This is a genomic window from Ancylobacter sp. FA202, from assembly GCF_000380205.1.
Lineage (GTDB): Bacteria > Pseudomonadota > Alphaproteobacteria > Rhizobiales > Xanthobacteraceae > Ancylobacter.
The window spans coordinates 4,426,677-4,480,570 of sequence record NZ_KB904818.1 but is presented as its reverse complement, the minus strand read 5'-3'; the positions used below and the strand labels follow the sequence as shown (position 1 = coordinate 4,480,570).

The window sequence follows — 53,894 nt, the reverse complement described above, 5'->3', positions numbered from 1 at the left end:
TTGTCGTCGTCGGCGGCGGTGAAGCCGGCCAGAGCCTCGGTGCCGCTCAGCTGCGCATGGGGGACGGCGGCGGCGTCCGACAGGTTCGCCTGGTCGCCATGCTCGACCTGCACCGCAAAGGTGGCGTTGGTGTCGGTGTTCGCGCCGATGTTGATGGCGAAGACGAGACCCTGATAGCCAAGAACACTGATGATCTGGCTGACGATGGCGGTGTTGTCGGTGCGTGCGGCCTGCGGGCTGATCGCCCGCGCGACATGCATGCGGCTCAGATAGTCCTGCATCTGCGGACCCTTTCAGTCATGAGGGAGGGGAGACAGGGCGGCCCGGCACCCGGCCGGGTCGCGAGCCGGCATCACGCCGGGACGTCGAGGCCGACGAAGGGCGAGACCTGGTAGCCGTTCTCTTCCTTGATCGGCGCGGTGAGCCAGGGCGCACCGTCGACGTTCCAGAAGATCTTGATCACCGTCTTGTTCGAGGTGAACTTGACGTGCTCGGAGGTCGCCACGAACGGGCCGGAACCATCCTTGATCAGGTAATAGGACCAGTCGGCGAGGAAGATGTCGCCCTTGCCGCCGAGGCTCGGAGCCCGGTTATTCCAGCGCACAGGATAGCCGAGCAGCGTGCCGGCGAACCCGTCGCGGGCGCTGGCCTGCCAGATGAAGTTGTTGTTGTCGTCCTTCAGCAGCGCAATCTGCGTCAGGGCCGACTGTGGCATCGACCACACCGGAGAGGTGCCGCCGCGCATCAGGAGACGCGCCACCATGCCCACCAGATCGCGGTAGGAGACCTGGTTGGCTACCGCCCGGTTGACGAAGAAGGCAGCACCGGAATTCAGTGCGCCGAGCGGCTGGGTGACGCCGTTGCCGCGCAGAAACGCATAATCCTCGGCAGCGGTGACCGCGCCGCGCAGCAGACCTTCGATGAAGGTGCTGGAGGCGCGCCAATTGCGCAGCAGCTTGTCGGTGATCGTGGTGATGCCGGCCACCTCGTGCGGCGTGAGGGTGACCTCGCGCAGCTTCGCGTCGGTTTCGGGCTTTTCGTCACCCTCGGCGATCCACTTCACCTCGACGCCGCCATACATATTGCCGGGGTTGGCGCCGGTCTGGTCGAGAGCGGGGAAGGTCACGCCGGCGTCCGGCGGGTCGCCCGCCTCGATCACCTGCGCGCGGGGGCGCACCAGCGCATCCTGCGCGGGGACCGACAGGAGGGTCGCGCGCAGCTGGGGCGGCACCATGAAGCCGCCCTGCGCGTTGCTGTCCATGCGCATCTCGGCGGACAGATTGTCAGCATTGGCGCCGGCACTCTCGACGAAGTTCAGGCGCTGGTCGTTAGGGGTGAAACGAACGGCATGCATGAACTGGCCGAAGTTCTCGAACTCACGGGAAGCTTCCGGACCAGCCGGGCGGATGATGCCATTGCCACGGGCGGCGGCGGGGCGAACCTGCGTGAGGTTTGCCTCTTCCTGCTCCAGGCGCTCGGCGCGCTCGATCTGCGGCTTGAGCTTTTCAAGGTCCGCCTCGAGCGCATCGTAGGCCGTCGCCTCCTCCGCCGTCAGATCCCGGCCATTGTCGTTCTCGGCGCTGGTGAGGATCGCGCGCATATCCGCGACCAGCTTGGTGCGCTTTTCGCGCAGTGCCTTCAGCATGAATGTTCTCCATATGCTGACGCCGGGCGTGAAAAAGCCCACGCGACGCCCCGGCGCGCGTGTGGGTCGAAACCGCCGGTCGGCGGAACTCGAAAGGGGATCGGCTAGAAGGCGCTGAGCGCCAGGGCCCGCTTTTCGCGCTGCAACGGCCGCCGAGAGGGGGCCGGCGCCGCAGTAGCGCCGAAGCGGTTCAGGGTTTCTTCAAGCGTGGCGATGGAATCGGCCATCCTCTCGCCGATCGCCGCTTCGGCGGTGACCGTGCGGCCCATCCCGAAGCCCTCGCGAACGGCCGCGAGGGACACGTTCCGGTTCGAGGCGACCCGGCGCACGAAGACATCGTAATAGTGGTCGACGCGGCTCTGACGATGCGCGACCGCCTCTTCGCTCATCGCCGCGAACGGCGATCCCTCGGCCTTGTACTTGCCGGCCGAAATGATCGTCTTGCGCACCCCAGCCATTTCCAGCGCGGCGCTCACATCCTCATAGATGCCGAGAACGCCGATGGAGCCAACCTCGGCGGACGGGCTCAACACCATTTCGTCGGCGGCCGTGGCGATCCAGTAGCCGGCACTCGCCGCAGTCGCATTGACATGAGCAACTATCGGCTTGGTGCCGCGCGCAGCGAAGATTTTCGCCGAAAGCTCGTCTGCTCCCGACACCACCCCACCAGGCGTATCGACGTCGAGCACGATGGCCTTCACGCCGCCGTCGGCCACGGCCATATCGAACGCGCGGCCGAAACCTTCCGAACTCGTGCCGCCCGAAATGTCGTTCATCAGGCTCATGCGGTTCGCGATCACACCGCGCAGCGGCAGGACGGCGACGGTGCCATCGCGTCGCGCTACGTCCCGCTGCACCTGCTTGGTAAGGCGCGCCTCCAATTCGGAGGCGGACAGTTTGTCGCCGGCCGCCTGCAACGCGAGAAAGGCGACGATCTGCTCGATCTTCTCTGGCTGGATCGCCCAGCACTCACTGGCCACCGCCATCAGGATATTGGCGTATTTCATTCGATCACCTGCTCGGGTTCAGTCGTTGCCTCCGGCGCCGGATCCACATCAGGCGCTTCGGGCACAGGCGGCGCGTTCACGGGCGAAGGTTCAACAGGATTGAGCGCATCCGGCGCGTCAGGGGGTGCCTGCACAGGCGGCGGTGCAGGCGATGTGCGCACGGTCGGCGGTTCAGGCGGATTGAGCGCATTCTCCAGCGATTGCAGGTTCGCCGATACGAAACGCGCATCGCCGCCGGGGCCGGCGGGCTCCATATCTTCGAGCTCGCATATTTGGTCCGGTGAGATGGCCGCGACCTCGAAAAGAGCCTTGTAGAAAGCAGCGCGCGCGGCCATGTCGCCACGAAGCAGCGCGTTCATGTTGAACTTGACGTAGTAGCCGCGCTCGCGCTCCTCTTCGGTGAAGAGCTTCCAGTTGAGCTCCTGCTCCCAGGCAGCAACCCACGGCTCGATGGTCTGGCGCACGAATCCGATCATCAGCTGCTCGATGCCGGCGCCCCACGAGGGCACGCCATCATGGCTCTGCAGCAGGATGAGCGGCACATCATACATGCGCGCGATCTCGCCTATCTGCGCCACGCGCGTGCCGAGGAACTGCGCATCCTCCGGCGGGATCGTCGTCTGAACAAACTTCATGCCCTCTTCGAGCACCTTGACCCGGTGCGCGTTGTCGAGCCCGCCCTGCACATCGACCCGGGAAGCCGGGTTGGCGGGATCTACGCGCCTCTCGCCGTTAGGTCCCCTCAAATTCTGATGCGCATTCGGCGACAGCTTGCCCGGATGCAGCAGAAAGCCGCCGCTCTTGGCGTCATTGGCGAAGAACTTCCCGCCAAAAGTCTCCAGCGCTTTGGCGAGGCCCAACGCCTCGCGCGCCATGGCAATGGGCGAGAGGCCGACATAGCCGTCCTGACTGATGTCCATGATGTGCAGGACGTCACCCTGGTCGATCCGGAATTGCTGACCGCCAATGGTGGTTCGATAGAACAGGCGGTCGTCTTCGCGCTGCGGCGAAGTCGCCCATGGCAGGAGCGGCCAGAAGCCGACACCCTGCCCTTTATTGTTGCGCTCGATCTCGATGTAGCCGTTACCCCAGAGCAGAGCGTGGGCTTGGACTGTCTTGCGTACCGTGCGCGACGACATGAAGTCGTTCGGGCGCAGACCGATGCGCAGAGACATCGGATGATCCGTCGCCTCTTCCACGCCGCCGCCCTGCTTCGCCCGCATGATCTTCATGGGGAATCGGGCGATGGGATTCGTGATGCGGTTCACGCAGGCATAGACCACCGGCAATTGCAGCGCGGTGCTTTCTACCACAGTGACACCGGCCGCCGTCTTCCCGCCACCGACGGCCCGGATCAACCAGTTATCGGGAGCGCTGACCGGCTGAGACTGGCCAAACGCCGCCGCCACCAGGTTGCCGAAGTACCCCATAGTCAAACCTCGATCTCAAGGATGCCGTGCGCCTCATAGACCGAAGGTCCTTCGACCTCCTGCGTCATCGCCAGGCCAATCGCCATCACACCGGCAGCGATGCCGTCGATCTTCTCGCGGCTCTTCTTCTTGGCCACGCAGTAATTCAGGTTTTCATCGAAGCGAACGACCGCATTACCGGCCATCCACTTGAGCACCGGGTGTCCGCCGTGATTGAGTGCACCCGACATAACTAGTCGCTCAAAATGCTTGGTTGGCTCGGCAAGCGTCGGGATGCCTTGGCGCATCTCACGGAACAGATCCGCATCGGCGCCCTCTTCCTGCAGATCGGTCAGCAGCTTCGTCGAATTCCACGGGTCGTATCCGATGGCCTCGACGCCAAATTCCTCGATACCCTTAAGGATCGACCGCTTGAGGTAGTTCTGATCGACGACATTCCCGGGCGTCGGCGTCAGAGCGCCTGCGGCGGCCCACTGGTCATAAGGCACACTGTCGTTTCTCACCCGGGCGGCGAGCGTGTCCTCCGGCACCCAGAATTCGCAGAGCACCTGCCATTCCAAGTGATCGTCATCGGGCGGGAAAACCCAGATGAGTGCGGTCACATCCTTTGTCGACGAAACGTCGAAGGCGGCGAAGCACCTCCGCCCCCGGAATGCGGAACGGTCGGAGTTCCAAGTCTTCCAGGCATTGGCATTCTTGGCGCACCGCGCCCACACCTTCGGGTCGATCCATCGAACGACAGCGTCGATCCATTGGTTCAGGTGATAGCACTTGAAGTGAGCCTCGGCCCGCGGGTTGTTCTTCGCTGCCGCCGCCTCACGGCGAAGGAAGTCAATCGTTGGCGAAAGGCCCAGCGACGGGTTGGCCCGCCGCCATACCGCCTCGTCCGCCCAATCATCGTCCTTACCGGCGGCGAACAGCACCACCAGCGTGGACGGATCGTCGATCCGACCGTCGAGAATGGCGAGGCTCTTCTCCCAAAGCCCGTAACCGACTTCGTTGGACCTGACGCCGGCCGTGGACGCATAGAGCTCGATCGGCTGGAGCCGGGCGCCCGTCCCTTGGCGAAGCGTATCGGCAAGCTCGGTGCTGATCCATTCGTGCATTTCGTCGCCGGCAATGACCGTCGGCGAGCGCCCGTGCTTTCCCTCCGGCTTCCCGGACAGCAACTCGAAGGTCGAGCGGATCTGCGGAATCCAGATGCTCTTCTTGAACGGAGTGACGCGCCCAGCCAACGGCGGCGAGAGCGCAATCATCGCCTTCATCTTGTCGAAGACGACTTTCCCCTGCTTCTCATCGCGGGCGAAGGCATACCCCTGCCCGCCGATGGTGCCGTCAAGCACGAAGAACAGCAGCGCGAGCGCCGATAGGAATTCGCTCTTGCCGTTCTTCCGGGGTAGCTAAATTTTATGCAGATATTTCCATCGCTTATAGCTGCTTGTCGCGCTCATGTCGCACTTACGACACCAGATCAGCGCCGAGCTTGTCCATCACGCCAGCAACCAAGTCCGGATTTTCGAACAGATGGCCGTACCGGTCAAAGGTCATCTGGATGCTGGAATGCCCCATGATCGTCTGCACCCGCTTCGGCGGCAGGCCGCTTTCAATGAGCAGGCTCGCGCACACATGCCGGAGGGCATGGAAGCTATATTCACCCGTGAACTGTTGAGTGCGCCCTCTGCCGCCATTTGCCGCTCGATATTGCAGGCGGTGCCATGATTCCAGAATGGACGGGCCGTCGATCATTTGGCCGCCGCGCGTAGTAAAGAGCAAGTCTTCGCCGCGCCCGCCGCTCCTCAGGCGCCACTCCTTGAGAACACCCATCAAAACGCGAGCGATAGGCACGTCGCGGATGCCGGCGCGCGATTTCGGTTCATCCACGTTGCCGAGGTTGTCCGCCGAGCGCCGAACCTTGATTATCTGCCGCTCGAAATCAATATCGCACCAGCGCAAAGGTCGTATCTCGCCCTTCCGCAGGCCAGCGTAGAGTGCAATCATCACCATGGGCTTGAGGTAGGGCGCCACACCACCCCAATGCTTCCGCTCGAACTCAGCAAGGAATGCTGCAATCTGGATCTTCTGCGGGATTTCACGAGGAGCCGCCTTCCGGCCAGGAAGGCGGAACGTGTGATCCCTGAGCACGTTGCGCCCCACCTTCGCGCGAACGAACGCAAACTGTACTGCCAGCCGCAAGCACCCGACAACATGGCCAAGACTGGCTCGAGAGAGCGGGCGATCCTCTCGATAGGCGAGATCGTCAATCCACGCTTGTATCAAGGAGGGATTAAGGTCCGTGAGCTTTTTGTTCCCGATAGTTGGGCGGATATGGTTTTCCACCCATGAAGTCATGCTGCGCAACGTATGCATGCGCAGATGATCCTTGGCTCGCACCCGCTTATCGTTATTCTCCATCCACATATCGAGGGCCTGAGAAACAGTTATGGAATCTCGGCGCGCCACATGCGTTCCATTATTAACGTCGATATGCACTTTAGACCGAAAGTCGTCTGCATCCTTTTTCTTTTGAAACGTCTCGGTCTTTCTCTTCCCGAACGCGTCGGCATATGACACCTGCCAAGCCGTCTTAATCTCGCCGGTCTTCGGATTCGTCCAGCTGCGCTTGCGAACGCTCGCCATGGCCTTGCTCTCCTGTTCTGTGGGGGAAGGCCGGCCGCACCTCCCGGGCACGGCCGGCGAGCGCGTTAGCGCAGACGCGCTTGAATTATCTCAAGGTTTTCCTTGGCTTCATTGAGATCTTTCATAGTGTCTATGCAGAGTATAGAGAAGGAATTACCCGTCTCATTATCGTGCGTGTGACAGAGATAGCCCGCCATCATTGACAATGCACCGAGGCGCATCCTTGCATTCTCTAGATCATCCAAGGCGCGCGCCGCGATAACAGCGCCACACCTTTCCATCGCGTCATTCATGGGCTTCACCTCCGAACGGGATGAAGACGCCCTGCACCCGACCGATCAGTTTCGCGGCGATGTGGTCTCGCGTCATCGGGCCTTCGGCCCATACAGGCCCGTAGAGACCATGCCGCGCGAACCATCCCTCGATCTCCCCTTCTGGCGTCCGCACCTGCCGAGCGACGGTGCCGCACAGACGATAGGTGACGCCAGAGAAGTCGTCGGAGGCGCCGTAGGCGATCAGGAAGAGTTCGCCGCGCTGGGGCTCTCGGTCGCTGAGGTAGATCACCGCGAACTCGCCGCGATCTAGGTGAGGATAGAACCGATCGTCCGTGATCGGGAACGTCAGGTGTCCGCTGGGAATCTCGGTGAACGAAGGAAGGGCCCTCAGGCCGGGCTGGGGCGCGCTCGGCACCGATGGAGTGGGATGGATATACATGGGTGTTCTCGCGGTTTGAACCGGATTTCTAGGTCCGGGGTTTGCGCCACGATGGGGCAAACCTCACCAGCGTCAGGCTGGCACCGGGAAGCTAGAAACACCGCCGCGAGACGATGCGCCACGACCTTTCCCCCAAAGGGGTATTGTATAGCCGTGGCCTTCCCGGCATAGTGAGCCGGTCACGCCCACGGCTGGGCGCGTCAAACTTTCGGTGTCCTCGGCCGGCAAGCCGATTTCACCTATCGCGGCTGAAGCGCAAACCCCGGCAAGGGTCCGCTTCGGGTGTTTCTAGGCACCGCGCACAACTTCACCCTATTCGCCATTTTGTGCAAGCGAGCCCCGCAAGGGGAGCGCGCGCCTAGACGGGCGCCGCAGCGTCCACCAGGTCGCGCACGCTCTCGCCGGCACGGCCCTTGCCAACCTCGCCGGCCGCCCACAGGATCGCCGCCCGCAGCGCCACCAGGTCCGGCGCATTCACCAGCCGTGCGGCCATCTCCGGCGAATAGGCGATCACCTCGCCCTCGTCGCCGGTCAGGTTTTCCCAGCCGAGCAGGATGCCCCCGAGGATCGTCGCGCCCGTCACGGCCGACGCCTGCGCCTCCGTGAGCCCATCGGATGGCGTCGGTACTTCCGACCCCATCCCGGCCAGAGCCTCCTTCTGCGCGGCGCGTGCGTGGGTGCTGGTGATGCCCCGCACCTTGAGCCGAAGGTCGCCGAAGCCGGGAATATCATCCACCCAGCCGCCACCCTCGATGCGGGCGGCGTGGGTGCGTATGGTAGAAAGGTTCATTGGCGGCTCCTTTCGATATCGTTGTGCCGAGGTCGGAATTCCGACCCCGGACGCGAAAGCGCCCCCGCGACGATCTCGCGAGGGCGCGGGGTTTGCGTAGTGAGCACATCCTTGCCGGTCAGGTGAGAAACTTGGGTGCCGGCGCCGCCAGGGCGCGCGCTGCGACGGCCTCGGCCGTGTCGCCGATGGCGTCAGGCCAAACGAGGATATTCTGGCGCTTCACGCCATCGTCGGTGATCGTGACGAACTCGCCCGCCCCTCCCGAAATGCACCTTCCGTCATGGAGAGCGTGGGCGCGTCGCCGGGCGTTCAGCACCCGGCGGGCGAACTCCACCGGCTTCAGGATCGCGATGTTCTTGAGTATCTCCGCATCCGTGAACGGGCGGATGGCGCCACCGATGGCGCACGGCCCGATGCAAACCCCGGCATCGGCGATGTGGAGGGCCGGGCGGCCGGGCGCCTCCATCGTGTCGATGATCGCTCCAGCCCATTCCCGCCGGCTCTCCGACCAGCCGGCGAACAGCACCTGAATATGGGCATTTTCGCCGAGCCGCGCGGCCCCAAAGGGCAGCCAAAGCCGCAGGATGTCCGGGAGCGCAATTACAACGGAATCGAAGTCCGCATGAGGTGGCAGCCACTCGGAGATAAACCGCGCACCATCCCCGGACCCCATGGCCATCCATCCGAAGAGGTGGCCGTTGGGCGTGTGTATCTTCGACGCGAAGCGGGACAAACGCCCGGCTTCATCGGCGATGGCGGTATCGGCGAAGAGGATCACGCCGCCCCGATGCACAACCTGATTGATGATCGTCATGATCAAACCTCCACAGCGATCATCAGGGCGGCTTGCGGCGCCACTGGCAGGGGCGAACGCGCCGTCTGCGCCCGGTCAAAGGCGATGTCGTCCATCAGCTGCTTGCGGGCATATTCCGCCGTCAGGCCGGCGATGGCCTCGGCGTTGCCACGGATCTCATCGGCCTCGGAGGAAAGCAGGCTGATGCCCCGCGAGCGCATATCCTGCTCGGCCTGAAGCCGGGCGACGAGCTTGCCCCGCTCCGCCTCGTTGGTGCCGATCAGCCGGGCTTCCAGCTCCAGCGCCTCGATCTGCGCCCGCTGGTCCTGCAAGAGGTCCGCCGCGCCCTGTCCCCGCCGCAGCTTGTTGCCGTCCGCGCCGTACTGGCTGCCGATGGCGGCAAGGCTGCGCTGGTGCGCTTCGTTGGCAAGGTCGTAATCGGCCTGCGCCGCGTTCGCTTCCTTCAGCAAGGCGATCTGCCTGCCGTAGGCGTCATTCTCGCGAGCGATTGCCGCCTCGCGGGGCGACAAGCCGGCAACGATCGAGGACCGGGTGTAAGCCTCGAGCGAGGTCTTAGCCTTGTTCTGCGCGTCGGTCAGTCCGGTGACGGCATCGCGGGCGCGCTGCGCATTCGCCTCAAGCTGCGCGGCGCGGGCGGCTATGGCGCCCTCGGAACCGCCGAGGGCGGCGCTCTTTGCCAGAGCGTTGGCCAGGTTGCCGTCAATGGCGGCGAGCGAGGAAATCACCTTCTGCTGCGCCGCCAGGGCGGGCACCAGGTCGGTGATGGCCTTCACGCTGTCGGCATAGGTGCGCAGGGACGGCACGCCGTCGCTCGCCGCCCCGGAGAGGGCTTGGAGCGCCGCAGCGGCGCCGGGGAGCGCGCGGGCCGTCTTGCTGGCCTCGTCGGTCAACGTCAGGAGTTCGTCCGCCAACTGGCGCATCCGGCCATTGCCGGGGTTCGCTGCGGCAAGGGCGTTCACCGCCTCGCGAAACTCGGTGATCTTCGGCGTACCGGCCGCGATGGACGTCGTCAGGTCGTCGATCTGCTGTTTGAAGGGTGCGAAGCGTGCGTCCGCGCTGAAAAGCGGCTGATCGAAGCCGTTGGCGATCTGGCCATAGGCTTCGGGGCGCTGCGCCTGCACGCTGGTGCCGAGTTGACTGAGCAGCGCCTGAGACTGGTTTGCCAGCTGCTCCCGCAGCGCGGCGGCGCTCTGCTCGGCCGCGCGGCGAAGGATGGCTGTCGATTCCTCGGCGTAGTCACGGGCGGCCGCCGTGGCATCGCCGTAGCGGTCGCCGATCCGGCCAATGATATCCTCGTGCGCCTTGAACACGTCCTCGGTGGACTTGGCCCCATCGCCAACCGTCGAGAAGAACCACGTAGCCGCCGCCCCGGCGCTGGCGAGGCCCAGAACGGCGAGATTGAGCGGGTTGGTGACGAAGGCCATCAGGCCGGCGCCGAGGGCGCTCACGGCCCCCTTGAGGCCCCGCTCGCCAAGCTGGCCGGCAAGCTGCCCGCCCTGCTGGATGATCGGCAGGAACAACCCGCCGCCGCCGGCGATCTGCGTGCCCAGATCCATGAACTGCGCGCCCATGAGACCGACCTCATGAGTGGCAAGTTTGGTGTTGTCGTTCACCCCCTTGATCTGGTCGGAGACGCCGCCATAGCGGGTGTGCGCCATGGCGAGCAACTGGTTCTGCCGCTCCACTGTTATGAGGCCGTCCGCCCGCGCGGCGGCCAGGTCGCGCGTTGCCTTCTCCAGCTGCTTGCTGGCGGTATAGCCAGCGTCGAGCGTCCGGTTCCAGCGCTCCAACGAGCGGCCAATGCTCGCCGTGGAACGCTCCAGCCGCTCGCCCGCCGCAACGACGGCATCATCCGCTCTGGCCAGCCCGTCCAGCTTATCCTTGGCCTGATCGACGCCGTTGACGGTCGCCTTGATATCGATCTCTCGAACTTCCCGAAGCGCTACCATGAGCGATCTCCTGCGATGACGATGGCGGGAACGCGGGCGGCACGCTCACGAGCGCGGGCACGGGAGCGCCCCGAGGAAACGGGCGGATGCAGGCCGAATTCCTGCGGCGTCCGAAATGTGAACTTGACGGAAGCGACGTCGCGAAACCGGGCATTGGCAAGGGCCGCGACAGCCTCATAGATGCCAGCCGGCTCATAGTGCTTCTCCAGCCGGCGCGCGTAGGGTGCGACCGACAGGAACACGTACTCGTCGGCCGGGGGCACATTCCCGCCAGGCTCGATCTCCCGTCCGCCGGCATAGAACCTGTGCGAGCGCTGATACTCGCCGGTCACGAAGGGCGAGTGCTGCACCAGCATGTCGCCAATCCACTCGAACACCCGGCCGAGCCCGCCATCAAAGCGGAAGATGATCCGGCCCGGCAGGTTGACGGCTTCGAGCGGCGCGCCGGTACGGCCATCCACGATCTGCTCATAGGTCGGTTCGCGCCCGGTGGCCTGCCGGTTGGCTTGCACGCCATCAGCGAGCCGCTGCCGCGCGAAGTCCGCCACCATCCGCTTCTGCGTGGCTGGCGCCAGGTCTCGCGCCACGATGGCCTCAACGATGGATCGCATGGAGCGGGACACGCATACCCCCGATGTTGAAAGGTGCAGCTGCGGGAACCTTGAGCCCATAATGCTAGTGGGCGCCGAGCAGGTTCCCTTCCCGTTGTTCGCCGAGCTGCGGCGGCGTCATGGAGAAGGCGCCCGAAGGGGAAGGCGGCGACCTAAGCCGCCGCCCCCTAATCAGCCGGAAACCGACATCTTCAGGAACTTGATCGCCCGCGTATCCTGCGGCGAGCCGCCGACGCGCTTGGTGGCGTAGAACTTCACGAAACCCTTCTTGGTGAAGGGATCGCGCAGGATGCGGACGTCAACGCGGTCCACGATCACATAGCCACGGGCGAAGTCGCCGAAGGCGATGGGACAGGCGCCGCTCGCCACGTCGGGCATATTCTCGTCGGCGACGACGGGATAGCCGAGCAGCAGCGGAGGCACACCCTGAGCAATGCTCGGAATCCAGATCGGGCGATCCTCGCCGTCGCGCAGCTTCGCAACGTCCGCGATGGTGGTCGAATTCATCAGCCAGGACGCGCCGGAGCGGTAGCCCGCCTTCAGGGTGTACACGATGTTGATCAGGGCATCGCAGCTAAGCTGGTCCACGCTGCCGGCGGCAACGTGCTGATAGAATTCGATAGAGCGATCATCATCGGCGAGGGCGCTGGTCGGCTTGGAGAGGAATCCGAGGGGCTTTTCCACGCCATTGCCGGTAACGAACGCCACGCCCTCCATTTCCGCGAAGGTGGTTGTGATCTCGCTTTCCAGCCAGCCGGCGACATCAATCATGGCGTCATCGAGCAGCTTCTGCGTCGTGATCGGCATGGCGTAGAGCTCATTCGCCGGCACGGAAAGCATCCCCAAATCGGGGCCTTCGGTGTCGTTCCGGTCATCCTTCTCGCCAACCCAGCCCGCGGCGGTGCCGCCCTTGCTGATCGGCTGCTTGTAAGCCGACGAAGTGGAGGTGACGATGCGGGCCAGGCGACGGATCGGACTGACGTTGCGCTGCAGGGTGAGGATTTGGCGGCTGACCTCGTCGGGCACAAGGAAGCCGCCGGACGGGTCGTCATCCGTGGAAAGAACACCGGCCGCCTTGTTGTCGACACGCAGGGTCGCCTCATCACCAGTGCGCATGTATCCGACCAGGGCAGCGCGGTGCCGCTTAACACGCGCCGGATCGCCATGGTCGTCAGCCTGATTGGGGCTTGCCGGGCCGATGCCACGGCCGACAGCAGGCCGCACGGCGGTGCCCAGCCGCTCCACATCGTGACGAAGGGAGGCGTTCTCAGCGCGCAGCGTCGCCATGGAGGCATTCACCGCCTCATTGTGCTGCTCGAAGGCTTCGGTGAGCTCATCAACGGTCGGGGCGGCATCACCGGCCGCCGCCGTCCGAAGGATCGCCGAGGGTGCCGGGCCAGCCGCAGCGGTATTGAGGGCATTTTTCAGGGACATGGAAAGCCTCCTAGGGCTTGATCGCCGCTGTCGCGGCACGGACGCGGGCCAGCAGGTCGCTTGCACGAGCCGGATCGCCGTCCAGATTGAGGGGGTTGCCTTCACGGAGTGTCGACCAGCCGCCAGCTGCCAACTTCACCGAAACACTCTTGGAGAAGCCCGCCGTATGCAGAAGGCGGGCGAACTGACGCTCGCTGGAGACGGAGGCGACATCAAGGATGCGCGCCCGCTCGTTCGCGGGGATGGTGCAGACTGAGATTTCCCTCAGATCCACCCGCAAGTAGTCGATCCCGCCATCGGCATGGCGGCGAATGTCGGTCGGAAACCGCACACTCCAACCAATAGACAGGCCGTTGAAGTCGCCCGCCTTGAGGTGGGCCATGATATCCCGGCCACGGGTGGTGGCCATGTTCACCTCGCCGACGACATGGAGGCCCCGGTTATCCTCTTCCATGTGCACCCACTTGCCGATGGGCATCCGGCTGTCGTGAGCCCAGAGCATGGATGGCATCGTTCCGGCCTTCTTATGGGCCAGGAGTGTACCGGCGAAGGCGCCGGCCTCGATGATCCGCCCCATGCAATCTGGCGGGCCGCCAAACATGCTGCCGTAGCCCTCAATGCGCCCGGAAGCAGATCCAGCCTTGGCAAGATGCAGCGACAGGGGGAAGCCAGTAAGCGACGTAACGGGATTTGCCGACATAAGACACCTCGAGCGGAAGCAAAGCGAAAGTGCCGGGAGAACCGGCATTTGGCCTTGACCGGGCATCCCGCCCGCGCCGAGGTGCTTGGATCTAGCTCCCGGCATCCCGCCGGGCGCTGTATTGATCAGCAGCACGACGACGATAAGCAGAGCGCGCCGGCCTTGGCAAGGGGGTCACTGCGTCGGCGCTGTGGATTTCCCGAACATTTCCTCGATGCCGGCGGCCGGGTCGCTGCGCAGGCGCTGGGCAAGGTTATCGAGCATCACGGCCGCGCCCTCGGCGCCGTAGATCGTGAACCAGAGGCTCACTCCGGCGACCGTGAGATGGGTCGCCACCAGGTCCGGCGGCGCGCCCTGTTCGACCACCTCCGATGCGATCCGGATGAAGGGATTTTCCAGTGCCATATCTATCTCAACCATGACCTAACCCGTTGACCAAAAAAAATAATTCCGCCAATTTCGCGACGATGCACGCGCTCTTGAACAAGTGGTCCGCCCCTTAAAGCCCTAGACTTTTGACCCCCCCCCTACCTGTCGCGCGAGCGCATCCGGGGGTCGATGCTCGATGCATCAAGGCTGCGCATCGCCTCCTCAGTCCTGAGCCTCACGCGCTCCCGCTCTTCGGGCGTGCGCTGCTGGCGAGAGGATCGCCTCTCCTCCATCTCGCGCATCATCCGCTGCTCGCGCATCCGGCGGCTGTACTCGGTCACACGCTCGTCCTTGACTTGGTCGCACACCCGCCGCAGCTCCGGCGGAGACGGGTGGAAGCCATGCCCCAGGGCGCCGGAGATAATCCGCTGCGTCGCGATGCGCAGATCGTCCGCAGCCACCACCACGCGCCCGCCCCGCTCATCCTTGAGGGCGAGCGTGAAGACGGCTTCCTCGATGCGAACGTCGGTCAAAGCCCGCCGAGGCAGAGCCCCCAACATGGCCAGCGCCTCGAGCAGATCCTTGAGGGCCGCCATGCGGGGCGGGTCCGAAACGAGGTCATTCATCGGCATCACCATTCCGAAGGTCAGCCAGGCGCCGCAGCGCGTGCTCGCCAAGAGACACGCGGCGCTCTCGGTCATGCTGCGGCGATGCCGCAGGCCATGAGACATCGAAGCCCCGCCATCCGCGCAGCATCATCAGATCGGCGGCCGCGTTCGGGTCGGGTGCCTCAGCCAGCTTGCCGGCCAACAGGCGGGCCGCGTGAGGCGTCAGGGGGCAGCGGATGCGCTGGCGATGTTCGATCACCGCCTTGGCCCGCTCGGCGTCCAATACGGCCGCCAGCGCGGCCAAGGGGGTGTGCCCTGCGCACGTCCCTTTCTTCCTCGAAGGCCCCTTCTGCTCCGCTGGCGCCGTCAGCGAAGCGCCGGTTGCGCTACTGTCGTTAGACAGTGGTCGTTCTAAAAAGAGGTCGTTATCTTCCGAAGGAAGAAGGGGTGTCTGGCTGGTCACCCTATGAGGGGCCGGCTGGTCACCCTCCCCGGCACCCTCGAAGCCGTCTTCGTCATCGACGGCGTTGTCATCCTGCGGCGCTCGATCAGGGATATGCACACGGTAATGGTTCGCCATCTGCGTGCCCCGTTCAGAGAAACGCGGGCGGACCGAAACGTACCCTTCGGCCTCAAGCTGCCGCAGCGAGCGAGCGATAGAGCGCGGCGCGGCGCTCAAGCGCTTAGCCAATGTATCGCGGCGAATAATGCACCAGCCGTTATTATTGGTATGAGAGCCTATTACACAGAGAACTCTCAAGGCAAAATCGGTCAAAGCTGTGTCGTAGACAGCTTCACCGGGAATAATACTGTAGCGCGGGCTCATTTATTACCACCCGCCTCCGGCCCGCCCAAGGTGGGCGCCTTGGCCTTGGCCTCCTGCTCAGCAAGCCATGCGGAAAGAGAGGCGCGCCGAGAGCACACCTTCTTGCCGATCTTGAACGTCGGTATCTGCCCTCTGGCGTGCAGGTGATAGACCTGCGCCGTCGTCATGTTGAGGCACTTCGAAATCGCCTCAACGCCGTAGAGCAGATCGGTAGCATCGGAGCTATCGACCATGTTGCTGGCCCCTTCATTGTTGCGCCCATGTCGCGCCAAGATGCGGCTAGCACCGGCTAGGACGGGCTAAGCCCTTGAAAACGCTGTTGCCGTGAATGCAACAAAAAACCCGCCTCGGAAGGCTTCCGAAGCGGGTTAAGGTATTGTCATTGTTCAATTTTATTCTGTATGTCCGTTCTTCCGGGGTACCCAGAGCATCAGCCGCCTGAACAGACGGACATGCTCTTCGCGCGGCTCGCCGGTTTCCTCGTCGAGCACCTCGACCGGCACTTTCCAGCCCACTAGCAGGCGGACAATGATCTCCTGCCAGCGGTTGAGCCGAAACGGCTTCCCGGCGAACCGATCCTCAGTGAGGCGAAACACCTGCGGCCACATGCGGACGGCCGCGTCGGCCTTTCCCGTATCGAACCAGGCACCCTTGACCTGGCTGGCGCGCGCCCAGGCTATTTTGGCCCAGGCATAAACCTCCTCTTCCGAGACCGCCGTGAGCCAATCGGGCTCGGGAAACAGCAGATGCGGCGCGGCAGCGCGAACGGCCGCCTCCGCGACATCCATAATCGGTGCCTAGTTCGGACGCGACCCCGGCGGCACGGCATCCAATCGGGCCAGCGCCCCGATCGGATCAGCTTCGGCGGCCGGAGCGGGAGCGTCAGGGACCGACGATGGGGGAGCGTGCGGAACCTGATCGCCAAACAGCGGCAGGCCTCCATAGCCGCCGAGCGCCGCCGACTGATCGCGCAGTATCTTGAAGCGGGTATCGGCGCGCATGCCGTAAGACGCCTCGAGCTCGGTGAGCGCCTTCTCCAGCGTCTGCATGGCCTTGAACGCCGGGTGCTGCCGCTTGGTGCTGTTCCCGTTGGTGTCGGTCGCGTCGTACCAGGTACCTTCCTTCCGGATGGCCTCGTCGGCGACGATCCACTCGACGACGTACCGGCAATAGCGACCGAGCGGCTGGGCATCGAGCGCATTGACGAAATTGAGCCGAGCCAGCAGCGGCACATACTCGCGCCAGACGTCCATAGCCTTGCGGCTCTTCGTCAACCATCGCGGCGGCTTGATCTCGCCCGGGTTGATGACGGCGGCTGCCGCCTTCGAGGGCCGTCGTCCGGGATTCCCCTTCGCGGCCTGCAGGCCGGCGTCGTCCGGTTTCCTGCCCCGCATCTAAGTCACTCCCGAAAAAAAATAATTCGCCAATTTCGCGACGACACACGCGACCTTGCCCAAGTGGTCCGGGGCCCAAAGCCGTGGACTTTTAGGCCCCCCCTACCCCTACTCGACGGGCATCATCGCGAGCGTCGCGGCAATGGCGACGCGACTGTCGAGGCGGAGATCCTCGACCCGAAGCTCGCCCCGGTCGAAGCGCGCCTCGAGGTGCTTCTTGACGACGTCGTGGTGGCGGCGGCAGGAGGGCTGCCACATCTCGACCACCCAGAACTTCACCATGTCGAAGCGATGGGGCTCGACATGGTCGACGAGCGCGGCCGGCTTGAGACGACCAACGGCCGAACAACCGAGGCAGAGCGGGTGTTCATCCAGATAGGCTTTCGCCGCCCTGTCCCATTCGGCCGTGTAGCCACGATCGCGAGCCGAGCCGCGCCGCCTGTCGCGTTCCTGCGCATCCGACGGACGTGGCGCCCGTGCGTGCGACGGCCTGAACATCGGCGGTCGGACGGGCATTCAACACCTCGGAAACGACAACGCCCGACCTCATGTGAATGGGGCCGGGCGCAGGAAGGTCAGCTTCTATTTCGGAAGAGATATCACTTCCGAAACCCCGTCAAGTCGAAATGCGCTAGAAGGGCATCCAGACCGCGCACAAGGTGTGGACGATCCCACGCGTTTATCGGCTCGTCATAGACGGCCACGCTGCGCACCAGCCGCCACGCGCGCTCCCCAGCCTGTAGAAGGGCCTTCTGCGCAGCCTCATGGTTGACCACGATGCGCACCAGCACCCGCATCCGGGCATTGCTCTTCGCCAGCTCGCGCACGTTCCCACCGTTGCGCAGCAGGGCGGCGACGATGGCCTCGTCTTCGGCATCATTCCCGCCGGAGCGGCCGACCCCGGCCTGGTAGGAAGGGCTTGCCGCCGTGCGGCGCGGAATGCCCTTGATGCGGTCATGCTCGGCGCACATCTCGGCGTAGCGCATGCCGGCGCTCATCTGCTTGGTGGTGATGTGGTCGGCAAGCCGCAGCCTCCCCAGCACCGAGCCGATGGCAGGGTCCGCCGCGCCGCGCAGCGCCATGTCGAGGATACGCTGCACCACGGCGGGCGAGGCGATCTCCGGCTTGGCCTTGGGCTTGAGCTTGCCGCAGGCATAACGGTCCCGTGTATTGTCTCGGCTGCGTCCAATCTGGCTCATCTCGCTCTCCCTCACCCGCCAATGCCCTGCTCTGCACGCCCGTCCGCCGCCGCCCCGCCCGGAGGCCCGGCGCCCGGCTTGGGCGGGTAGCGCAAGGGGAAGCTCCGCCCGGCCAGCCGGCCCCATGTGCCGTCCGCCAGCTGCGCCATCTTCCGCGTGCCGCTGCTGAAACGGTGCCCATAGCCGGCGGCGACAAAGGCCGCGTGCCACTCGCGCCAGGCGTCGGTGCCTTCCTCGACGAAGGTCCATTGCTCGCCGCGCTCGCCGTTGATCGCCCACAGCACGGCCCGGGCGACGGGGTCGGTCTCGACAGGCCGCACGGCCTCCGCCTTGGCCGGGGCTGGCAGGGAGGCAAATCGCTCCCAACGCCGTTCGCTCAGATAGGTCGCCGGGTCGCAGATCCGCCGCTTCACGGTGCGGCAATGGTCGACATACCGCGCCGCCATGGTCAGCGCCCCTGCCCGGTCGGCCGGCGGGAGGCGAGACCATGCCCGCAGGAACTTCACCTTGCTGGCGGCCGGGTCGGGGGCGAGCGTCGTCCACAGCGCATCGGCCTGCGTGTCGAGCGTCTCGGCCGGGCTGGCCTCCTGCTCCCCTTCCCCATCGGAATTCAAATCACCCGCCCCGGCCCCCTGGGGGGCTTGGGGGGATTCTTCTTTCAAGTGATGGTTAGGATGATAGTTATGGGCCTCTTCAATTTGAGGAGGGGCACTCCCCGAAACTGAGGAGGGGGCCTCCTCAATCTGAGGAGGGGGGCCTCTCCAATTTGAGGAGGGGGGCGACCCTCCGGCAGCCGGTTTCATCATCAGCCGGATCATGTCGGTGGAGCGTGAGCCATTGTCGCGCAGCCGCTCCTCCCGGGCGATCAGCCGCCCGGCCTCCAGCGCCGCCAGATGGCGCGAGACAGAGCCCGGCGCCATCTCGGTATCGTCGGCAATCTGCCGGCGCGAAGGCCAGCAGCACCCATCCTCGTCGGCATAATCGGCGAGCGCCCGCAGCACGCTCTTCGCGCCCATGGAGCCCGTCTGCTGCCGCTTCGCCCATGCCATGGCCTCGACACTCATTCCGCCGCCTCCTGAAAGAGCGGCATCTCGCGGCGCTGCCAAGCATCCGGCACCTCCACGTCGCGGGGGCGGTAGTTCGCCCGCACCAGCGCGGCCGCCACCGGCGGGCACACGGCGTTGCCGCACATGTAGCCCTGCTGCTCGAGTGTGAAGTCGATCCGCTGGCCGTTCTCGTCGATGCCGTGGTCGATGATGTAGTCGCGCGGGAAACCGTTGGCGGTGAAGCGCTCGCGTGGCGTGAGCATCCGCATGCCGATATCGACGATGACATAGATCACGCCGCCGATATCCAGCGTCACGAACTCGCCGCCGTCCCAGCACCCATGCGCGCGTAGGAAGGTCGCCACCTCGCGCGCCCTCGCCTCGTGTTCGGCGGTGAAGGGCGGCACGTCCGCCAGCGCCTCCACCAGCCCGAAGCGCGGCTTGGCCGTCTCGGTGCGGCCCGGCTGGTCCACCGGGGCGCCGTCATCGTCGGAGCCGTAATAGACCGTCATCAGCGGCAGCGAGACGAGCGCCTCGTGCTGCCCCTTGGCCGAAGATGTTCGGCCCGGTTCCTCGGCGCTCGCGTCCCGCCGGTCGCTGCCACGCAGGGTCAGCATATGGGCGGCAACAAGCTGCTGCTGCGCGCCGCGCGTCGAGATCGTCGAGGCCGGGCTGTCGGCGGCATGGCCCGGCGCGCCGGGGCGCGGCCCGTCATTGTGCTGCGCGATGTAGGTGGCGACGACGGCGGACTTGCCGCTTCCGCCGGCCATCTCGGTGCCAGCAGGAGCTACGGCCTCGCCGCCGACGGAACGGCTAAACTGCCGTGCCATATGCACCGCCGCGAGGCTTCCCTCATTCCCGGTCGGCACAGGCGTCGGCCCGGGCTTGTCGCAGGCGATGGTGCGGGGAGCCTGCCCCGTGCGTTCGCCATAACGCGGCACGAGATAAGGCGCCAGCAGCACGTTCTGGTCCTTCGGCGAGGCCGTGAAGGTGTGCGCCGGCAATTCCGGCGAGCGCACGGCGCCGCCATGCTGCGCATAGGCGAGAACCGGCGCGACGATGCCGATGGGCGCCGCCCCGCCGCCATGGGTGTCGCTCGCATGCGCGGTAATGGTGTGCGAGGGTTCGGTGGCGGGGTGGCCGATAGAGCCGTTGCGGAACTTGGTGACGAAGGGCGTCACCAGCGCGTCATCCCGCTTTCCGGTCATCGCCGGCAGCGGCAGTCCCGCCTCGCGGTCGCGAGGCTCGTCACGCGCCGTGTGATTCACCTTCACCAGAAACGGGCGGGGCGCATCGAGCACGTAGCGACGCACGCCCTTGGCCACGCGCGCCAGCGTCTTCGGCGCCAGCGGGCGCTTGGCCCGCACCCCATGCCGGGCCTTGATCTCGGCCGCTGTCGCGAGGATCGACGGACACGGCAGCGTGAAGTCGAGGCAGTCCGCCACCGGCACCCATGGCTCCAGCTCGCCGGCGGCTATGCGTGCCGCGTCGGCCGGGTCGTTCGGGTTGCCGTGCGTCGGCTCCGGCCATGTGATGGGTTCGTCGTCGCGACGCACCACCATGTAAAGCCGGTTGCGGATCGTGCCGGCGCCGTCGCGCCAGGCGCGGCGCACCCGCCATTCGATCTTGCGAAAGCCGAGCCGGCGCCACGCGGCCACGAACTGCTTGAAGGTCTCGCCCTTCCGCAGCGGGCAGCGCTTGCCCTCCGCCGTCAGGGGGCTCCAATCCTCATATTCCTCGACATTCTCCAAGATCACGACGCGCGGGCGCTGCCAGGGCGGCAACCGTTCCACCCAATGCACGATCGCCCAGCCGATCCCGCGTGTGTTGACCCCGTCCCGGTTCGGCGCCGCGCCCTTGGCTTTGCTGTGGTCGGTGCAGTCCGGACTCATCCAGAGCATGCCGACAGGGCGGCCGGCGCAGATGCCCACGGCGTCCACCGTCGCCACGTCCTGCACCATGTGCCGCGTGCCGGGGTGGTTCACCCGGTGCATTGCCAGGGCAAAACGGTCATGGTTCACCGCGATATCCGGGTCGCGCCCCATCGCCATGCGGATGCCTTCCGAGGCGCCGCCGCCACCCGCGAAACTGTCGATCACGAGCTCGCGCATCAGGCCCCCTCCCCGCCATCCGCCCGCAGGGCGAGGTGGTCCACCACGGCGCCGATCGGCCCCAGGGGCACGCCGCTGCTGTCGCGCTGCACGGCGGTGCGGAAGGCGGCGGGCGGTACGCCGTACTGCATGGCAATGGAGAGGATGGCCGCCGCGTCGCGGGCATTGGTCTCGGCGTCGGAGCCGCTCTTCGGCCCGCCGACAAACACCTCGCCCACGCGCCCGTCATCGAAGTAACCGAGCGTGACGGTGTAGAAGATATTGGCGAGCATGAAGCTCATGCTCTCGGCATAGCGCCGCACGGGAAGCATTTCGCGCGTCATTCGGCGGCGTCCTTTGTGGTGAGATATGCGAAGAGGCCATCGGTGGGCGCGGCGGAAGGAACGAACGCCTGCGGCACGCGCCATTCGCGTTCGATCCGCCGGCGGGCGATGTCGGCATATTCAGGGTTGAGCTCGATCAGCACCGCCAGCCGGCCATGCCGCGCGGCCACCAGCCCCGTGGTGCCAGCCCCGCCGAACGGGTCGAGCACCAGCCCGCCCTTGGGGCAGCCGGCGAGAATGCAGCGCTCCGCCAGTTCCGGCGGAAAGGTCGCGAAATGCGCGTCGGAAAAGGGCCGCGTCGCCACCGGCCACACACCCAGCGGCGCCGGCTCATAGTTCCGCAGGTTGCGGCCCTCGCCGCGCGGCGTCGCCTCGATTCCGGTGTGATTGATGCCGCCGGCGTGGCGCGGCCCGGCTATGTCGGCCGCGCGCAGCTTCTCCGCGACGCTCTCGCCCTTCTGCCGCCCCTGCCGGTGCCGCGACCCGTGACCGCCAGACCCCGTGTCCCAACCGTCCGGCGTCTTCCAGACGCGCTTGTTGCCCGTGTCCGCCCGACGGCCTGGCTCACCCCCGACATAGGAGCCGCCACGGAACCCGTTCGCGTCTTCGGTGGACGAACGCCCCTGCCGTACCGCCTCGGCGTCATAGAAATAGCGCTCGCTCTTGGAGAGCAGGAACACCTTCTCATGCGCGGTCGCCGGCCGGTCACGGATGGACTCCGGCATCGGGTTCGGCTTCGCCCAGATGATTTCCGAGCGCACCCACCAGCCATCTTCCTGCAGCGCGATGGCAAGCCGGTTTGGAACCATGCAGAGGTCTTTGGGCTTCAGCAGGCCGCCAATGGTCGAGAACGGCTTGTCGCGAAACGTCCGGTCGTCGCCACCCGCCGCCTTGCAGTCGGCCGCGCTGCGCCCGTTCGGCGTGGTGGCATAGCAGTCGCCATAGTTGAGCCAGAGCGTGCCCGTGGGCTTCAGCACCCGCCGCACCAGGCGAAACACATCGAGCATCACCTCGATATGCTCGCCCAGCGTCCGCTCCAGGCCGATCTGCCCGTCGACGCCGTAGTCGCGCAGGCCCCAATAGGGCGGCGAGGTGACGACGCAATCGACGCTATCCGGCTCCATGGCCGCCAGCCGCGCCCGCACATCGCCAAGCAGGATCGAGACGCGCCCGTCGAGAATGACAATGTCGTTCATCGCACTGCCTCCGCCACGAAGTCCGCGCGACGGCGGGCATGCGCCAGCTTCATGTTGCGCGGCTGGAACATGGGGCGCAGATGCGCCGGGTTGCAGCAGCGGCGCGCCCGGCACTCATGGTCCAGCTGCTCGCCCTTGCGCAGCACCCGGCCGCCGGCGATCTGCCACACCACCCTGTGCACGGCCTGCGTCACGCCACGCCATTTCACCCGGCCATAGCCGCCGCCCCGGCCGCTGCCGCTGTCGGCGCCCTGCCACAGCCAGCAGCCCCCACCCGGATGGATGGCGATCAGCGCGGCCAGGCGTGGCGGAAGGTCGTCGAAGGGGAAAGGCTTCATCACCTCGCCCCCCGTATCGCGCTCACCAGCGCCTGCACCTCGGCGGCGAGCGCGGCGTCGGTGGCGATCAACTTGTCGATCTTGCGCACCGCATGCAGCACGGTGGTGTGGTCGCGCCCGGCGAAGCGCCGGCCCACTTCGGGCAGCGAGCGCGGCGTGAGCGTCTTCGCCAGATACATCGCGATCTGGCGCGGCTTCACCACATTGGCGGTGCGCCGCTGCGAGAGGATGTCGGCCACCTCAACCTTGTAATGCCGCGCCACGACGCGGATCACCGTATCCACCCGTACCGGCGCCTGTTCGCAGCGCTTCAGGTCGCGCAGCGCCGTCTCCGCCATGTCGAGCGTCACCGGCGCCACGCCCATGCCGCTATGCGCCAGCAAGCGGTTAAGCGCCCCCTCCAGCTGCCGCCCGCTGGCGCCGCAGCACTCCACCACATAGGCCAGCACCTCGGCCGGCAGGGCAAAGCCGGGTGCCTCGGCCGCCATCTCATTGGCGCGGGCCTCCAGCACCGCCCGGCGCGTAGGCGGGTCCATCGCGCCCAACTCGATCGCCAGCCCGCCGCCGAGGCGCGAGGCCAGCCGCTCATCGGCAAGCTCAGCGTCACCAGGCGCGGCATCCATCGCCAGCACCAGATGGTGCCCGGCCCCGGCCATGTCCTGCATCACCCGCAGCAGCGCCGCCTGCGCCGTGCGGCTGCGAACGCCCTGCACATCGTCGATCGCCAGCAGCGCGATGCCGCCGAGCCCGTCGAGAAAGCGCCGCAGCCCCGCACCTTCCATGGCCCGAACAAGAAAGGCCTCGGCGGAAAGATACAGCGCCGCCCGCCCCGCCTCTCGCGCCTCGCCGACGGTCGCCTGCAAAAGGTGCGTCTTCCCCAGCCCGGCGCCACCATGCAGCACCAGCGGGTTGAAGCGCGGGGCGCCATCCTGTGCCTGCGCCACATGCCAGGCGCAGGCCTGCGCGACCCTGTTGCAGTCCCCGGCCTGAAAGCGCGCGAAACTCAGGCGTGGATCGAGCGGCGATCCCGCATCCGCCAGCACCGGGAGAGGCAAGGCCGGCGCGCCAGCCTGCACGCCATCCATTAGCGAGGCGCCAGGTGCTGCCGCGCGCAGTGCCACCAGCCGGGGGCGAACCTTCTGCCCCAGCATCCGGGCACGCAATTCCTTGTAGTGCCGCATCAACCCGGCGGCGTCAGTCACGCCGGGGGGCAGCGCGTCGCCTGCATCAATCAGCATGGCCCGCCTCCTGTGAAATCAAGCTGTTACAGTGGGTGTTTCCCGTGGAACCGGGCCGCCCCAGCAGGGCGGGCGCGGTGTAGGCGTGCGGGTGCTGGCCGACATAGGCGGCGAGCCGCGCCAGCCCGTCGAAGGAAAGCGCGCGGCCGTTCTCGCAGCGGGAAACGGTGGCGACGGAAACACCGGCCACCTCGGCGGCGGCCCGGCCGGAATGCCCGCGCAGATCGCGCGTCACCCGCACCCCGGCGCCGAGCGTCGCCCAGCAGATAGGACCGGACAGTGGCGGCACGAAAAACATGGTGCCGGACGCATCAGGCCAGCTAAGCCCGTTGAACATGCATACCGGCTCCATGCCGAAGGCTGCACAAATTGCCATGTGCGCGGCGGCGCTCACCGGGTGGCCTCCGATGGCGCGGCGCAGGTCTTTCCCGGCAATGCCTAGATTGGGTGGAACGTCCCTCCACCACTCGGCCGAATGGCCTTCGCATTCCTTCACGATCGCCGAGAGGCGTTGGCGGCGCAGATCTGGTGATGGCCACGCGGAGCAAGGGGGCAGCATGGCGTCACGCCTCCCCACTCGTCTGCATCAGCAGTGCGCGGCAGGTGGCGCGGGCACTCTGCACCTGCGCATCGAGGTCGGCGAGATCGCACTCGATCTCCTGTATCTCGCGGCGCGTCAGCTTGCCGTCGGCCAGGGCAGCGGCGAGCCGGCTCATCACGTCGCCGCACTCGCGCGCCAGCCCGGCCATGTGCTGCGCCATGCTGTCGGTGACAACGATCGTGCCGGTCGGCACCAGGTCGTAACCAAGCCGCTGCGCCAGCGCCCGGGTGATCACCGGCTCGCCGGCCAGGCTGTCGAGATCAAGTGCCACATCCAGCGGGGCGGATTGCTCGCTGGTGAGGTCGCCGAAGCGTGACAGCTGCGCAGCAGAAAGCCGCGTCATGCCGGAAAGCTCGCGCAGCCCGCCGCCGGCCTGCTGGCAGGCGCGCCGCACGGCGTTTTTCAGCGCGGCATAGTCGGCGGAAGTGAAGATGCGCCCCATCATGCAACGGCTCCCTTGGAGGTTTCATGGTGTTCCTGGGCGGCGGAGGTACATTCTTGCTTGCAAGATCGGCCGTAGCTCGGCCGGCCCTGCGACATGGCGAGGCGCTGCTGGTGAAAATCTTCGAGGGAAACTGCGCCGCACGTTTCGGCGATCACCCGCTCCTTCATCTCGGCGGGCACTTCCACTGCGCCGATCGCGTAGCGTCGGGCGTGCGTGGCCGATGAAAGCCCAAATCGCAGGGCGAGCGCGTGGAAGGACAGGCCTTCTCGCCGACGCCATTCGTCCAATGTCATGGGAAACCTCCAAAGCGGAGGTGAATATGTCGGATTTCGACACGTTACGTCAAGCGACCCCGTCGAAATCCGACATGGCGTCGCGTGTCCAAATCAGACATGCTGTTGATATGGCTACAAAAGATGATCTTCCGAACCGCATCCGGGAGCTGCGCGAGCGCCTCGGCTTGTCCATGGCGCAACTCGGCGTTCGCATTGGCGTGGAAGGATCGACAATCAACAAGCTGGAGAAGGGCGAGACCCAGCTCACCACGCGATGGATGACCCGGCTCGCGCCTGCACTGGAGATCGACGACCCAGTCGAGATTATTCGCCCCATCTCAAACCTGAGAACCGTCTCGGTTGTCGGTTATGTGCAGGCGGGCCAGTGGCGCGAGGCCATCACATGGGACGACGAAGAGCGGTACGGCGTCATAGTCCCGAGAGATAAGCATCTCGACGGCGTGCGCCTGGAGGGCTATGAAGTGCGCGGCCCTTCGATGAACAAAATATATCCCGAAGGCACAGTCGTCATCATAGCAAGCATTATTGACACCGAAGAGGCATTCATCCCCGGCAAGCGCTACGTGATCAATCGGCAGCGCGGTGACGAGGTCGAAGGAACTGTAAAGACCTATCATGTCGACGAGAGCGGACGCCGTTGGCTGACGCCCGAATCGACGATGATGGAATTTCAGCCGATATCCCTCGACGATGGCCATAACGAAGACACGGAAATCCGTGCGCTAGGTCGAGTCATGTACTCTGTACGTAGGGAATAACTAATCAGACTTAAAAGGGTTTTCCATTTTAATTTTCTGACATTCATCATAATTCGTATAGGTTGCGGAGACGAATACAGCGCTCTTGTCGTACATCGGCAATAGGCGACTTACTCCGATTATTTTTATGTCTCCGTCCGTAGTCCATTTCCACATGCCGTACATCGATGCCGGGACAACAGGCTCCCCGTAGGCATCTGTAAGCTGAGAGATAATAGTTGAAGCCACCCGAGATGCTTTTTCTTGCGTCAGCAACCCCGTCGACCCAACGATAGAGCAGACACCATCTTCGGGCGTTGCTGTCACACTATACTCTTTGAGCAGGGGGTGAGGAGCCGGCACCGTCTTCAAGTCATAAACCGTATCTGACTTCTTGTTCTTTTTGGCTGCGATGTCCTTTAGTCGCGCGCCCATCGGCACACCGAACATCTGATTGATGTCGGACGCCATCGAACTCGGCGCTTCAATCGCGAGAGCGACAAGAACACATATGCCAATCATAGTTCGCATGCTTACGGCCCCCCGGAGCCTACTGTAACGAGTAGCAGCCATTGGGCCATGTCGGATTTCGACATATCGCGCTTGACACACTATGTCGAAATCCGACATGTTGCGCCCCATCACCCCGCTGATGGGAGCACCGCGATGCACAGTCCCTTTTCTTCCTCGACCTCCGCCCTCAACCTGCCGCCCCATGAGGCTGGCGCCATCTGCGACCGCGTCTCCGCCGCCGTGCGGGCCGAAGCCTATGGCGACACGGTCGAGCGCCTCGCCCGCGATGTCGAAGCCATCATCGCCCGCCAGGGCAGCATGCAGGAGGAAGACCTCCTGACGCTCGGCTGGTCCAAGCCCGCGCTGGTGGAAACCCTGCCGGACGCGCTGGACCTTGTCCGCGCCCGCGCCAGCCGCTCCCTTTCCTGAGATCCCTCCCAGGGACGCCCGGCGGTTTCCTCCTGCCGGGCACTCGCCGGGGCGCGTGCATCCAGCCCCCAGCCCGCACGCGCCCCGGCCTTTTCGTTTCGAGCAGCGAGAACACGTCCCGTTCTCAGCGTGAGCCCAGAAGCAACCAAGGCTGTTCGCGGCCTCGGCGGCGAAGAGGGCAAGCAACAGCGCAACACCTTGGGCGTGACAGCCGGAGAGACGGCAACCTTTCAGCCACAGTGGAGCGGAACCATGTCTGGGCCGTCGTCTACCGAGATCAAGGGCATCGCCAACGTCGCTTTTCAGGCGCTGTGCGGCGAGACGGAACGCCGCGAGGTGCCGCCCGAACACGCCATTTCCACCATGATCATCGCCATGGCGTTCATGGCCGGCACCTACGCCGCCACGGTGAGTGGCATCGCCGGGCGGTCTGTCGAGGAGATCATCGACGACATCACGGAAGGCGCCAGATGCGCCGCCGATGACGCGAAAGAACTGATGCGCGAAGCGGCCCGGGGGACGGTGCAGTGACCCTCTACGCCCCCGCCTCGCCCCGGCTTCCGTCCTCGGCCGACTTCCGCTGCTGCGGTTGCGGCGCCGCGTCGCTCGACGGCGTCAAGCCCTGCGGCTGCCCCTCGATGGTCGGCGCCCGGGGCAACCCGCCCAAGCGTGAGTACGTGGTCTTCAAGACCCAGACGCAGGCCCGGCGGCTCGCGCTTTCGGGTCTCATCAAGACGCGCCTGCTTGGGGTTCGCCCGGAAGATCAGGATCTCGTGCTGGACGATCACGACTGGATCGAGATCGTCGCCGCTCTCGAAGGGGTGGCACCATGATCCACCTCCCCGCCTGCCTCCGCCGGCGCCTGCTGCGCGCCGCGCTGCGCGTCATGGCCCGTCGCCCGCCGGATATGCTGATCGGCGGGGTGGAGCGCCCCTATATGCGCCGCTGGTGGCTGCTGCCGCGCAATCGCTGGTTCAACGTCTACCTGCACGATTTCCGCCGTCCGGACGATGACCGCGCTTTGCACGATCACCCATGGCCCTCGCTCTCGGTGCTGCTGCAGGGCGATCTGATCGAGACCTACGCGCCCATCCCGGCGCTGGCGGCAGAGCTCGCGCACCAGCGCACGCGGTTCCTCACCCCGGGCGCCATCGTCTGGCGCGGCCCCCGCTTCGCCCATCGCCTCAGCCTCACTTGGCACCCGCAAACGCTGGAGCCGGTGCCGGCCATCACCCTCTTCATCATCGGCCCGCGCGTCCGCCTTTGGGGTTTCTGGTGCCCGAAGGGGAGCCCGGCCGACGGCTGGATTCCGTGGACCCGTTTTGTCTCGAAAGACGATCCCGGTGCCGTCGGCCCGGGCTGCGAGTGAGGCCCGCCATGCACCAGCCCGCCCCCATCACCGCCCGCGATATCGGTCTTGCCCTTCGGCAGGCCGGGCACCTCGCCGCCATCCTCGGCTCCGTCGCCGTCGGCCTCGTCTGGGCCGGCATCCTGTCCTGAAAGGGGAGGTTTCCATGCGTGCCCGCCGCCTCTCGCCGTCCGCCCGCCTCGCCGTCGCGCTCTGGTTCATCGCCATCGGCTCGGCCGGCGCCCTGCTGATAGCCGCCGGCATGGGGAGGTGAGCATGGCGAAATCACCCGTTGATCGCTGGGGCAGCGAGCCGCCCCGCCCGCGCAAATCCACCAAGGCGGCCGAGACCACGGCCGCGCTTGAGGCGGCGGATATCCCGAACGACGAGCCCCTGTCCGACGCCGCCGCCGGCTTCGCCAAGGAACAGCTGAAATCCTTCATCGAGCGCGTCGAGCGGCTGGAGGAAGAAAAGAAGACCATCGCCGACGACATCAAGGATGTCTTCGCCGAGGCCAAGGGCACCGGCTTCGACACCAAGGCCCTGCGCGCCATCATCCGCCGCCGCAAGGCCGACCCGGGCCAACTGGCCGAGCACGAGGCCATCGTCGATCTCTACGCCCAAGCCCTCGGCATGATCCCATTCGAGCGCACCCCGCTCGGCCAGACGATGGAGGGGTAAGCCATGCGGCGTTATTTCCACATCCCGCACGGGCGCGAAGACGAGCACGCGGCGGCGTTGACCGCCGGGCTCTCCTGTCTTCCCGTCGGCTTCATTGCCACCGTCTGTGGCGTCTGCTCGGGGCGTGGCCAGTACAGGCAAACCTACACGGCCGGCTGTGGCGGCGGGCACTTCAGCATGCCCGGGCCTTGCGACTGCTGCGAAGAGACCGGCCTGCTGCAGGGCGGCCGCCCGGCGCCGATCAGCGTCGTCAACCAGGTGCTCGTCGCCGCCTCCGATGGAGAGGTGGCGAAATGAAAGCTCCCCGCGCAGTCGATCTTGAAGAACAACACGACGATCACCTCGCCCCATGGGTGGAGGCGAAGGTGCAGCAGGCTTTCGAGGAGGAACTGACTGTCATTCTCGGTCAGGCAGAGGCCGATCTGCGCGAGGGTTTGCCGATAGATTGGCGCGCCCTGCTTGCTGATATCGAGAGCGCGGCGGAAGGCGCCGATTTCGAGGATCGGCGCTGCTGGTTCGTCATTGATATCGACTGCCCCCCCATCGTCGAGACGATCATCGGCGAGGCGTGGGATCTCGCCCGCGCGGGCGAGACGGCCGATGCGCTGCATCGCCTGTCGCTGCTCACTCGCCCGAAATGGCCGAGCGAGGCGGCGTGCCGCGATCAATACACCATCGCCATGGCCGAGACCCGGCTCGCCCGGCTCGCGCCGCTGCGCGCGGCCCTTGGTCCCTTCGCCGACACGCCGCTTGGCGCCACCCTTCTGTGAGGCAATCATGAAGCTCATAGCCGAGCGTACCCATCTACTCGCCGCCCTCAAGGCGGTCGGCCATCTGGCGAAGGCCAAGGCCAAGATCCCGATGCTCGCCTTCCTGCGCCTGCGCACGGAAGGGGATCGGCTCTTTCTCGCCGCCACGGACCACGATGCCTTTGCCGAAGCGGAAATCCCGGCCGACGTCGCCCGGCAAGGCTCCATCTGCGTCGATGCCGCCACGCTGCTGAAGCTGGTGAACGACTTCGCCGAAGGCGCGCAGGTGAGCCTCGACGCCAATGACAAGCTGGCGACCCTCAAGGCCGGGCGCTCGCGCTATCAGCTCCATGTGCTCGCCGCGAACGACTTCCCATCCATGTTCGAGCCCAATGGCTCGATCGCCAAGTTCATGCTGATGCCGGAAGAGGCGCGGCGATTGCTGGACTTGCCGCGCTCCGCCGCCGCCAAGGGGCGTGCAGACCTGTATTATCTGGAAGGCATCTATCTCCATGCATCGGAGGACGGCGCCACACTCTGGAGTGCCGCCTGCGACACACATGTTCTTATTGTCGCTGACGTCGACGCGCCGGAGGGCGCGCAGGATCTGCCCCGGAAGGTGGAGGCCGACGACACACGGGCCGCCCGCCCGCGCGGCCTTATGCTGCCGCTGGACAGCGTCGCCCACATCCTGCGTCTTGGCGAGGTGCCGCTTGAAATCCATGCCGGCGAGAACGTCGTGGCCGTGCGCGCCGCCGCCAGCGGGGTGAAGCTGCATTACGTCACCCGGCTGATCGAGAACATCTTCCCGCCCTACGAGCGGATCGTTCCGGCGGCCGAGGGCACCTGCCTCACCGTCGCGGGAGATCTCTTCGCCGCCGCGCTTCGGCGCCTTTCCAGCGTCGCCGGCAGCGAAGAGCGCGCCGTCGGCGTGGAATGGGGCGAGGAGGGCGACCTTTCCCTCTGGCTCGACAATCATGCCGAAGGCATCTATGGCGCAGAGTCTATCCCCATTGTGGCGTGCACCGGCCCGGGGCGGATAGGCATTCGCCCCGCACTGGCCCTCAAGGCCATGGACGCTCTCGGCGGCGGCAATATCGAGATCTGGTCGACCACTGAACTCAAGCCCGTTCGGCTGCGCAGCATCGCCGATCCCGGCCTAATTGCCGTCGTCTGGGTGGCCCGCCTCACCCGCCGCCCCGAGCACGGCGCCCTCTTCGGCGAGGGAGAGGCGGCATGAGCATCTCCTACGTCGCCAAGGGCGCGACCGTCTCCGCATGCGGTCGCTTTCGTTACCGCCTCTGGCGGGAATGGCGCCTGCATCCCGCCCCTTCCCTCTGGAGTATGTGGACCGATGACGACGGTTCGCCGCTCCTTGATGGCGAGGGAGATCCGGTTGGCTGGCCCAAGGCCTGCATCTTCGTCATGCTCAACCCGTCGACCGCTGATGGCGAACAGGATGACCCGACTATCCGCCGGTGCGTCGGCTTCGCCCGCGCATGGGGCTATGACCGCATGGAGGTCATCAACCTTTTCGCCCATCGCGCGACAGACCCCCGCGCGCTGCTCGCCCTGAACGATGCCGACGACCCTGTCGGCCCTGACAACAGGGGCGCCTTTGCCAATGTCCTGTTCGGCAGCTGCCCCGTTGGTCTCGTCGTGTGCGCGTGGGGCGCCCACGGCGGGCATCTCGGCCAGGACGAGACCGCACTTGGCTGGATCGGCAGTCACAAGCGCTTTGCGCTCGGTCTCACCAAGGCCGGCCATCCCCGCCACCCCCTCTATGTCGGCTCGGCCGCTGATCTGGTCGAGTTTCGCCCTGCGCGAGGGTGTGCCGCATGACCGCCAACCCCTCCCGCCCCATCACCATCGTCCTGCTCGGCTTCCTCGCGCTCTGCCTGGCCGCGATCGACATCCAGCACTTCGGCCTGATGCGCGCCGCGCTCGGCGCCCTCGCGTCGTCCGCTTTCGGAGCAACGCCATGACAGACTGGAAGACTGTCCCGATCGAGCCAACGACCGTGCAGCTTCGTGCGGGGCAAGATGCTTGGCTTAAGGACCCGCTGCGCCTGTCCAGTACGCTCTACCGTGCAATGGTCGCCGCCTCTCCGGCGGCGCCGGGCGATGAGGTGGAGCCGGCGGCGCGCTTCTGGATCATCGCCCAGGAAGTAGGGATGTTGCCTGACCAGAAAGGCCCATTCCCTGTCAGCCGCTCCGCCGAGATTATCCGAGAATTCATGACCGCAAGGCGGTCGGCCCGCTTGACGTATCTGACTGTGGGGCGCGATGGAACCCCCATGGTTGATCACGCGCCGGAGGTACTTCAGATACTCGATGGCCGATCCATGTCGTCGGCGCGAAAGCACAATGACCGTGTTCGAGCGGCAGAAGCCTCCTCGCCCACCGGGTTGCCCAAGGATGAAGGGGATGCTTGACCTCGACGACGACCCCCGGGCCGGCAATGACAACCTGCCACCGCCGGTGCGCGGCCGCCTTCCCATCCGTTTCTGGCTGATCTTCGTCGGCCTTATCGCGGCGATTGCCTTCGCCTCGGCATGGTGGGCTTTGAGAGGGGTCGCGTCATGACGGATGAATCCGCCAACCTGCGCGCTGCGCCGCCGCTCTATCTCACCGATCACCAGCTGCGCGACATCGTCGCCCCGCATATCGGCGTCGATCGCTTCCGCTCCATCCTAAAGGCGCTGGAGGCCAAGGGCTTCCCGCGCCAGCACACACTGTTCCGGGGGCGCTACTACCCCGCCGTGCGCACATGGCTGGACGCCAGCAACGGTCTGGGCAAGACTGCAACCATCGGAATGGCCGAGGATGGCGAAGAAAACTGGGATGCCCCCAAGAAGCGACGCCCCGGGCCTAAAATGGCGGACGCGCACTGACGCGCGCCGCACCGCCTATTGGGTGGCCTCTCAGGTTTGCCGCGACTGCAAGGGTTATCCCGATCGCACCGTGCGCCTGGCCGATGGCCTGACCGAGGAACAGGTCGCCGCCGCTTGCCGCGACCACACCGAGCGTCTTCGGGAATGGATTGCCACTTTCTCCGGCGGTGACAGGCCGTTGACCGTCTATGACGGCACCATCACCAGTCTTTCCCGGCTCTTTCAGGAACACCCGGACAGTTCCTTTCGCGAGGTGAAGGCGAATACCCGCAAGAGCTATGGCGACAGCCTCAAGGTCATCGAGGCGACGGTCGGCTCGCGCGTGGTGCCCGGCATCACCGTCCTCGACATCAAGCGCTGGTTCCGCAATTGGGGCGCGCCGGCGGAAGAGGGCAAGCCCCCGCGCCCCAAGCGCGCGCATGACGCCGTCTCGATGCTCCGCCAGCTGCTGCGCTTCGGCCACGCCCTCGGCTATGACGAATGCGGCACCCTGGCCGAGCGGTTGAAGAACCTGCGCTTCCAGCGCCCGGGCGCGCGAGAGGAAGAGATGGGGCTCGGCCAGGCCGTCGCCTTCATCGCCAAGGCGCTGGAGCTTGGCGAGCGCGACATGGCGATCGGCGTCGCGGCGCAGTTCGAGCTCATGCTGCGCCAGAAAGACATCATCGGCGAATGGGGGCCGGCCAACCCGGAAGCCGCTGGCGCTGTCCATCATGGCGACGAGACATGGACCGGCGCCTTTCGCTGGGAAAACCTCCCCGGCTGGCGTCTGCGCCTGCGCACCTCCAAGACCAAGGCTCGCACGGTCTTCGACTTGCAGTCCTATCCCCTGCTCTTCCCTTTGCTGGAGTCGGTGCCGCATGACGAGCGCGTCGGCGCCATCGTCAAGGGTGAGCACGGCCTGCCGGTGCGCGAGCGCAGCTATCGCAAATGGTACCGGCAGATCGCTCGCGCGGCCGGCATCCCGGACTCGGTATGGTCGATGGACAGCCGCGCCGGCGGCGCCACCGAGGCTTTCGAGGCCGGCGCCGACATCCGCGCCATCGCCGCCCACCTCACCCATTCCAACCTGTCGACGACGCCGCGTTACATCCGCAAGACGGAGAAGCAGACAGCCGAAGTCGCCCGCCTCCGCGCCAGCAGCCGCCCGGTCGAGGGGCCGAAAGACTAGCAGAACAGCGCGGCATCACGGCCGGAAGGAAGGGAAGGCGAATGAGCGAACGTCAGAACGGCAGCGAGCCATATCAAGGGGTTGAGGGAGTTTCGAATCCTGCTGCCCCGACCAGCCTCGATCCGGCCATCCCTTAGCGGCGAATCAGTGCCAGCCCGCTCTGAGGGTCGATCTGCTTGTGCAGATGAGCCGGCGTTTCGGTGACGATGATTTCGAGCGTGGGGCGGACAAAGCCCTTGGAAAGATGGCCCGCCAGCGCGCTGCCGTCGCGCCGGCCCAGCACCACATGCACATGCACCGTCGGCGTGCCGTCAGGGTTCAGCGCCACGTCGCCCGAGAGCGAGGCCACTTCCACCTGCTCGTCGACCGCGATGTCGCGATACGTCTTCGACTCCCAGTCGAAATAGCTGATGACGCCATGGCTGAAGGCGCCGATGGCCGACAGATGCGCGCCGGTGAGGTCCTCAGCGCGGGCGAACTCCTGCAATGCCGCCATCGTTTCCTCGCCGGTCTCCAATATGACCGCGAAGGTGCGCAGCTCGCCTGCGTCCGCGAGTTTCTTGATGATGGCCATAAGCGCCTCCTGTTGGTGCGGTCTGCACCAACGGATGAGCGCCCTCCCCGTTCCGCCGAGAGCGCGCGCCGATCAACCTGCATCGCAAGCGGATCGGAGGGCGCTCTAGCCGCCGCCGAACAGGCGGTGCTCGATGCGGTCGCCGACGGCGATGCCCTTGGCGCGCACCGTGCCGGCGGGCAGCTCCAGCACCGCCTTGACCGGCACGCCGGACGAGATCGTCGCCGTGGACAACGGCACCGTGTCGGTGGCGATGCTGGCGATGCGCCCATCGGAGCGGATGAACAGCATGTCGAGCGGGATATAGGTGTTCTTCATCCACATAGAGATCGGCTGATCGACGCCGAAATCGAACAGCATGCCGGCATTGGGCGCCAGTTCGGTGCGATACATCAAGCCCTTGGAGCGCTGGGCCGGCGTGACCGCCATCTCGATCTCGACCCCGAGCGGACCCGCCTTGGTGAGGATGGTCAGCTGCTCGGCAGTGGCGCCGGCGGGCACAAGGCCCGCGACCAGAAGCTGACTCGCGAACAGCACGGCCGCAACGGCAAGCGCGAGACCCCGTCCGCAGCCCCGGAAACCGCGCAGTTGCCGGCTCGCCGCGACGAAGGCGGATGCCGTGCGATCGAATGTCATGCTGGCTGAACTCATGCTCTGGAAGTCTCACCGTCGGGATTCTTGCTATCGGGATTCTTGCTATCGGGGTTCTTGCTGCCGCGATTCACGCGACGACGATGGCAGGCACCATCCCTAGTGAGACGAGGGAGTTGCGGCACCATCGGGCCGCACTTCGGCAGCCATAAGGCCTTTCGGCCCCGGCCCGAAGCGCACCAGCACGATCTGTCCCGGGCGCAGCTCCGCCAGGCCGTGGCGACGCAGCGTCTCCATATGGACAAAAATGTCCTCGGTGCCCTCGCCGCGCGAGAGGAAGCCGAAGCCACGCAGCCGGTTGAACCACTTCACCCAGGCCCGCTCGAAGCCGCCGACCGGCTGGACGGTCACATGGGTGCGCGCCTGCGGCAGCTGCGAGTGATGCAGGGCGGTTGTCTCGTCCATGGAGAGCACGCGCAGCGCCTGGAAGCCACGCTCGCGCGCCACCACCTCGCACACCACCCGGGCGCCTTCCTGGGCGGTGGTGAAGCCGCCGCGCCGCAGGCAGGTGACATGCAGCATCACGTCGCCGCTGCCATCGTCGGGGACGACGAAGCCGTAGCCCTTGGACAGGTCGAACCATTTGATGCTGCCGGCGATCTGTAGGACCTTGCCATCCTGGCGCTCGCCGTCCTCGGCGCCCTGATCCAGCTCGTCGCGGGAGCCCGTTCCCGTGCGTGGCAGAGACCCGTCCGACACCATCGGCTGCCTACCTCCAGGAAAACCCTTTTCGCCCCAGCTGGCGAAAACCATGATTCCGAAGCCGAAGCATAGCACCCGCTGCGGTCACGAAAACACCCAAATTGATTCGGTGCGCGATTCCCGCCCGTCACCGGGCCATCGCCGCCTCCAACACATCGCCAATATCGGCATGGATGACGAGGTCGGCCAGATCGTCCAGCTCGGTCGGTTCGCGATTGACGATGACGAGGGTAGCCCCGGCGCGCTTCGCCTGCACGGGAAAGCCGGCCGCCGGCCATACCACCAGCGAGGAACCGAGAACGAGGAAGACATCGCAGGCGCCACTGAGGGCCGCGGCCCGCGCCATCGCCGCCGCCGGCATCGGCTGGCCGAAGGAGATGGTGGCGCTCTTCACCGGGCCTGCGCAGGTTGCGCAGTCCGGCGCCCGCCCCTGCCCGGCTTCGAAACGGGCGCGGACCCACTCCAGCTCATAGCGCGTGCCGCAGTCGAGGCAGGTGGCGAAGGTGCTGTTGCCGTGCAGTTCGACAAGCCTGTCGTCGGGCACACCCGAGGCCTGGTGCAGGCCGTCGATGTTCTGCGTGATGATGCCCTGCAGTCGCCCCTCGCCCGCGAGCGCGGCCAGCGCCCGGTGTCCACGCCCCGGCACCGCGCCGCCCAGCGCCGGCTCCAGGGCGAAGCGCCGCCGCCAGGCCTCGGCCCGCATCTCCCTGCTGGCGAGGAAGTCCTGGTAGTCGATCGGCCGGTTGCGGGACCACAGACCGCCGGGCGAGCGGAAATCGGGAATGCCGCATTCGGTGGAGATTCCCGCGCCGGTGAAGGCGACCCCGGCCCGCATATCGGCCAGCACGGCGGCAAGCGCGTCGGCCGCCGCCTTGATGTCATCGCCACTCATCATATGTTGCGCTCATCCGATCCGCGGACACCCCGGCGGCAGCCTTTGAGAGGACTCATGAAGTACCTTCACACCATGGTGCGCGTCACCGATATCGACGCCTCGCTGGATTTCTACTGCAACAAGCTGGGGCTCACCGAGGTGCGGCGCAAGGAATCGCCGCAAGGGCGCTTCACGCTGATCTTCCTCGCCGCCCCCGGCCAGCAAGGCGTCGCCGAGGTGGAGCTGACCTATAATTGGGACCCGGAACCCTATGGCGAGGGGCGCAATTTCGGCCATCTCGCCTTCGAGGTCGACGACATCTATGCCGCCTGCCAGAAGCTGCAGGATGGCGGCGTGACCATCAACCGCCCGCCGCGCGACGGCCGCATGGCCTTTGTCCGCTCGCCTGACAACATCTCGATCGAGCTGCTGCAGAAGGGCGACGCGCTGCCGCCGCTGGAGCCGTGGGCGTCGATGGCGAACACCGGCAAATGGTGATGCGGCCTTGAGTTCGTGGGCCGGCGCGCCTTGCCGGCCCATGGGCGGCGCAAGGCGGCCGGTTGCGGCAGGGCTGCGGCAGGGCCCGGCCGGGGCCGATGTCCCTTGGGTGAGGGACTTGCTTGCATTGCCTGCTGTCTCTGAGTCGCCAGCGGCCCCGCGCTTCAGACCGCCGCCTGCCCCGCTCGCGGCGACCCAGCACGGGGCATGGCTGCGGAAGGCGTTTCGTGCGCACGGGCGCCATGCCTGTGGATGACGCGCATGGTGCCATCTTGCGCGCCGCCGCGTGTCACCCTATAAGGCCCCGGCCTGCGCGCCCTTCGTCTATCGGTTAGGACGCCACCCTTTCACGGTGGAGAGAGGGGTTCGACTCCCCTAGGGCGCGCCACTTCCGTACAAAACCGCGAACACCCGGCTGGGTGGCGCGGTCGGCGAGTACGGCTCTCTCCAGCACCGTCCTTAATCCGTGGATGCGCACGACGTGCTGGTCGACTTCGACGGCGTCGATAAGCGACCGCAGATACGCTTTGCGGAACGGCACCTCGCCCTCGGTGATGTTTGAGCGCATGAGCTGCCCGAAGCGGGCAAGCTTGTCCGGGTCAAGCCGGCTGGCGGCAGCACCCTGATTCTCGATCCGCTCCAGCGCCGAATGTGCACGGTCCCGATCTGCCTTGAGCTTGGCAATCTGCTCCTTGAGCATCTCGTCGGGCTCAGTGATGCCGTCGGCGACAAGCTGGTAAAGACGCCGGAGCTTGTCTTCCGCTGTCGTCCTTTCGCGGGAGAGTTCATCGATCCGCGCCTGAACCTCGGCATCGGCTTTCACCCGCCGGTCGACGACAGACTGCAGCAGCGCCTCCAGCCGCTCGGGCATCAGAATGCGTTCGGCCACATGGCGTGTGACCAGATGGTCGAGCTTCTCCATCGGCACCGTTCGCCCTTTGCAGGCGGACTTGCCGACCCGGCCGGAGGTCGAGCAGCTGTAATAGCGATAGACCCTGCCGCTCTTCGAGGTGCCGGTGCGCAGCGTCATGGCGCTACCGCAACAGGCGCAGTAGGCCAGCCCGGTCAGAAGGATCGGACCTGAGATGACCCGGGGCGGACTGTTGTGCGGGTTCTTCGCCCTGAGCGCCTTCTGCACCTTGTCGAAGGTGCTTCGATTGAGGATGGCCGGCACGGAAATCGGGATGACTTCGTGCTGCGGCTTCACCTGGCCGGTCTTGGAGCTGCGCTTGTTGAAGCTCCATTCCCCGACATAAACGGGATTGGTCAGAATGCCGTGGATGGTACCGACGCCGTAACGGGCACCGAGGCGGGTGCGGTGGCCCTTCGCATTGAGGTGCTTGGTAATCTCCTTGATGCCCATGGGTCCAGATGTGCCGTCTCCCTGCAGGTAAAGATCGAACATCAGCCGCACGAGCTCGGCCTCTACGGGATCGACGATGATCCGCTTCTTCGTGCGATGGCCGCGCTTCTCCACCTCTTCGAGAGTGAAACCAAGCGGCAGGCGGGAGCCGTTATAGAAACCCTGCCGGGCATTCTCCTTCATGGCCCGCAGCACATGCTTGGCGTTCTCGCGGGACTGGTATTCGTCAAACAGGGCGATGACCTGCCGCATCATGACCTGGGCCGGATCGTCCCCGAGCTCCTGGGTGATGGAGACGAGCCGCACGCCGTGCTTCGCGAGGCGGCGGATGTACATCTCCAGCCCAAAGGCATCGCGGAAGAACCGGCTGAAGCTATGGACGACGATGACATCGAATGGGCGATCGTCATCGGATGCCCGTTCAATCATCCGCTGGAACTCGTGCCGGCTGTCGTCCATCGCCGACGCACCCGGCTCCACATACTCCGCCACAACGGACCAGCCCTGCCGCTCGCAATAGGCGGCGGTCTGGAGGCGCTGATCTGGGATGGACAGGTCAACGTCGGCCTGCCGCGTGGTGGAAACGCGGAGATAGAGGGCGGCCCGGCTGGTGATAGGCAAGGTTACGTTCATGGCCCAATCGCCTCCCTCAAGCCCCTTCGGCAGCACCGTCACCTCAAGAGCGCGTCGATCTCCCGCCTGAAGAAGGCCTCGATCACATCGACTTCTTCAGGTGCGATCGGAACGCTCGATGGCCAGTCGTCGGTGACATGCACGACCTTGGAATCATGCTCGACGGAGTCAGCGGGCGCAAGGTTTTGCTCAGCATCTCGAATGACGCGCGCATCGCGGCGCGGGATCTTTGAGAGTGGTGCGCCAGCCAAGCTCGAAGCTGGCGATGGAGCATCGCTGCCGACACGGAATATTTTCTTCGGACGAAACGGACGCGAGTGGCGCATGCGCGGAGGATCAAGGGCATCCCCCCACTCGCCAAGGGGCCGATTCTACGCCGCAGAACAACCGCGTGCAGCAGGGCGAAAATACTTGCCAGATGCGGCGCGGGAGTCTTTCCCGGGATACGCTTGGTGGAGCGGTCTGGCGGCAACGACCCATACTTGGCGTTCGCCTGCCCTTGCAGCGAAGTCTACTTTGCGCCCCCATTCGGCCATTGCGGAAAAAATCACCGATCCCGAAACCCGCCCTTCGTTCATGCTGCACTAAACACCAGGCTTGATGGAAAGCAGCCCGTTCAATTCCGGCAGAATTGGTGTAATCGGACGGCCGCTCGTACCGATCGCCTTAGACTAAGAGCTGATCGACTTAACCCGCTTCAAAAGAACTGCATTCTTCCTCCTCCCCGCTGGACACCGGATTTGATCTGCGCGACGATCTCCAGATGGCTGGTCAAGATCAGAAACTCACAAGCATTCCTCTCCCGATCATCGCCCAGTTGGACGGCCGAGACGCAGCGCTCTGGCTAGTTGACGACGGCTCCACGGATGCACGCGCCGCCGCCTCGCTCTGCCGCCTACCATGGAGCGTTGTGCTCTCTGAACGCTCGGACAAGCCCTTTACAACCGAAATCGAGACTCCCGAGGCGATTGACGACCCATTGGTTCTTCGCCGAGGCCTGATCCACCTCGTCGAGACGGATCCCGCGGATGTGGTTTTGCCACGGCGGCACCTGGCTGTGCTCCTTCTTAACGGACGGCAAAGTGAGCGACGAACCGGCCTCACCGCACTGACGCGCCGGCTAACGATGCTTCAAGCGCTCCGCCGTCGCCCAGCCCACCACCTGATCGTAGTCGTATCTGGGCGCTTCGCCATACCAGAAGACCTGGACGCACTATGGGAAGACGGTTTCAGGACCCTCATTACGTTCGTATCGGACGACGCAGACGCGGACGGAACGATTCGTCAGTGGCAGCGCGACCGGGGCGGAACGCCTGTTGGTCTGCTCAGGGCATCGATCTCCGAGTTCGCCGCCTCGCTGCGGGGAGAGTACCTGCGCGGCCGGGACGGCGCCCTCTTGGTCAGGATTCGCGACGAGCAAGGGAAATTGCGCGACGTTGTCGCTACCGGGCTGGACGACCCCCAACGTCCGGTGCTGGCTTCCTACGATCTACTCGGGGTCGACGCGCTCACGCCACTCCAACCCGCAGATCTCGCCGCCGACGAAGTGGATGGGTTCTTCGCCGATCCCGCCGCTTCTTGGCGGCCCTACGCCGCTGGGATGCCGTGGCAGCGGGATCCGAACGCCTGGGAGACCCTTCGCACGCGGCTAAGACGGCTCGACCGTCGCGGCGTGGAAGAGAACCGCATCCTCTACCTCTCGTGCGAGCCCGGCGCGGGTGCCACAACGTTGCTTCGCGATCTCGCTTGGCGCGCGGCGTCGAACGGCTACCCGACTCTCGTCGCGAAACGGGGCGCCTCGCCGGGAACTGGACTCGAGATGTCCGGGCTACTAACCAGGCTAGTCAATGAACGCCCTCAGGCTGAAATCTCCGAAATTTACGAGGCGCCGTGTGTGCTCGTATTTGATCAGGGACACTGGGAGGGACGGGAGGCAGAACTCCTCAGCTACGCTAGGGAGATCGCCACAAGCGGCCGCCGGGTCTGCATGCTGCTCGCGACCGGGCCGCTCGTCGGAGTAGGCATCCTGTCCGACCACAGGTTCGTCGCTCTCGCTAATCTCACACATCGCGTCGCAGCGAACGATGCCGTCCTGCTCGGCCGCCACCTCAACCGCTTTCTCGTTCCGCATGGGACGGACAGATCGGAGGCCGAATGGCGAGCCTTCTTCGACACCTCAGCGGTGGGCACGTCGCGCAGCATCGCGGCATTCTGGATTGTCCTATCTTTCTGGCTGCAGCGGCAAGTCGACCTCGGGGAGACCGTGCAGTCTCGTGTTTACCGTGCGTTCCGCGACACAGTTACGGACGCGGAAATCCGGACGGCCCTGCTCAGGATCGCCGCCTTCAGTACTGTTCGGGAGCCTCTACCAGACGAACTGCTCCCACCCTCAGCGGGATGGCCCATCTCGGACCGCATTGAGGATATGCGGAAAGAGCTAGGTGTCCTTGGCCTCGTCGAGTTCCGCGCTGAGACCGAACGCTATTGGGCGATGGCGCACAGTCTCCTAGGGCGTTATCTGATCAACGGCCTCTTTTACGACCAGCCGGCTAGGGAGGTCGAGGGTTACGGGGCGGCGACCAATCCCGAACACATGCGCTTCCTAATCCTGCGGGATATCTCCGCATCGCCGATCTTACAGAGTGTCTATCTGCGCGAAGTGGCGGAGTCTTTCGCCGTCTCGATCTTCAAAATCGACCCGAGCCGGGGCTACGGAGTTTTCGCCCCATACTGGCGGGAGGTCCTCGCGGCCCTCGATAACATGCCGCGCTCTTTGCGCGCCCCCAGCCGTACCTTTCTGCACCATTGCGCCATATCCAGGCGGCGCATCGCATCCGACCCGGACCTCTTCCATCTTAGCGGCGATGAGCGAGTCGACATCTTGCGAAGAGCGGCAGAGGACTTGCAGACCGCACTGCGACTCGACGCCGAGGAAGGAGGCGAGTCTGATATCAACATCTACAACTCGCTCGCGCACGCGCTTTACGACCTTGCTGACGCCGAATTGGCTGCGGGCCACGATCCGGCAAGCGTCGAAGCATCACGGAAGGCCGCCGAGGCGACAACCCGACGCGCATATGGCTTGAACCCGGACAACTCCTTCGTGGTTGAGACCTACGGACGTGCCCTGTTGGCCGAGGGAGCGGCGGATCTTGCCGTGGCTGCATCGCGGGCACTGGAGGTCCTCGCGCTCGTCTACGGCCTTATGGAGCGGCCGGGATCCGAGCCGAGGCGCAACGCGCTCGGCAGGCTAGCAGAGAGCGCATTCGCGCTCCTGATGGCGAGCGGGGGCGCTGGCGACAGGGATCTAAACACCGAGACCGGCGCCATCGCGGCAGCCTTAGCGCAGCTGGGCGAAGGTGTGCGACATCAGAAGAACCTGTCCCTAGCAGATTTACCTCCGGCGAACCGTGCCGCGGCCGCAGAGATGCTCTCCGGCCCGTTGCTGACCGGCAACGTGCAGGCAGTGAAGTTGCGCTACCTGCTCACCGTCATCGATGATCCGGCGAACTTCGATCTGCAACTGGAGCTTCTGCAGTCGCTGAACGGCAGTGGCCCGGCCTTCACGCCGCAGATGCAATTGGAGTTGGCCGTCCTGATGTTCCAGCGCGACCGCGCGCACGAGGGCGAGATTCAGTTCCGTCGCCTTCGCGGCCTATGGCGCAAGGGTGAACATTTCGTCGAGGTACCGCCGCGGCTTCAATGGCTCCTGGGTTTGTCCGGCGGCGATCGACGACAGGTGCGCGCTCGGGTGACGGCGAACACCGACGGACGAGCGTTTGCCAAGGTGTCGGAGCTCGACAACGTTGAGGTGCCCTTCCGCGCGGAGCAGTTCGGACAGCCAAGGTTCGCTCCTGGAGCCCCGCTGGCCGGGTTCATCATCTTCGGACACAACGGTCCGCTGCTCCGGCCCCTCACGGCGCCCTGGAGATGAGCGGCGTCGTCGAACAAATGGCCGCCCTTCTGGGCTGGCCCATCGCGCGTGTGAATGTGATTGTGGAAGGGACCTCCGACGTAGCGTACCTAACGCGAGCATCTGATCTGCATGCGGAGCGGCACGGACGACCGCTGATCGACGCTGATCTCGCGGTCTTGGCGGCCGGGAAAGGGAACGACGGCGGTGTGGATGGCGTAAGTAGGCGTCTCGGGATGTTCCTGCAGCTAGCGGACGTAGACCGGGACGCCACAGGCGCGACCCGGTTCCGTTTCGCGGGACTGCTGGACAACGACATCGCCGGCCGCCGAGTGTTCACCACGGCGGATCCGATCATCGGTAGGTATGAGGATCTTTTCGTGCTCCGGCCCGTCATGCCTGCGTTCCCCGCAGGCTACGATCGCAAGTTGGTAGTCACCCAAGCCAACCTGGCATTCGCAACTTTGGATTGGGAAATCGAAGACCTCTGCTCTCAACGCCTGATCGCAATGCTGTCGGCCAGCTTCCCCGGCGCGGTGTTATCGTCGACCATCAACGGCGCGTACACGCATCATGAATTACATGATGACGCGAAGCCAGAGCTCAAGCGCATATTCCTCGAACACGCTAACTTCGAGGACGCGCTGGGTATGATCGCACTTCTTCGCATCCTGCGGGAATACTTACTTCTGCCCTACAACTTTATTCAATCACGACCTTGAGGCGCAGAGGCTAACGGCCATTGAACGACCGTACCTACATCTTCTAGCGCTAGGGAAAGCCTGAAACCGGCGTCTGCTAAGAGGGAGCAGTCGCCTGAAGCCCGCCATTCCGCAATCGGCCCCGATTGCACCGTTCCCATCTTGAGTGGGCGGCTCGTAGTTTTGCCTCTACGGCGCTTCCGGCCCTGCTGCTGAAGCGGATTGCCAACGTGGCAACGCGCCATCGCGCGTCGCGTGAGCTGCGTAGAGATTCGCTTCTCGAACCCTCAGCACTTAGGCCGCCTCCCACACCTTGTTGAGAATCTGGGCCGCGAGAGCCGCCTTATCCTGAGGCAGAAAGCGCCCGTAGTGCTTGGCGACCATCTCCGGGGTGTCCTGGATGGCGTAGCTCGCCTGCTCGTAGGAGCCGGTCTTCTTGAGGATATGGGTCGCGAGCACGTCGCGGACATTGTGCGGGCCGTGCGGCAGGAGGCCCTTGATGGCGCCGCGGCCGGTATAGGGGTTGTGGATGCCATAGCGCTGGATCGCCAGGCGCCAGGCCTCATAGAAGGTGTTCTGGCAGTACGCGGCATCCTTGCTGGTGAGTTTCACCGTCTTGACGAACAGCGTGCCCGGGTCGGCAGCATGCTTCAGCAGCACCCGGCGGTGCCGATCGATATAGGCCTCGAGATAGTGATAGAGGCCGCCGAGGTCGGGCAGGATCAGCCGGAACGGCTTGCTGCCGAAGAAGGACGAGTTCGCGTTCTTGAAGGCGATGGAAGGGATAAGAACCTCCCATCCCTGATCGCGCTCGCTCCAGCGCAACTCGCCACGCTTCATCTCCGCGAGGCGCCGCTCCGAGGTTGGCAGGTCGCCGCGCGGACAGACGAGGAGCTGACGCAGGTTCTTCTGCCGCAGCCCGAGATGCAGGCCGAGCCGCAGCATGAGGAACGCCCGCACCGCCTCGGCCGCCGCGCGCGGGTAGCGCTTCTCGTCCGGCATCAGCCGCAGGATCTCCTCAGTGATCTTGCGATACTCGGCGACCGGGCTGTCCGCCTCCAGAACCGCGATAATCGGCTCGAAGGGATCACGGTGGATACGGGCTACGCGCTGCACCTCCCGTGCGCGGGCGAGGCCATGGCGATGCATCTGCTCGCAGGCCGCGTCCCAGTCAGCACGGGCAGCGGCAACGTCGCGCTCGGTGATCAAATTGGGAATAGGACGGATGCGTTCCGCCAGTTGCGGGTTCTGCCGCAGCCAGCCTGTCTCGGCGCGGGTGAGCGCGGCAGCAATCCGCAGCATGTCGACCTCCCACGCGGTGTAGAAGCCGCGCCGACGCTCGCGCCATTGGATGTACCAGTCCCACACAATCGGGAAGACCAGTAGGCCGAAGCTCAGATTCTCCAACGGAACGCCAAAGCCGTGGACCGCGCCGCTGGGTGAGGCCGCCAGCGCACCGAACATCAGACCGAGATGCTCGACCTTCTGGGATGCCGTCTCCTCGCCCCAGACACCGTTGCGCTGATAGCCGAAGGCCGTCAGCGTCGCCGTCTTGAACCGGATGAGATCGGCCATCTCCTCGGCCAGCTGGGGCGGCGCATCGAGCGCCGCACTTGCGAGATCCGGATCCGGCAGCGATCCATCCGCCTCCCGGCAAAACCGGTTCAGCCCGCGCGGCCGGGCGGATTGGTCGAGCAGGCCGGGAAACCGGATCGAATAGCGCTGCTTCATGGCGGCTGCCTGGAAGCGCCGATAGTCGGTCGTTCCCGTGATCACCACCCGCTGCACCCACTCAAGGATCTCCTCCCGCTCCTTCAACGGGCGCCGATCAAAATCATGCGGTAGGTGCCAGGCGAGGCGTCGCCGCTCGGCTCGACTGATGCCGGCGATGGTCCCCGCCGATGTGCACCGATCTCCGTTCGGCAGCTTCGAACGGAAGTAACCCGGCGGCAGACGGTAGCGCCGCTCGATGAGCTCCAGCGCCGCGAGACTTCGGGAGGCGCGCGGCACCTTCACGCCGCGGCGCCACATTTTAAGCGCGGAGGCGTCGACCTGGCCCGCGCTCGCCTCAAGGACACGGGCGAGATGCATCGCGGAGTCGCCATGGCGGCGCATGTGAAGATCGAGCGCATCGGCGAATGAGGGCGGGTCCGTCCAAGGCCGGCCGTCGCTCTCGGGGAACTCGACGATCGGCTTTGCCCGAGGGCCGCGTCGACGCGGCACAGCGTCGAGCCGCTGAGCATCACGCTGAAGCTTGCTCCTCTCCAAGCGGGACGGTGCCCGGCGCGCTGCGGCACGCTTCACCGTGACGTGGCCGCGGCGCGCCAGTTCACGGCGCAGCGCATCAAGGCCTGGCGCAAGCGCGGGGCCGGCACGCTGCAGATCGGCGTGATCCACGTCACAGGCGTGAGCAATCGCGTGCCAGTCATAGTCGCGCTCCGTCAGGGGCGGTGGCACGCGCGCAGCGAGGAGATCGAGCAGCCAGTTCTGAAACAGGTCGGCGTCGCGAGACGACAGGACGGTCGTGGCACGCTGCTGGCAGAACTTCACCAACATGCGCGCGAAGCTCGTACGGGGCATCGGCGGTCAGTGCAGGCACGTTGTGGAGAGGCGACTCGCCTCGGTCAGGGGCGGCGTTTCTGCCGAGAAGCCGCTCGCTCTGCTACGCCCCAGAAGTGGCAGGCCTCGCGATCCAAAACCGAGGGGTGATGGCCCTCAGCGGGCATCAGACGATGACAATGTGCGACTAAGCGTTCGAATAGAAAGATTCCTGCTGGTCCTGCACATTGTTATCAAGTGGCGTAATGTGTCTAGATCAAGCAAATACCCTGCAAAAACAACCATCCGACCGCCGCGCAATGTTCGCGCTTTTATCCTGCCCTCAAGCTAGCCCGCTTCGCCGGCCCGAAACGAGACCACGTCTCATCGCTGCGATACTATGACGGAGCGGCAGAAAACGCGCCGTGGGCGCCGAGCGCTACCGGCTGTTCGTCAGGCCCTCCGGAAATGCGATGCCAGACTGGTGCAGGCACCGCCACGTGGGCAGCGACGTCGCCATTCAACGCCTTGCCTGAAGCGAAGCGGCTGTCGGTGCCCCGCTCAAGACTGGCGATCGCGGTGCGAAAAAGCTGCAAAGGAACTGCCGCCGAACCGCGCTGAAGCCTCAGCGATCTTGCGCAGGAGCTGCGGTCGCTGAGGCCTATGCCGGCGCTGGCGGCTTGCGGAAGCGCACACCGGCGCCGCCGCCATTCTCTGGAATGAACTCTATGCCGGCGGCTTCGAACGCCGCTCGAATGGCCAAAAGCGTGCTCGCGTGAGCGGCGTAGTCGTTCTCGATCCGTGTCACCGTCGCAGCAGTTATGCCGGCATGGTTGGCGAGATCGCGTACGCCCCATCGCAGCGCCGCGCGCGCCATTCGAACCTGTTCAGACGTTAGCAAATTTATACCTTGACATAATTTCTCGGCGATTCAGACTCGTCTTCTTCGCTGCCCAGCAGTGAAGCGGCCAAGCGGAGCGGTTGCAACGCTCTACTTGGCCTGACCACAACCAAGCTGCGTGGAGCTCGGATCATGGCTGATTCTGAGATTAGCATGAGTCTGTCCCGACCATCCCGGAGGGACCTTCTCTCTGCCGCCCTGGCGACGGTCGGCGGCTCTTCCTTCAACAGTTCGGCTGCAGCCGCACCGCAGGATGGCGGCACGACAGATGCCGCCTTCATCGCGTGGAAGGCGTGGCGCGCCGCGCATCGGCGCACGCTCGCTCTGTGTCGGAAGCAGCAGCGACTGGAGTCTGAGCTGGTGCGGACGATCGGCTTTCCGCAGGTGGTTCTTGCTGCAGCCGAGTTGCCCTCGCCGGTACGCATCACCTCCTTGCGCCAGTTTGATGAGCTTTCAGTCGATCTGCCGCCGCTTTGCTCACGGCGCGCCGAAATCGCCGCAGTTCTGCGCGCGCATCAGCAGCGTTGGGACGACGCGGATCGCGCAATCGGCTACTCCGCCACCCGGCAGGAAGAAGCGTCGGCATCCGCCGATGAAGAGCGCCTCATCGCGGAGCTGTTTGCAGCGGAAGCAACCTCTCTCAGCACTCTCTCAGCGAAACTCGACGTGCTGATCTCGGTAGGTGCCGAAGGCGCAGAGGGGCGGCATTTCCCGTGGCCGGAGCTGCGGCGCCTCCGCAGGGATGTTGCGCGATTGGTGCAGTTGCACCCGCAGTATAAGGCCACCTTCACTTCTTGAAGCGGAGCCTGCGATGCCGGCGCATAAGCAGGACGGGTGCCGATGCACGGTTTGTTTGGTCACGAAGGGTGAAAAGCCTTGGCGAGGCCGCCAGAACATAATAGGAACGTATTGCATAGATTCTCGTCGGGAGGGCAGGGTTTGAGTCGATCGGTTGGGAAGGCCGGGGCGGCAAAGCGCGGTCCGGATTTGCCTCAAAACTTCTCGGTTGTTGACCTGTTCTGCGGTGCCGGTGGGCTGTCCGAAGGTTTCAGGCAGGCTGGCTTTACCATTCTTGCTGGCAGCGACAACGATCCCGACGCCTTGGCGACTTTTGCTCTGAATTTTCCGAGGGCCCAGTCTATTTTGGGCGACCTTCGGCGAGATGCGGTCAAAGCGCAAATTCTTGATCAAGCTCGCAGGGCTACCGTCCTCGTCGGCGGCCCTCCTTGTCAGGCGTTCTCGCAGGTTCGCAACCACAGCCGATTGATTGATGATCCTCGTAATTCGCTCTATCGCGAGTTCGTCGACACGTTGCGCACCGCTTTGCCCCCAGCTTTCGTCATGGAGAATGTGACGGGCATGGACCAGATGGGGGTGCGAGAGCAGATTTTAGCTGACTTGGCACTCGACAGGGAATACGACGTGCAAGCTCAGGTTGTCGATGCGTCTGACTTTGGCGTGCCTCAGACTCGGAAACGTCTGTTGTTTCGCGGTGTTCGGCGCGGCACTCGTATGTCGCTCCCAGCTCTCAAAGGCTCTGGTGCTACGGACTCCGTGGCGTTGGCACGCTTCACGGGTGATCGCAAACCGCGTTACCAGCTCGTCGTACAGCAAAACCTCCTGAGCATGACGCTCGCAGACGCCCTAGCGGACACGGAAAATCTAACGGCGGTCACTGCCGCGCAAGCAATCTCCGATCTCGCCGGTTTGCCGATGGGACACCGGGCGGACGATCTGAATTGGAGCGACCTCCCGGAACCACAGAGCGCGTATCAGCGCTTGATGCGCACGGATGCGCCTGAGCGGCTTGCGAATGTTCAGGTTCCTAGGATTAACAAGGATACTGAACTGCGGTTATGCGGCATTCCTCAGGGCGGAAATCACAGAGATCTGCAAGAGGAACTGCTCGATCGCTATCTTACAGGGCAGCGTTGGGGACAGGAAAACGGTAGCGGGAGGCTCTCGCGAAAGCACTTTTATGCGTACCGCCGCCTCCATCCAGAGCTCTGGGCATGGACGCTGAATACGAAGGCTGATTGCGTGTACCACTACGACGCGCCGCGTGCGCTTTCAGTACGCGAGCTCGCACGGCTTCAGTCATTTCCCGATCATTTTGTGTTCACGTCGGATAGGCGTCGAGGCCCGCTAGAAGGTCGGCACGATGGTGGCCCGGCTCACTCCCGTTATCGACAAGTTGGAAACGCCGTACCGCCGCTGCTGGCCAAAAGTGTAGCGGAGGGCCTGCTGAAAGAGCTTAATACCTCACGCGATCAAGAGAGGATTCGCGCGCAGGTAGGATGATGTCATGGCTGAGGGGGATATCCTCCAACCGGAACCAGACGGTACGGCAGGGAAGGAAGCGGTAGACCGCGCATTTGGTGCAGAAAACCGTAACCGACTGATAGATAGGTATTTTCAGGCATCGACAGACAAGGTCACGGCGGCGAATGCTTGGCAGCACGTCTATCGATTGTTGCTATGGTCTGACCCTACAACGGGATTGGCACATTGCTACGAGAGTGACAAATCACAACCAGGCAAGCCGTGGTATGCGCGTTCACTTGCATTCCATGATTGGCTCTGCAGGTCACTCGTGGCGGAACCAGGCACCCTAGCCTACGACATCGACTGGCTATTCATAAAGGCGTGCGCGGACTTGGCCGACGTCGTACTGCGCCGCGAAGCGCGGCAAGCACAAGTCGCCGCCCAGCAGCGGTTGCCTTATGGAGATCGGGGTTTTCCAGAGCCAGGAGCAGATCCCGAGCTTGCGGCAATCATCAAGGAGGCGCTTGGTCCCTTCTTCGCGACCGAGCCGCCGGCGGATCGTTGGCATACCGTCACGCAGAAGGTACGGCAGTTCTTAGCGGTACAGAACAAGCGCAAGAACCTCGTTGGCGAAGGCTTTGAGGATGTGCTCGCACAAATTGTTCGGCGTGCCAGTGGGGGAACTGACGAATCGGTTCGCGTCCGGAGCCTCCTTTATGAAATCCCAGGATTTAATCGTGCCCGGCAAGGAGGCAAGGAGAACAAGGTCGATCTCGCGATACTTCGGCCCACCATGCGGACTCTTGTAACGGCGAAATGGAGTGTTCGGGCGGACCGCGAGAAGCAGTTCCCAACGGAGTATGATGAATATATCAATGCTGAATCAGAGAATCAGAAGTTTCAATATGTATTTGTCACAAACGAGTTTGATCCTGCGCGATTAATGCGTGCATGTGAGAGTCTTTACAGAAACAATCCAATGTTCGATCACGTAGTGCACATAAGCACCGACGCTGTACAAGCGACCTATGGAGAACTGGCCGGATCGCGTAATGCTGCAAATTCGCGCCGTCGGGTTGTTGAACACATTGAGCGTGGACGTTTGATTAGTTTGGAGCAATGGCTATCGACATTGGTTACCCAGTAAACGCGCGGGATAGCAACAGCCTTGACGAGAGATGGATAAGCTCGACCTAAGTCGCCGTAGCGCCAATATGCGCGCCATTCGTTCCAAAGACACAAAGCCAGAATTGATGGTTAGAAGGGCGCTGCGCGCATTAGGGTTCACAGGTTACCGTCTACATCGCAAGGATCTACCGGGTAAGCCGGACATCGCATTCATAGGAAAAACGAAAGCGATTTTCGTTCATGGGTGCTTCTGGCATGGACACGATTGCCGTGAAGGCGCACGGACGACACGTTCCAATCAACACTATTGGATACCAAAGATATCAGGAAATCGAGAGCGCGATGCGCGCCACGCTAGAGATTTAGTCGAAAGGGGCTGGAAGGTTTTGATAATTTGGGAATGTGAAGTCGGCAAAGACGACCTAACACGGCGCCTCAAAGCTTTTATTTGTGATTAAGACAGCGCCGCAGGCGGCGCGATCTTTGTTGTCGATATGCTCGCTCACCTACGGCCGTCAACACAGGGCGGGAACGGCGCTCAACCTGTTTCCAGGCGGCTGCTAAACCAATTCAATTTCAACAACATACGTGTTCATATTTTCACTCTGATCGGCGCGCCAGGCTTTTTGAATGTCCGCATGTCGTTGGTTGCGTCAGATAATCACTGACGCAAATCCAAGCATGACTCCCAAATGAGTCCCAGAAATGTGTACCCGCGGGCGCGTCTCGGCTGTGTCGGAGCGACTCAGCGTCGTCAGTGATCGTGTTCGCGAAGGCGTCTGAGATTCGACGCGCGGTTCCGTTCGCGCGTCTCGTTTCGCTCACACGGCCTCACCTGCGGCATTCCTCGGCCGCACCCGGACGAACATGTCGACGACACTTCTCACGGGCCCCTCAGCCAGCGGGCCATGCGGCGGTCAGAATCGGACCTGCAATTGACCGGAGACGACACTCTGCTGGGCGCTTGAGGCGAGTTGGCCATCGTATTTCACCCCGAGCCGCGTGTTTGGGTCGACCTCATAGGACAGCCCGCCGCCGAAGACGAAGGTGTCTGTTGCAATTGGCGCGCCGTCGATGGTGAAGGGCGCGGAGCCGCTGGCGAAACTCATGACGGCTGCCGGAACGGTGTCGCCAAAGGCATGCTGCCAGCCGAGGGTGAAGCTGGTGGTGAACGCAACGCCGTTCACCTCAATGTCGCGGCCGCCGCGCAGCCCCAGCGTGGAGTAGAGCGTATCCATGGCGCCGGCGTTCACCGCCAGCGCCGAGGTCGAACCGATCTCGGCCGTGTTCCAGCCATCAAGGTGCAGATAGGCAAGGCCGATAAAGGGTTCCAGATCGACGGGGCCGACAGACAATCCATAGCCGAGCTCGCCAAAGACCTGCGCCGAGCTCGCGGTCACGTCGCTGCTGTTCGTGCCGTCATAGCCGGCAAAGGCGACCGTGCGCGACATCGACATGTCGTGCCACGCATAGCCCGCCCCCAGCCGCAGGGCGAGCGCCCCTAGCTGCGTGGCGCTGTAAAGACCGAGTTCGTAATTATCCATCGAGCCGGACGACACGCGGTCGGAAACGTCAAACCAGGAGCGGCTGTAGCCGCCATAGGCGCCGAGCCGCCAGTCCTCGGTGAACGCCGCATCGAAGCCGCCAACGAAGCCGCCGATCGTGTCCGAGACCGCCGCCGCGTTGCCGTTGGACGCGATGTCGCCCTGGGCGCCAAAGCCCTGCATCCACATGACGGCCGCGACATCGGCGCCGAAACCAGCCGTCTGCGGCCCGTTCGCCGCATAGGCGAGAGGCGCCCCGTTCGTCCCGACCGAGGCCTGCCGCAGCCGGTCGATGACCGCCTCGCGCGTGAACACGGACTGCTGCTGGATCACCGATGCCGTTGTGGCGTAGATCTCGCCGGACAGGGCGTCGAAGGCTAAAAAGGCCTCCGATTTCAACTGCGAAGCGACGGCATCATAGACCTCGTTGCCGGCCCCGAGCGACTCGATGCCGTTCGCCGTCGAGAACTGGTTGAAGGTGTGCGCCTCCCGCCAGAAGGGAATGTCCTTGCGCACGATGTTCAGGATGACCGCGTCGTCTTCATAGTCCGGCAGGATGTCCAGAAAGGCGAAATTGGTCGTCACCGTGCCGAACACCCCGTGAACACCCTCGGTGGCGGTGAGGACGGTGTAGCTGGTGTAGTTTGCGTAGGAGCCACGCTCGGCATGCACGTCGAGCGTCGTGCCGGCGTCGATGCCGACCTCGCCATTGACGGCGATCAGGTCGTTGCCGTTGCCCGCGGTGATGTCCGCCCGGTAGGTCGAGCCGCTGGAAAGGGTCATCTTGCCATTGATCTCAAGCGTTCCCGGCGAATAGCCCGGCGAGACGGTGCCCCCATCGAGGACATCAAGCAGACCGATGCTGCCGGTGCCGCTGAGGACGCCCCTCGCGCCGATGCTGAAATTGGCGTCTGTCTCGGTGTCGCGCTTGAGAATGACATGCGCGTCTTTGGTCTGGATGAGGCCCGCATAGGTCGAGCCCACGAAGTCGACCGTGCCGCCTCCCTCCAGGATCACCTGGCCGGTGCCACTGAGGTCGACCGGGAAGGTATAGCGCCCCGCAAGGTCGTAGATGAGCGTGCCGCTGTTGACGATCGGGCCGCTGACCCAACCGGCCGTGCCACCATCGCCGATCTGCAGCGTGCCGCTATCAATGGTCGTGCCGCCGGTGTGGAAGGCAGTCCCGGTGACGACCAGCTTCCCCACCCCCTTGACGGTCAGACTGCCGGTGCCGCCGATATCATCGGCGAAGGTGCCGGCGGCGGACTGGTCGAAGACCAGCGCACCGTTGTCGAGCACGTCGCCGCGAATGGAGGCGGTGGTGCCGACGACCGTACCGGCATGAATGATGAGGCCGCCATAGGCATTGG

General features: G+C 64.8%; 62 protein-coding genes, 1 tRNA gene and 2 pseudogenes (2 of these 65 cut by a window edge). 24 read left to right on the top strand and 41 right to left on the bottom strand.

Annotation, left to right across the window (positions count from 1 at the left end):
• From A3M1_RS0120760 to A3M1_RS0120610, 32 genes and pseudogenes are all read right to left on the bottom strand, one after another.
• Positions 1-281, bottom strand: the 5' portion of a protein-coding gene (locus A3M1_RS0120760; protein ID WP_018390915.1) for a hypothetical protein. The gene continues 151 nt to the left of window position 1, outside the view; only the first 281 of its 432 coding nucleotides appear in the window; its start codon is at positions 279-281; the stop codon falls past the left edge of the window.
• Positions 282-352: 71 nt separating this feature from the next.
• On the bottom strand, positions 353-1,645 hold the full coding sequence (locus tag A3M1_RS0120755; RefSeq protein WP_018390914.1) for a phage major capsid protein: 1,293 nt from the start codon (positions 1,643-1,645) through the stop codon (positions 353-355).
• Positions 1,646-1,749: 104 nt separating this feature from the next.
• Positions 1,750-2,652, bottom strand: coding sequence for a S49 family peptidase (locus tag A3M1_RS0120750; protein ID WP_018390913.1), 903 nt, complete (start codon positions 2,650-2,652; stop codon positions 1,750-1,752).
• Complete coding sequence (locus A3M1_RS0120745) at positions 2,649-4,082, bottom strand: phage portal protein (protein ID WP_018390912.1); 1,434 nt, start codon at positions 4,080-4,082, stop codon at positions 2,649-2,651. Before A3M1_RS0120745 ends, A3M1_RS0120750 begins: the two co-directional genes overlap by 4 nt.
• Before the next feature lie 2 nt (positions 4,083-4,084).
• The gene (locus tag A3M1_RS0120740) at positions 4,085-5,029 is read right to left on the bottom strand and encodes a terminase TerL endonuclease subunit (protein WP_371258789.1); all 945 of its coding nucleotides are present in this window, start codon (positions 5,027-5,029) and stop codon (positions 4,085-4,087) included.
• 60 nt (positions 5,030-5,089) lie between these two features.
• Positions 5,090-5,464 (bottom strand): annotated as a pseudogene (locus A3M1_RS27230) (terminase large subunit domain-containing protein); the annotation flags it as partial.
• A gap of 76 nt (positions 5,465-5,540) precedes the next feature.
• Complete coding sequence (locus A3M1_RS0120735) at positions 5,541-6,719, bottom strand: site-specific integrase (RefSeq protein WP_018390910.1); 1,179 nt, start codon at positions 6,717-6,719, stop codon at positions 5,541-5,543.
• A 65-nt stretch (positions 6,720-6,784) separates the two neighbouring features.
• Entirely contained in the window at positions 6,785-7,012 is a 228-nt protein-coding gene (locus A3M1_RS0120730) for a hypothetical protein (RefSeq protein WP_018390909.1), read from the bottom strand.
• Entirely contained in the window at positions 7,005-7,433 is a 429-nt protein-coding gene (locus tag A3M1_RS0120725) for a hypothetical protein (protein WP_018390908.1), read from the bottom strand. Before A3M1_RS0120725 ends, A3M1_RS0120730 begins: the two co-directional genes overlap by 8 nt.
• A 358-nt stretch (positions 7,434-7,791) precedes the next feature.
• Positions 7,792-8,223, bottom strand: coding sequence for a hypothetical protein (locus A3M1_RS0120720; RefSeq protein WP_018390907.1), 432 nt, complete (start codon positions 8,221-8,223; stop codon positions 7,792-7,794).
• 118 nt (positions 8,224-8,341) lie between these two features.
• Positions 8,342-9,037, bottom strand: a complete 696-nt coding sequence (locus A3M1_RS0120715; protein WP_018390906.1) for a hypothetical protein — start codon at positions 9,035-9,037, stop codon at positions 8,342-8,344.
• Positions 9,038-9,039: 2 nt separating this feature from the next.
• Positions 9,040-10,986, bottom strand: coding sequence for a phage tail length tape measure family protein (locus A3M1_RS0120710; protein WP_020561372.1), 1,947 nt, complete (start codon positions 10,984-10,986; stop codon positions 9,040-9,042).
• Entirely contained in the window at positions 10,980-11,597 is a 618-nt protein-coding gene (locus tag A3M1_RS0120705) for a hypothetical protein (protein ID WP_026221430.1), read from the bottom strand. Before A3M1_RS0120705 ends, A3M1_RS0120710 begins: the two co-directional genes overlap by 7 nt.
• A gap of 171 nt (positions 11,598-11,768) precedes the next feature.
• Positions 11,769-13,031, bottom strand: coding sequence for a phage major capsid protein (locus tag A3M1_RS0120700; RefSeq protein WP_018390904.1), 1,263 nt, complete (start codon positions 13,029-13,031; stop codon positions 11,769-11,771).
• 10 nt (positions 13,032-13,041) lie between these two features.
• The gene (locus A3M1_RS0120695; RefSeq protein ID WP_038196831.1) at positions 13,042-13,731 is read right to left on the bottom strand and encodes an HK97 family phage prohead protease; all 690 of its coding nucleotides are present in this window, start codon (positions 13,729-13,731) and stop codon (positions 13,042-13,044) included.
• Positions 13,732-13,905: 174 nt separating this feature from the next.
• The gene (locus tag A3M1_RS0120690; protein ID WP_018390902.1) at positions 13,906-14,136 is read right to left on the bottom strand and encodes a hypothetical protein; all 231 of its coding nucleotides are present in this window, start codon (positions 14,134-14,136) and stop codon (positions 13,906-13,908) included.
• A 122-nt stretch (positions 14,137-14,258) separates the two neighbouring features.
• Entirely contained in the window at positions 14,259-14,726 is a 468-nt protein-coding gene (locus A3M1_RS0120685) for a hypothetical protein (RefSeq protein WP_245261790.1), read from the bottom strand.
• Positions 14,719-15,534, bottom strand: a complete 816-nt coding sequence (locus A3M1_RS26070; RefSeq protein WP_081620326.1) for a helix-turn-helix domain-containing protein — start codon at positions 15,532-15,534, stop codon at positions 14,719-14,721. The genes A3M1_RS0120685 and A3M1_RS26070 overlap by 8 nt, the downstream gene beginning before the upstream one ends.
• Positions 15,531-15,767 carry a helix-turn-helix domain-containing protein gene (locus tag A3M1_RS0120675; protein ID WP_018390899.1) on the bottom strand — a complete coding sequence of 79 codons (237 nt, stop codon included), beginning with the start codon at positions 15,765-15,767 and terminating at the stop codon, positions 15,531-15,533. The genes A3M1_RS26070 and A3M1_RS0120675 overlap by 4 nt, the downstream gene beginning before the upstream one ends.
• Before the next feature lie 159 nt (positions 15,768-15,926).
• Positions 15,927-16,322, bottom strand: a complete 396-nt coding sequence (locus A3M1_RS0120670) for a hypothetical protein (protein ID WP_018390898.1) — start codon at positions 16,320-16,322, stop codon at positions 15,927-15,929.
• Between the two features lie 9 nt (positions 16,323-16,331).
• Entirely contained in the window at positions 16,332-16,928 is a 597-nt protein-coding gene (locus A3M1_RS0120665; protein WP_018390897.1) for a phage terminase small subunit P27 family, read from the bottom strand.
• 108 nt (positions 16,929-17,036) lie between these two features.
• A complete protein-coding gene (locus A3M1_RS0120660; RefSeq protein WP_245261789.1) occupies positions 17,037-17,444 on the bottom strand; it encodes an HNH endonuclease in 408 nt (135 codons plus the stop codon).
• A gap of 83 nt (positions 17,445-17,527) precedes the next feature.
• Positions 17,528-18,127 (bottom strand): hypothetical protein, encoded by a 600-nt coding sequence (locus A3M1_RS0120655; RefSeq protein ID WP_018390895.1) that lies wholly within the window; start codon positions 18,125-18,127, stop codon positions 17,528-17,530.
• Between the two features lie 11 nt (positions 18,128-18,138).
• Positions 18,139-19,191 carry a helix-turn-helix domain-containing protein gene (locus tag A3M1_RS0120650; RefSeq protein ID WP_018390894.1) on the bottom strand — a complete coding sequence of 351 codons (1,053 nt, stop codon included), beginning with the start codon at positions 19,189-19,191 and terminating at the stop codon, positions 18,139-18,141.
• The gene (locus tag A3M1_RS0120645; protein WP_018390893.1) at positions 19,188-21,284 is read right to left on the bottom strand and encodes a DNA cytosine methyltransferase; all 2,097 of its coding nucleotides are present in this window, start codon (positions 21,282-21,284) and stop codon (positions 19,188-19,190) included. Before A3M1_RS0120645 ends, A3M1_RS0120650 begins: the two co-directional genes overlap by 4 nt.
• Complete coding sequence (locus A3M1_RS0120640; protein WP_018390892.1) at positions 21,284-21,607, bottom strand: hypothetical protein; 324 nt, start codon at positions 21,605-21,607, stop codon at positions 21,284-21,286. Before A3M1_RS0120640 ends, A3M1_RS0120645 begins: the two co-directional genes overlap by 1 nt.
• Positions 21,604-22,803, bottom strand: coding sequence for a site-specific DNA-methyltransferase (locus tag A3M1_RS0120635; protein WP_018390891.1), 1,200 nt, complete (start codon positions 22,801-22,803; stop codon positions 21,604-21,606). The genes A3M1_RS0120640 and A3M1_RS0120635 overlap by 4 nt, the downstream gene beginning before the upstream one ends.
• A complete protein-coding gene (locus A3M1_RS0120630) occupies positions 22,800-23,141 on the bottom strand; it encodes an HNH endonuclease (RefSeq protein ID WP_018390890.1) in 342 nt (113 codons plus the stop codon). Before A3M1_RS0120630 ends, A3M1_RS0120635 begins: the two co-directional genes overlap by 4 nt.
• On the bottom strand, positions 23,141-24,379 hold the full coding sequence (locus tag A3M1_RS0120625; protein WP_018390889.1) for a chromosomal replication initiator protein DnaA: 1,239 nt from the start codon (positions 24,377-24,379) through the stop codon (positions 23,141-23,143). Before A3M1_RS0120625 ends, A3M1_RS0120630 begins: the two co-directional genes overlap by 1 nt.
• A complete protein-coding gene (locus A3M1_RS0120620; RefSeq protein WP_018390888.1) occupies positions 24,369-24,716 on the bottom strand; it encodes a helix-turn-helix domain-containing protein in 348 nt (115 codons plus the stop codon). Before A3M1_RS0120620 ends, A3M1_RS0120625 begins: the two co-directional genes overlap by 11 nt.
• 226 nt (positions 24,717-24,942) lie before the next feature.
• Positions 24,943-25,425, bottom strand: a complete 483-nt coding sequence (locus A3M1_RS0120615; RefSeq protein ID WP_245261788.1) for a phage regulatory CII family protein — start codon at positions 25,423-25,425, stop codon at positions 24,943-24,945.
• Positions 25,422-25,718 (bottom strand): hypothetical protein, encoded by a 297-nt coding sequence (locus tag A3M1_RS0120610; protein WP_018390886.1) that lies wholly within the window; start codon positions 25,716-25,718, stop codon positions 25,422-25,424. The genes A3M1_RS0120615 and A3M1_RS0120610 overlap by 4 nt, the downstream gene beginning before the upstream one ends.
• 26 nt (positions 25,719-25,744) lie before the next feature.
• Between A3M1_RS0120610 and A3M1_RS0120605 the strand changes: the two genes are divergently transcribed.
• Positions 25,745-26,479 (top strand): LexA family transcriptional regulator, encoded by a 735-nt coding sequence (locus A3M1_RS0120605; protein WP_018390885.1) that lies wholly within the window; start codon positions 25,745-25,747, stop codon positions 26,477-26,479.
• Here the strand turns inward: A3M1_RS0120605 and A3M1_RS26530 are convergent, their stop codons facing one another.
• Positions 26,480-26,929, bottom strand: a complete 450-nt coding sequence (locus A3M1_RS26530) for a hypothetical protein (RefSeq protein ID WP_156029593.1) — start codon at positions 26,927-26,929, stop codon at positions 26,480-26,482.
• 195 nt (positions 26,930-27,124) lie between these two features.
• On the opposite strand from A3M1_RS26530, the gene A3M1_RS0120600 reads away from it, so the two are divergent.
• The 15 genes from A3M1_RS0120600 to A3M1_RS0120525 all read left to right on the top strand — a co-directional run bounded on the left by A3M1_RS0120600 (position 27,125) and on the right by A3M1_RS0120525 (position 34,239).
• On the top strand, positions 27,125-27,400 hold the full coding sequence (locus A3M1_RS0120600) for a hypothetical protein (RefSeq protein WP_018390884.1): 276 nt from the start codon (positions 27,125-27,127) through the stop codon (positions 27,398-27,400).
• A 129-nt stretch (positions 27,401-27,529) separates the two neighbouring features.
• A complete protein-coding gene (locus A3M1_RS0120595; protein WP_245261786.1) occupies positions 27,530-27,931 on the top strand; it encodes a hypothetical protein in 402 nt (133 codons plus the stop codon).
• Positions 27,928-28,233, top strand: a complete 306-nt coding sequence (locus tag A3M1_RS0120590) for a hypothetical protein (RefSeq protein ID WP_018390882.1) — start codon at positions 27,928-27,930, stop codon at positions 28,231-28,233. Before A3M1_RS0120595 ends, A3M1_RS0120590 begins: the two co-directional genes overlap by 4 nt.
• Positions 28,230-28,769: a hypothetical protein gene (locus A3M1_RS0120585; RefSeq protein ID WP_018390881.1), complete on the top strand. Its 540-nt coding sequence runs from the start codon at positions 28,230-28,232 to the stop codon at positions 28,767-28,769. Before A3M1_RS0120590 ends, A3M1_RS0120585 begins: the two co-directional genes overlap by 4 nt.
• 8 nt (positions 28,770-28,777) lie before the next feature.
• Positions 28,778-28,900 (top strand): hypothetical protein, encoded by a 123-nt coding sequence (locus A3M1_RS27105; RefSeq protein WP_018390880.1) that lies wholly within the window; start codon positions 28,778-28,780, stop codon positions 28,898-28,900.
• 241 nt (positions 28,901-29,141) lie between these two features.
• Complete coding sequence (locus A3M1_RS25210; protein WP_245261905.1) at positions 29,142-29,429, top strand: DUF2312 domain-containing protein; 288 nt, start codon at positions 29,142-29,144, stop codon at positions 29,427-29,429.
• 3 nt (positions 29,430-29,432) lie between these two features.
• A complete protein-coding gene (locus A3M1_RS0120565; protein ID WP_018390877.1) occupies positions 29,433-29,726 on the top strand; it encodes a hypothetical protein in 294 nt (97 codons plus the stop codon).
• Positions 29,723-30,199 (top strand): hypothetical protein, encoded by a 477-nt coding sequence (locus tag A3M1_RS0120560; protein WP_245261784.1) that lies wholly within the window; start codon positions 29,723-29,725, stop codon positions 30,197-30,199. Before A3M1_RS0120565 ends, A3M1_RS0120560 begins: the two co-directional genes overlap by 4 nt.
• 7 nt (positions 30,200-30,206) lie before the next feature.
• On the top strand, positions 30,207-31,418 hold the full coding sequence (locus A3M1_RS0120555) for a hypothetical protein (protein ID WP_018390875.1): 1,212 nt from the start codon (positions 30,207-30,209) through the stop codon (positions 31,416-31,418).
• The gene (locus A3M1_RS0120550; RefSeq protein ID WP_018390874.1) at positions 31,415-32,020 is read left to right on the top strand and encodes a DUF1643 domain-containing protein; all 606 of its coding nucleotides are present in this window, start codon (positions 31,415-31,417) and stop codon (positions 32,018-32,020) included. Before A3M1_RS0120555 ends, A3M1_RS0120550 begins: the two co-directional genes overlap by 4 nt.
• Positions 32,017-32,163, top strand: a complete 147-nt coding sequence (locus A3M1_RS26780; protein ID WP_018390873.1) for a hypothetical protein — start codon at positions 32,017-32,019, stop codon at positions 32,161-32,163. The genes A3M1_RS0120550 and A3M1_RS26780 overlap by 4 nt, the downstream gene beginning before the upstream one ends.
• Positions 32,160-32,612, top strand: coding sequence for a hypothetical protein (locus A3M1_RS0120540; RefSeq protein ID WP_018390872.1), 453 nt, complete (start codon positions 32,160-32,162; stop codon positions 32,610-32,612). The genes A3M1_RS26780 and A3M1_RS0120540 overlap by 4 nt, the downstream gene beginning before the upstream one ends.
• Positions 32,605-32,763, top strand: a complete 159-nt coding sequence (locus A3M1_RS26775; RefSeq protein ID WP_018390871.1) for a hypothetical protein — start codon at positions 32,605-32,607, stop codon at positions 32,761-32,763. The genes A3M1_RS0120540 and A3M1_RS26775 overlap by 8 nt, the downstream gene beginning before the upstream one ends.
• Positions 32,760-33,071: a hypothetical protein gene (locus A3M1_RS0120530; RefSeq protein ID WP_018390870.1), complete on the top strand. Its 312-nt coding sequence runs from the start codon at positions 32,760-32,762 to the stop codon at positions 33,069-33,071. The genes A3M1_RS26775 and A3M1_RS0120530 overlap by 4 nt, the downstream gene beginning before the upstream one ends.
• 70 nt (positions 33,072-33,141) lie before the next feature.
• Positions 33,142-34,239, top strand: a complete 1,098-nt coding sequence (locus tag A3M1_RS0120525; RefSeq protein ID WP_018390869.1) for a tyrosine-type recombinase/integrase — start codon at positions 33,142-33,144, stop codon at positions 34,237-34,239.
• A gap of 133 nt (positions 34,240-34,372) precedes the next feature.
• Here A3M1_RS0120525 and A3M1_RS0120520 read toward each other — a convergent pair whose 3' ends face one another.
• From A3M1_RS0120520 to A3M1_RS0120505, 4 genes are all read right to left on the bottom strand, one after another.
• Positions 34,373-34,813 (bottom strand): PPC domain-containing DNA-binding protein, encoded by a 441-nt coding sequence (locus A3M1_RS0120520; RefSeq protein ID WP_018390868.1) that lies wholly within the window; start codon positions 34,811-34,813, stop codon positions 34,373-34,375.
• A 105-nt stretch (positions 34,814-34,918) separates the two neighbouring features.
• Positions 34,919-35,449: a DUF192 domain-containing protein gene (locus A3M1_RS0120515; protein ID WP_018390867.1), complete on the bottom strand. Its 531-nt coding sequence runs from the start codon at positions 35,447-35,449 to the stop codon at positions 34,919-34,921.
• Between the two features lie 114 nt (positions 35,450-35,563).
• On the bottom strand, positions 35,564-36,166 hold the full coding sequence (locus tag A3M1_RS0120510; RefSeq protein ID WP_018390866.1) for a cold-shock protein: 603 nt from the start codon (positions 36,164-36,166) through the stop codon (positions 35,564-35,566).
• 127 nt (positions 36,167-36,293) lie between these two features.
• Positions 36,294-37,061: a Sir2 family NAD-dependent protein deacetylase gene (locus tag A3M1_RS0120505; RefSeq protein ID WP_018390865.1), complete on the bottom strand. Its 768-nt coding sequence runs from the start codon at positions 37,059-37,061 to the stop codon at positions 36,294-36,296.
• Between the two features lie 54 nt (positions 37,062-37,115).
• Between A3M1_RS0120505 and A3M1_RS0120500 the strand changes: the two genes are divergently transcribed.
• On the top strand, positions 37,116-37,538 hold the full coding sequence (locus A3M1_RS0120500) for a VOC family protein (protein WP_018390864.1): 423 nt from the start codon (positions 37,116-37,118) through the stop codon (positions 37,536-37,538).
• Positions 37,539-37,851: 313 nt separating this feature from the next.
• Positions 37,852-37,926 (top strand) — tRNA-Glu (locus tag A3M1_RS0120495).
• A 558-nt stretch (positions 37,927-38,484) separates the two neighbouring features.
• Here the strand turns inward: A3M1_RS0120495 and A3M1_RS27225 are convergent.
• Positions 38,485-39,534 (bottom strand): annotated as a pseudogene (locus A3M1_RS27225) (recombinase family protein); the annotation flags it as partial.
• A 763-nt stretch (positions 39,535-40,297) separates the two neighbouring features.
• On the opposite strand from A3M1_RS27225, the gene A3M1_RS0120470 reads away from it, so the two are divergent.
• Both A3M1_RS0120470 and A3M1_RS0120465 read left to right on the top strand, forming a co-directional pair.
• Positions 40,298-43,468 (top strand): hypothetical protein, encoded by a 3,171-nt coding sequence (locus tag A3M1_RS0120470; RefSeq protein ID WP_018390861.1) that lies wholly within the window; start codon positions 40,298-40,300, stop codon positions 43,466-43,468.
• Positions 43,465-44,169 (top strand): hypothetical protein, encoded by a 705-nt coding sequence (locus tag A3M1_RS0120465; protein WP_018963983.1) that lies wholly within the window; start codon positions 43,465-43,467, stop codon positions 44,167-44,169. Before A3M1_RS0120470 ends, A3M1_RS0120465 begins: the two co-directional genes overlap by 4 nt.
• A 273-nt stretch (positions 44,170-44,442) precedes the next feature.
• Here the strand turns inward: A3M1_RS0120465 and A3M1_RS0120460 are convergent, their stop codons facing one another.
• Entirely contained in the window at positions 44,443-46,704 is a 2,262-nt protein-coding gene (locus A3M1_RS0120460; RefSeq protein ID WP_018390859.1) for a hypothetical protein, read from the bottom strand.
• Between the two features lie 643 nt (positions 46,705-47,347).
• A complete protein-coding gene (locus tag A3M1_RS0120455) occupies positions 47,348-47,563 on the bottom strand; it encodes a helix-turn-helix transcriptional regulator (RefSeq protein ID WP_018390858.1) in 216 nt (71 codons plus the stop codon).
• 156 nt (positions 47,564-47,719) lie between these two features.
• Between A3M1_RS0120455 and A3M1_RS0120450 the strand changes: the two genes are divergently transcribed.
• The 4 genes from A3M1_RS0120450 (at position 47,720) to A3M1_RS26050 (ending at position 51,438) form a co-directional block, all read left to right on the top strand.
• Positions 47,720-48,385, top strand: coding sequence for a hypothetical protein (locus A3M1_RS0120450; RefSeq protein WP_018390857.1), 666 nt, complete (start codon positions 47,720-47,722; stop codon positions 48,383-48,385).
• A gap of 141 nt (positions 48,386-48,526) precedes the next feature.
• Positions 48,527-49,888, top strand: a complete 1,362-nt coding sequence (locus tag A3M1_RS26060) for a DNA cytosine methyltransferase (protein ID WP_245261782.1) — start codon at positions 48,527-48,529, stop codon at positions 49,886-49,888.
• Positions 49,889-49,892: 4 nt separating this feature from the next.
• Positions 49,893-50,999: a hypothetical protein gene (locus tag A3M1_RS26055; protein WP_081620327.1), complete on the top strand. Its 1,107-nt coding sequence runs from the start codon at positions 49,893-49,895 to the stop codon at positions 50,997-50,999.
• Between the two features lie 31 nt (positions 51,000-51,030).
• Complete coding sequence (locus tag A3M1_RS26050; RefSeq protein WP_018390856.1) at positions 51,031-51,438, top strand: very short patch repair endonuclease; 408 nt, start codon at positions 51,031-51,033, stop codon at positions 51,436-51,438.
• A gap of 459 nt (positions 51,439-51,897) precedes the next feature.
• Here the strand turns inward: A3M1_RS26050 and A3M1_RS0120435 are convergent, their stop codons facing one another.
• Positions 51,898-53,894 carry the 3' end of an autotransporter-associated beta strand repeat-containing protein gene (locus tag A3M1_RS0120435; RefSeq protein WP_018963985.1) on the bottom strand. 7,090 nt of this gene lie beyond the right edge of the window, so 1,997 of the gene's 9,087 nt are visible here — the last part of the coding sequence; the start codon falls outside the window, past its right edge; it ends in the stop codon at positions 51,898-51,900.

Bases quoted from the DNA above. Each gene is read 5' to 3' on its own strand.
- A3M1_RS0120755 (WP_018390914.1), bottom strand. From the start codon at position 1,645: ATGCTGAAGGCACTGCGCGAAAAGCGCACCAAGCTGGTCGCGGATATG.
- A3M1_RS0120750 (WP_018390913.1), bottom strand. From the start codon at position 2,652: ATGAAATACGCCAATATCCTGATGGCGGTGGCCAGTGAGTGCTGGGCG.
- A3M1_RS0120745 (WP_018390912.1), bottom strand. From the start codon at position 4,082: ATGGGGTACTTCGGCAACCTGGTGGCGGCGGCGTTTGGCCAGTCTCAG.
- A3M1_RS0120735 (WP_018390910.1), bottom strand. From the start codon at position 6,719: ATGGCGAGCGTTCGCAAGCGCAGCTGGACGAATCCGAAGACCGGCGAG.
- A3M1_RS0120730 (WP_018390909.1), bottom strand. From the start codon at position 7,012: ATGAATGACGCGATGGAAAGGTGTGGCGCTGTTATCGCGGCGCGCGCC.
- A3M1_RS0120725 (WP_018390908.1), bottom strand. From the start codon at position 7,433: ATGTATATCCATCCCACTCCATCGGTGCCGAGCGCGCCCCAGCCCGGC.
- A3M1_RS0120720 (WP_018390907.1), bottom strand. From the start codon at position 8,223: ATGAACCTTTCTACCATACGCACCCACGCCGCCCGCATCGAGGGTGGC.
- A3M1_RS0120715 (WP_018390906.1), bottom strand. From the start codon at position 9,037: ATGACGATCATCAATCAGGTTGTGCATCGGGGCGGCGTGATCCTCTTC.
- A3M1_RS0120710 (WP_020561372.1), bottom strand. From the start codon at position 10,986: ATGGTAGCGCTTCGGGAAGTTCGAGAGATCGATATCAAGGCGACCGTC.
- A3M1_RS0120705 (WP_026221430.1), bottom strand. From the start codon at position 11,597: ATGCGATCCATCGTTGAGGCCATCGTGGCGCGAGACCTGGCGCCAGCC.
- A3M1_RS0120700 (WP_018390904.1), bottom strand. From the start codon at position 13,031: ATGTCCCTGAAAAATGCCCTCAATACCGCTGCGGCTGGCCCGGCACCC.
- A3M1_RS0120695 (WP_038196831.1), bottom strand. From the start codon at position 13,731: ATGTCGGCAAATCCCGTTACGTCGCTTACTGGCTTCCCCCTGTCGCTG.
- A3M1_RS0120690 (WP_018390902.1), bottom strand. From the start codon at position 14,136: ATGGCACTGGAAAATCCCTTCATCCGGATCGCATCGGAGGTGGTCGAA.
- A3M1_RS0120685 (WP_245261790.1), bottom strand. From the start codon at position 14,726: ATGAATGACCTCGTTTCGGACCCGCCCCGCATGGCGGCCCTCAAGGAT.
- A3M1_RS26070 (WP_081620326.1), bottom strand. From the start codon at position 15,534: ATGAGCCCGCGCTACAGTATTATTCCCGGTGAAGCTGTCTACGACACA.
- A3M1_RS0120675 (WP_018390899.1), bottom strand. From the start codon at position 15,767: ATGGTCGATAGCTCCGATGCTACCGATCTGCTCTACGGCGTTGAGGCG.
- A3M1_RS0120670 (WP_018390898.1), bottom strand. From the start codon at position 16,322: ATGGATGTCGCGGAGGCGGCCGTTCGCGCTGCCGCGCCGCATCTGCTG.
- A3M1_RS0120665 (WP_018390897.1), bottom strand. From the start codon at position 16,928: ATGCGGGGCAGGAAACCGGACGACGCCGGCCTGCAGGCCGCGAAGGGG.
- A3M1_RS0120660 (WP_245261789.1), bottom strand. From the start codon at position 17,444: ATGCCCGTCCGACCGCCGATGTTCAGGCCGTCGCACGCACGGGCGCCA.
- A3M1_RS0120655 (WP_018390895.1), bottom strand. From the start codon at position 18,127: ATGAGCCAGATTGGACGCAGCCGAGACAATACACGGGACCGTTATGCC.
- A3M1_RS0120650 (WP_018390894.1), bottom strand. From the start codon at position 19,191: ATGAGTGTCGAGGCCATGGCATGGGCGAAGCGGCAGCAGACGGGCTCC.
- A3M1_RS0120645 (WP_018390893.1), bottom strand. From the start codon at position 21,284: ATGCGCGAGCTCGTGATCGACAGTTTCGCGGGTGGCGGCGGCGCCTCG.
- A3M1_RS0120640 (WP_018390892.1), bottom strand. From the start codon at position 21,607: ATGACGCGCGAAATGCTTCCCGTGCGGCGCTATGCCGAGAGCATGAGC.
- A3M1_RS0120635 (WP_018390891.1), bottom strand. From the start codon at position 22,803: ATGAACGACATTGTCATTCTCGACGGGCGCGTCTCGATCCTGCTTGGC.
- A3M1_RS0120630 (WP_018390890.1), bottom strand. From the start codon at position 23,141: ATGAAGCCTTTCCCCTTCGACGACCTTCCGCCACGCCTGGCCGCGCTG.
- A3M1_RS0120625 (WP_018390889.1), bottom strand. From the start codon at position 24,379: ATGCTGATTGATGCAGGCGACGCGCTGCCCCCCGGCGTGACTGACGCC.
- A3M1_RS0120620 (WP_018390888.1), bottom strand. From the start codon at position 24,716: ATGTTCAACGGGCTTAGCTGGCCTGATGCGTCCGGCACCATGTTTTTC.
- A3M1_RS0120615 (WP_245261788.1), bottom strand. From the start codon at position 25,425: ATGATGGGGCGCATCTTCACTTCCGCCGACTATGCCGCGCTGAAAAAC.
- A3M1_RS0120610 (WP_018390886.1), bottom strand. From the start codon at position 25,718: ATGACATTGGACGAATGGCGTCGGCGAGAAGGCCTGTCCTTCCACGCG.
- A3M1_RS0120605 (WP_018390885.1), top strand. From the start codon at position 25,745: ATGTCGGATTTCGACACGTTACGTCAAGCGACCCCGTCGAAATCCGAC.
- A3M1_RS26530 (WP_156029593.1), bottom strand. From the start codon at position 26,929: ATGGCGTCCGACATCAATCAGATGTTCGGTGTGCCGATGGGCGCGCGA.
- A3M1_RS0120600 (WP_018390884.1), top strand. From the start codon at position 27,125: ATGCACAGTCCCTTTTCTTCCTCGACCTCCGCCCTCAACCTGCCGCCC.
- A3M1_RS0120585 (WP_018390881.1), top strand. From the start codon at position 28,230: ATGATCCACCTCCCCGCCTGCCTCCGCCGGCGCCTGCTGCGCGCCGCG.
- A3M1_RS27105 (WP_018390880.1), top strand. From the start codon at position 28,778: ATGCACCAGCCCGCCCCCATCACCGCCCGCGATATCGGTCTTGCCCTT.
- A3M1_RS0120565 (WP_018390877.1), top strand. From the start codon at position 29,433: ATGCGGCGTTATTTCCACATCCCGCACGGGCGCGAAGACGAGCACGCG.
- A3M1_RS0120560 (WP_245261784.1), top strand. From the start codon at position 29,723: ATGAAAGCTCCCCGCGCAGTCGATCTTGAAGAACAACACGACGATCAC.
- A3M1_RS0120555 (WP_018390875.1), top strand. From the start codon at position 30,207: ATGAAGCTCATAGCCGAGCGTACCCATCTACTCGCCGCCCTCAAGGCG.
- A3M1_RS0120550 (WP_018390874.1), top strand. From the start codon at position 31,415: ATGAGCATCTCCTACGTCGCCAAGGGCGCGACCGTCTCCGCATGCGGT.
- A3M1_RS26780 (WP_018390873.1), top strand. From the start codon at position 32,017: ATGACCGCCAACCCCTCCCGCCCCATCACCATCGTCCTGCTCGGCTTC.
- A3M1_RS0120540 (WP_018390872.1), top strand. From the start codon at position 32,160: ATGACAGACTGGAAGACTGTCCCGATCGAGCCAACGACCGTGCAGCTT.
- A3M1_RS26775 (WP_018390871.1), top strand. From the start codon at position 32,605: ATGCTTGACCTCGACGACGACCCCCGGGCCGGCAATGACAACCTGCCA.
- A3M1_RS0120530 (WP_018390870.1), top strand. From the start codon at position 32,760: ATGACGGATGAATCCGCCAACCTGCGCGCTGCGCCGCCGCTCTATCTC.
- A3M1_RS0120520 (WP_018390868.1), bottom strand. From the start codon at position 34,813: ATGGCCATCATCAAGAAACTCGCGGACGCAGGCGAGCTGCGCACCTTC.
- A3M1_RS0120515 (WP_018390867.1), bottom strand. From the start codon at position 35,449: ATGACATTCGATCGCACGGCATCCGCCTTCGTCGCGGCGAGCCGGCAA.
- A3M1_RS0120510 (WP_018390866.1), bottom strand. From the start codon at position 36,166: ATGGTGTCGGACGGGTCTCTGCCACGCACGGGAACGGGCTCCCGCGAC.
- A3M1_RS0120505 (WP_018390865.1), bottom strand. From the start codon at position 37,061: ATGATGAGTGGCGATGACATCAAGGCGGCGGCCGACGCGCTTGCCGCC.
- A3M1_RS0120500 (WP_018390864.1), top strand. From the start codon at position 37,116: ATGAAGTACCTTCACACCATGGTGCGCGTCACCGATATCGACGCCTCG.
- A3M1_RS0120470 (WP_018390861.1), top strand. From the start codon at position 40,298: ATGGCTGGTCAAGATCAGAAACTCACAAGCATTCCTCTCCCGATCATC.
- A3M1_RS0120465 (WP_018963983.1), top strand. From the start codon at position 43,465: ATGAGCGGCGTCGTCGAACAAATGGCCGCCCTTCTGGGCTGGCCCATC.
- A3M1_RS0120460 (WP_018390859.1), bottom strand. From the start codon at position 46,704: ATGTTGGTGAAGTTCTGCCAGCAGCGTGCCACGACCGTCCTGTCGTCT.
- A3M1_RS0120455 (WP_018390858.1), bottom strand. From the start codon at position 47,563: ATGGCGCGCGCGGCGCTGCGATGGGGCGTACGCGATCTCGCCAACCAT.
- A3M1_RS0120450 (WP_018390857.1), top strand. From the start codon at position 47,720: ATGGCTGATTCTGAGATTAGCATGAGTCTGTCCCGACCATCCCGGAGG.
- A3M1_RS26055 (WP_081620327.1), top strand. From the start codon at position 49,893: ATGGCTGAGGGGGATATCCTCCAACCGGAACCAGACGGTACGGCAGGG.
- A3M1_RS26050 (WP_018390856.1), top strand. From the start codon at position 51,031: ATGGATAAGCTCGACCTAAGTCGCCGTAGCGCCAATATGCGCGCCATT.